51 protein-coding genes and 2 pseudogenes (1 of these 53 only partly in view) are annotated in these 56,773 nt (G+C 73.5%); 33 read left to right on the top strand and 20 right to left on the bottom strand.

Annotation, left to right across the window (positions count from 1 at the left end; genetic code table 11):
* The 7 genes from ACZ4VT_RS17295 to ACZ4VT_RS17265 all read right to left on the bottom strand — a co-directional run.
* A protein-coding gene (locus ACZ4VT_RS17295) for an aldehyde dehydrogenase family protein (RefSeq protein WP_467950630.1) crosses the window boundary here: on the bottom strand, positions 1–807 show its 5' portion. Its footprint begins 531 nt before the window's first position; 807 of the gene's 1,338 nt are visible here — the first part of the coding sequence; its start codon is at positions 805–807; the stop codon falls past the left edge of the window.
* A gap of 55 nt (positions 808–862) precedes the next feature.
* Entirely contained in the window at positions 863–2,179 is a 1,317-nt protein-coding gene (locus tag ACZ4VT_RS17290; protein WP_467950465.1) for a flavin monoamine oxidase family protein, read from the bottom strand.
* Positions 2,180–2,246: 67 nt separating this feature from the next.
* Positions 2,247–3,353: an ABC transporter ATP-binding protein gene (locus ACZ4VT_RS17285; RefSeq protein ID WP_467950463.1), complete on the bottom strand. Its 1,107-nt coding sequence runs from the start codon at positions 3,351–3,353 to the stop codon at positions 2,247–2,249.
* 5 nt (positions 3,354–3,358) lie between these two features.
* Entirely contained in the window at positions 3,359–4,315 is a 957-nt protein-coding gene (locus ACZ4VT_RS17280) for an ABC transporter permease (RefSeq protein ID WP_467950461.1), read from the bottom strand.
* Positions 4,312–5,220, bottom strand: a complete 909-nt coding sequence (locus ACZ4VT_RS17275) for an ABC transporter permease (protein WP_467950459.1) — start codon at positions 5,218–5,220, stop codon at positions 4,312–4,314. The genes ACZ4VT_RS17280 and ACZ4VT_RS17275 overlap by 4 nt, the downstream gene beginning before the upstream one ends.
* Position 5,221: 1 nt before the next feature.
* Positions 5,222–6,352: a polyamine ABC transporter substrate-binding protein gene (locus ACZ4VT_RS17270; RefSeq protein WP_467950457.1), complete on the bottom strand. Its 1,131-nt coding sequence runs from the start codon at positions 6,350–6,352 to the stop codon at positions 5,222–5,224.
* A 179-nt stretch (positions 6,353–6,531) separates the two neighbouring features.
* Positions 6,532–7,698: an aromatic ring-hydroxylating oxygenase subunit alpha gene (locus ACZ4VT_RS17265; RefSeq protein WP_467950456.1), complete on the bottom strand. Its 1,167-nt coding sequence runs from the start codon at positions 7,696–7,698 to the stop codon at positions 6,532–6,534.
* 444 nt (positions 7,699–8,142) lie between these two features.
* Between ACZ4VT_RS17265 and ACZ4VT_RS17260 the strand changes: the two genes are divergently transcribed.
* The 15 genes from ACZ4VT_RS17260 to ACZ4VT_RS17190 all read left to right on the top strand — a co-directional run bounded on the left by ACZ4VT_RS17260 (position 8,143) and on the right by ACZ4VT_RS17190 (position 24,618).
* Entirely contained in the window at positions 8,143–8,565 is a 423-nt protein-coding gene (locus tag ACZ4VT_RS17260) for a hypothetical protein (protein WP_467950454.1), read from the top strand.
* Entirely contained in the window at positions 8,562–9,896 is a 1,335-nt protein-coding gene (locus ACZ4VT_RS17255; protein ID WP_467950452.1) for an NADH-ubiquinone oxidoreductase-F iron-sulfur binding region domain-containing protein, read from the top strand. Before ACZ4VT_RS17260 ends, ACZ4VT_RS17255 begins: the two co-directional genes overlap by 4 nt.
* Entirely contained in the window at positions 9,893–10,084 is a 192-nt protein-coding gene (locus ACZ4VT_RS17250; RefSeq protein ID WP_351297993.1) for a ferredoxin, read from the top strand. Before ACZ4VT_RS17255 ends, ACZ4VT_RS17250 begins: the two co-directional genes overlap by 4 nt.
* Position 10,085: 1 nt before the next feature.
* Positions 10,086–12,191 carry an acetate--CoA ligase family protein gene (locus tag ACZ4VT_RS17245; protein ID WP_467950450.1) on the top strand — a complete coding sequence of 702 codons (2,106 nt, stop codon included), beginning with the start codon at positions 10,086–10,088 and terminating at the stop codon, positions 12,189–12,191.
* A 55-nt stretch (positions 12,192–12,246) separates the two neighbouring features.
* Positions 12,247–13,419: an acyl-CoA dehydrogenase family protein gene (locus ACZ4VT_RS17240; RefSeq protein ID WP_467950449.1), complete on the top strand. Its 1,173-nt coding sequence runs from the start codon at positions 12,247–12,249 to the stop codon at positions 13,417–13,419.
* An 81-nt stretch (positions 13,420–13,500) separates the two neighbouring features.
* Entirely contained in the window at positions 13,501–14,673 is a 1,173-nt protein-coding gene (locus ACZ4VT_RS17235) for an acyl-CoA dehydrogenase family protein (protein ID WP_467950445.1), read from the top strand.
* A complete protein-coding gene (locus ACZ4VT_RS17230) occupies positions 14,670–15,530 on the top strand; it encodes a 3-hydroxybutyryl-CoA dehydrogenase (RefSeq protein WP_467950443.1) in 861 nt (286 codons plus the stop codon). Before ACZ4VT_RS17235 ends, ACZ4VT_RS17230 begins: the two co-directional genes overlap by 4 nt.
* Before the next feature lie 193 nt (positions 15,531–15,723).
* Positions 15,724–16,335 (top strand): TetR/AcrR family transcriptional regulator, encoded by a 612-nt coding sequence (locus ACZ4VT_RS17225; RefSeq protein ID WP_467950441.1) that lies wholly within the window; start codon positions 15,724–15,726, stop codon positions 16,333–16,335.
* A 117-nt stretch (positions 16,336–16,452) separates the two neighbouring features.
* Positions 16,453–16,566 carry a response regulator gene (locus ACZ4VT_RS17220; RefSeq protein WP_467950439.1) on the top strand — a complete coding sequence of 38 codons (114 nt, stop codon included), beginning with the start codon at positions 16,453–16,455 and terminating at the stop codon, positions 16,564–16,566.
* Positions 16,563–16,733 (top strand): hypothetical protein, encoded by a 171-nt coding sequence (locus ACZ4VT_RS17215; protein WP_467950438.1) that lies wholly within the window; start codon positions 16,563–16,565, stop codon positions 16,731–16,733. Before ACZ4VT_RS17220 ends, ACZ4VT_RS17215 begins: the two co-directional genes overlap by 4 nt.
* Before the next feature lie 103 nt (positions 16,734–16,836).
* Positions 16,837–17,808: a cyclase family protein gene (locus ACZ4VT_RS17210; protein ID WP_467950437.1), complete on the top strand. Its 972-nt coding sequence runs from the start codon at positions 16,837–16,839 to the stop codon at positions 17,806–17,808.
* A gap of 110 nt (positions 17,809–17,918) precedes the next feature.
* Positions 17,919–20,714 (top strand): SpoIIE family protein phosphatase, encoded by a 2,796-nt coding sequence (locus ACZ4VT_RS17205; RefSeq protein ID WP_467950436.1) that lies wholly within the window; start codon positions 17,919–17,921, stop codon positions 20,712–20,714.
* 118 nt (positions 20,715–20,832) lie between these two features.
* Entirely contained in the window at positions 20,833–22,386 is a 1,554-nt protein-coding gene (locus ACZ4VT_RS17200) for a sugar ABC transporter ATP-binding protein (RefSeq protein ID WP_467950434.1), read from the top strand.
* Complete coding sequence (locus ACZ4VT_RS17195; RefSeq protein ID WP_467950432.1) at positions 22,383–23,444, top strand: ABC transporter permease; 1,062 nt, start codon at positions 22,383–22,385, stop codon at positions 23,442–23,444. The genes ACZ4VT_RS17200 and ACZ4VT_RS17195 overlap by 4 nt, the downstream gene beginning before the upstream one ends.
* A gap of 34 nt (positions 23,445–23,478) precedes the next feature.
* Positions 23,479–24,618, top strand: a complete 1,140-nt coding sequence (locus ACZ4VT_RS17190) for a substrate-binding domain-containing protein (RefSeq protein ID WP_467950430.1) — start codon at positions 23,479–23,481, stop codon at positions 24,616–24,618.
* Between the two features lie 38 nt (positions 24,619–24,656).
* On the opposite strand, the gene ACZ4VT_RS17185 is transcribed toward ACZ4VT_RS17190, so the two are convergent.
* A complete protein-coding gene (locus ACZ4VT_RS17185; protein WP_467950428.1) occupies positions 24,657–25,391 on the bottom strand; it encodes an NPP1 family protein in 735 nt (244 codons plus the stop codon).
* A gap of 306 nt (positions 25,392–25,697) precedes the next feature.
* Here ACZ4VT_RS17185 and ACZ4VT_RS17180 point away from each other — a divergent pair, with 306 nt between their 5' ends.
* Positions 25,698–26,888 carry a barstar family protein gene (locus tag ACZ4VT_RS17180; protein WP_467950426.1) on the top strand — a complete coding sequence of 397 codons (1,191 nt, stop codon included), beginning with the start codon at positions 25,698–25,700 and terminating at the stop codon, positions 26,886–26,888.
* A gap of 244 nt (positions 26,889–27,132) precedes the next feature.
* Here the strand turns inward: ACZ4VT_RS17180 and ACZ4VT_RS17175 are convergent, their stop codons facing one another.
* Positions 27,133–27,999: an SDR family NAD(P)-dependent oxidoreductase gene (locus tag ACZ4VT_RS17175; protein ID WP_467950424.1), complete on the bottom strand. Its 867-nt coding sequence runs from the start codon at positions 27,997–27,999 to the stop codon at positions 27,133–27,135.
* A gap of 88 nt (positions 28,000–28,087) precedes the next feature.
* Here ACZ4VT_RS17175 and ACZ4VT_RS17170 point away from each other — a divergent pair, with 88 nt between their 5' ends.
* Positions 28,088–28,555 (top strand): MarR family winged helix-turn-helix transcriptional regulator, encoded by a 468-nt coding sequence (locus ACZ4VT_RS17170; protein ID WP_467950422.1) that lies wholly within the window; start codon positions 28,088–28,090, stop codon positions 28,553–28,555.
* On the opposite strand, the gene ACZ4VT_RS17165 is transcribed toward ACZ4VT_RS17170, so the two are convergent.
* Positions 28,524–29,171, bottom strand: a complete 648-nt coding sequence (locus tag ACZ4VT_RS17165; RefSeq protein ID WP_467950420.1) for a TetR/AcrR family transcriptional regulator — start codon at positions 29,169–29,171, stop codon at positions 28,524–28,526. The two genes, ACZ4VT_RS17170 and ACZ4VT_RS17165, sit on opposite strands and share 32 nt — an antisense overlap.
* Before the next feature lie 62 nt (positions 29,172–29,233).
* Between ACZ4VT_RS17165 and ACZ4VT_RS17160 the strand changes: the two genes are divergently transcribed.
* Positions 29,234–30,847 carry an FAD-binding oxidoreductase gene (locus ACZ4VT_RS17160; RefSeq protein WP_467950418.1) on the top strand — a complete coding sequence of 538 codons (1,614 nt, stop codon included), beginning with the start codon at positions 29,234–29,236 and terminating at the stop codon, positions 30,845–30,847.
* Between the two features lie 72 nt (positions 30,848–30,919).
* On the opposite strand, the gene ACZ4VT_RS17155 is transcribed toward ACZ4VT_RS17160, so the two are convergent.
* The 5 genes and pseudogenes from ACZ4VT_RS17155 to ACZ4VT_RS17135 form a co-directional block, all read right to left on the bottom strand.
* Positions 30,920–31,828 carry a geranyl diphosphate 2-C-methyltransferase gene (locus tag ACZ4VT_RS17155; RefSeq protein WP_467950416.1) on the bottom strand — a complete coding sequence of 303 codons (909 nt, stop codon included), beginning with the start codon at positions 31,826–31,828 and terminating at the stop codon, positions 30,920–30,922.
* A 2-nt stretch (positions 31,829–31,830) separates the two neighbouring features.
* Positions 31,831–32,937: pseudogene (locus ACZ4VT_RS17150) on the bottom strand (family 2 encapsulin nanocompartment cargo protein terpene cyclase); the annotation flags it as partial.
* 344 nt (positions 32,938–33,281) lie between these two features.
* Positions 33,282–34,694, bottom strand: coding sequence for a family 2B encapsulin nanocompartment shell protein (locus ACZ4VT_RS17145; protein WP_467950414.1), 1,413 nt, complete (start codon positions 34,692–34,694; stop codon positions 33,282–33,284).
* A 386-nt stretch (positions 34,695–35,080) separates the two neighbouring features.
* Positions 35,081–35,495 (bottom strand): annotated as a pseudogene (locus ACZ4VT_RS17140) (ATP-binding cassette domain-containing protein); the annotation flags it as partial.
* Between the two features lie 95 nt (positions 35,496–35,590).
* Positions 35,591–36,475: a 2OG-Fe(II) oxygenase gene (locus ACZ4VT_RS17135; protein WP_467950412.1), complete on the bottom strand. Its 885-nt coding sequence runs from the start codon at positions 36,473–36,475 to the stop codon at positions 35,591–35,593.
* A 172-nt stretch (positions 36,476–36,647) separates the two neighbouring features.
* On the opposite strand from ACZ4VT_RS17135, the gene ACZ4VT_RS17130 reads away from it, so the two are divergent.
* On the top strand, positions 36,648–37,295 hold the full coding sequence (locus ACZ4VT_RS17130) for a DUF4389 domain-containing protein (protein ID WP_467950410.1): 648 nt from the start codon (positions 36,648–36,650) through the stop codon (positions 37,293–37,295).
* Positions 37,296–37,327: 32 nt separating this feature from the next.
* Entirely contained in the window at positions 37,328–38,380 is a 1,053-nt protein-coding gene (locus ACZ4VT_RS17125; RefSeq protein WP_467950408.1) for an alpha/beta hydrolase, read from the top strand.
* Positions 38,381–38,417: 37 nt separating this feature from the next.
* Here ACZ4VT_RS17125 and ACZ4VT_RS17120 read toward each other — a convergent pair whose 3' ends face one another.
* The 5 genes from ACZ4VT_RS17120 to ACZ4VT_RS17100 all read right to left on the bottom strand — a co-directional run bounded on the left by ACZ4VT_RS17120 (position 38,418) and on the right by ACZ4VT_RS17100 (position 45,471).
* Complete coding sequence (locus tag ACZ4VT_RS17120) at positions 38,418–40,973, bottom strand: ABC transporter permease (protein ID WP_467950406.1); 2,556 nt, start codon at positions 40,971–40,973, stop codon at positions 38,418–38,420.
* A gap of 103 nt (positions 40,974–41,076) precedes the next feature.
* On the bottom strand, positions 41,077–41,859 hold the full coding sequence (locus tag ACZ4VT_RS17115) for an ABC transporter ATP-binding protein (protein WP_467950404.1): 783 nt from the start codon (positions 41,857–41,859) through the stop codon (positions 41,077–41,079).
* A 123-nt stretch (positions 41,860–41,982) separates the two neighbouring features.
* Complete coding sequence (locus tag ACZ4VT_RS17110) at positions 41,983–43,269, bottom strand: sensor histidine kinase (protein ID WP_467950402.1); 1,287 nt, start codon at positions 43,267–43,269, stop codon at positions 41,983–41,985.
* Positions 43,270–43,273: 4 nt separating this feature from the next.
* Positions 43,274–43,963, bottom strand: a complete 690-nt coding sequence (locus ACZ4VT_RS17105; RefSeq protein WP_467950628.1) for a response regulator transcription factor — start codon at positions 43,961–43,963, stop codon at positions 43,274–43,276.
* 341 nt (positions 43,964–44,304) lie between these two features.
* The gene (locus tag ACZ4VT_RS17100; protein WP_467950400.1) at positions 44,305–45,471 is read right to left on the bottom strand and encodes a glycosyltransferase; all 1,167 of its coding nucleotides are present in this window, start codon (positions 45,469–45,471) and stop codon (positions 44,305–44,307) included.
* A 258-nt stretch (positions 45,472–45,729) separates the two neighbouring features.
* On the opposite strand from ACZ4VT_RS17100, the gene thpR reads away from it, so the two are divergent.
* From thpR to ACZ4VT_RS17035, 13 genes are all read left to right on the top strand, one after another.
* Entirely contained in the window at positions 45,730–46,314 is a 585-nt protein-coding gene (gene thpR, locus ACZ4VT_RS17095) for an RNA 2',3'-cyclic phosphodiesterase (RefSeq protein WP_467950399.1), read from the top strand.
* Between the two features lie 85 nt (positions 46,315–46,399).
* Positions 46,400–47,320 carry a class A beta-lactamase gene (bla, locus tag ACZ4VT_RS17090; protein ID WP_467950397.1) on the top strand — a complete coding sequence of 307 codons (921 nt, stop codon included), beginning with the start codon at positions 46,400–46,402 and terminating at the stop codon, positions 47,318–47,320.
* 40 nt (positions 47,321–47,360) lie between these two features.
* Entirely contained in the window at positions 47,361–48,020 is a 660-nt protein-coding gene (locus ACZ4VT_RS17085) for a maleylpyruvate isomerase N-terminal domain-containing protein (protein ID WP_467950395.1), read from the top strand.
* A 56-nt stretch (positions 48,021–48,076) separates the two neighbouring features.
* Entirely contained in the window at positions 48,077–48,211 is a 135-nt protein-coding gene (locus ACZ4VT_RS17080; RefSeq protein WP_467950393.1) for a hypothetical protein, read from the top strand.
* 60 nt (positions 48,212–48,271) lie between these two features.
* Positions 48,272–48,775: a metallophosphoesterase family protein gene (locus ACZ4VT_RS17075; RefSeq protein ID WP_467950391.1), complete on the top strand. Its 504-nt coding sequence runs from the start codon at positions 48,272–48,274 to the stop codon at positions 48,773–48,775.
* A gap of 285 nt (positions 48,776–49,060) precedes the next feature.
* Positions 49,061–49,867: a CAP domain-containing protein gene (locus ACZ4VT_RS17070; RefSeq protein WP_467950389.1), complete on the top strand. Its 807-nt coding sequence runs from the start codon at positions 49,061–49,063 to the stop codon at positions 49,865–49,867.
* A 179-nt stretch (positions 49,868–50,046) separates the two neighbouring features.
* Positions 50,047–50,601 carry a hypothetical protein gene (locus ACZ4VT_RS17065; protein ID WP_467950387.1) on the top strand — a complete coding sequence of 185 codons (555 nt, stop codon included), beginning with the start codon at positions 50,047–50,049 and terminating at the stop codon, positions 50,599–50,601.
* 266 nt (positions 50,602–50,867) lie between these two features.
* Positions 50,868–51,632, top strand: coding sequence for a thioredoxin family protein (locus tag ACZ4VT_RS17060; RefSeq protein WP_467950385.1), 765 nt, complete (start codon positions 50,868–50,870; stop codon positions 51,630–51,632).
* A complete protein-coding gene (locus ACZ4VT_RS17055) occupies positions 51,629–52,243 on the top strand; it encodes a TlpA family protein disulfide reductase (protein ID WP_467950381.1) in 615 nt (204 codons plus the stop codon). The genes ACZ4VT_RS17060 and ACZ4VT_RS17055 overlap by 4 nt, the downstream gene beginning before the upstream one ends.
* On the top strand, positions 52,240–53,028 hold the full coding sequence (locus tag ACZ4VT_RS17050; RefSeq protein WP_467950379.1) for a cytochrome c biogenesis CcdA family protein: 789 nt from the start codon (positions 52,240–52,242) through the stop codon (positions 53,026–53,028). The genes ACZ4VT_RS17055 and ACZ4VT_RS17050 overlap by 4 nt, the downstream gene beginning before the upstream one ends.
* 66 nt (positions 53,029–53,094) lie before the next feature.
* On the top strand, positions 53,095–53,673 hold the full coding sequence (locus ACZ4VT_RS17045; RefSeq protein WP_467950375.1) for a hypothetical protein: 579 nt from the start codon (positions 53,095–53,097) through the stop codon (positions 53,671–53,673).
* Between the two features lie 37 nt (positions 53,674–53,710).
* Positions 53,711–54,433, top strand: a complete 723-nt coding sequence (locus ACZ4VT_RS17040; protein ID WP_467950372.1) for a response regulator transcription factor — start codon at positions 53,711–53,713, stop codon at positions 54,431–54,433.
* Positions 54,430–55,848 carry a HAMP domain-containing sensor histidine kinase gene (locus ACZ4VT_RS17035; protein WP_467950367.1) on the top strand — a complete coding sequence of 473 codons (1,419 nt, stop codon included), beginning with the start codon at positions 54,430–54,432 and terminating at the stop codon, positions 55,846–55,848. Before ACZ4VT_RS17040 ends, ACZ4VT_RS17035 begins: the two co-directional genes overlap by 4 nt.
* Positions 55,849–56,773: the final 925 nt, after the last annotated feature.

The following is a 56,773-nucleotide window of genomic DNA, read 5'->3' as shown; positions in this document are numbered from 1 at the left end:
GACGAGGAGCCGGGCGGGCGCGGTGCAGTCCTGGCCGGCGTTGTAGTAGGCGACCGCGGCGAGGGCGGCGGCGGTGGCAGCCACGTCCACGTCCTCGTGGATCAGGACGGGCGCGTTGCCGCCCAGTTCCAGGTGGACCCGTTTGAGGCCGGCGGCCGCGGCCGCCGCGATCTCCCGGCCGGCGCGGACGCTGCCGGTGACGGCGATCAGGGCGACGTCGGGGTGGGCGCTCAGGGCCCGCCCGGTGTCGCGGTCACCGCAGACCACGTTGAGCACCCCCGGCGGAAGGTGGGCGGCGGCGAGCCGGGCCAGGAGCACGGCGGAGGAGGGGGTGGTGTCGGCGGGCTTGAGCACGGTGGTGTTCCCCGCGGCGATCGCCGGGGCGATCTTCCAGGCGGCCATCATCAGCGGGTAGTTCCAGGGGGTGATCTGGGCGCAGACGCCGACCGGTTCCCGGCGCAGGAGGGAGGTGCGGCCCTCGGTGTACTCGGCCGCGGCGGCGCCCTGGAGGTTGCGTGCGGCGCCGGCGAAGTAGCGGACGGCGTCCGCGATCGCGGGCAGTTCCTCGGTGCGGAACTGTTCCGGCGGTTTGCCGGTGTCCGCGGTCTCGGCGGCGGTGAGGGCGTCCGCGTGTGCCTCGATGGCGTCGGCGATGCCGAGCAGGGCGCGCTGGCGGGCGGCCGGGGTGGTGGTGGACCAGTGCGCGTACGCCGTGGCCGCCGCGGCGCAGGCCGCGTCCGTGTCGGCGGGGCCGGAGCGGGGGGCGTGACCGTGCACCCGGCCGGTGGCGGGGTCGGTCAGGGCCATGGTCGCGCCCGAGGCGGCGGGGCGGTCCACTCCCCCGATGTGGTTGTGCAGGGGGTCAGCCACGGCGCAGCGCCTCCTCGGCGGCGGCGCGTCCGGTGCGGACGGCGCCTTCCATGTAGCCGGCCACCCACTGGTCGGATCCGCAGACGTAGAAGGGTGGTTCGTGGGTGCCGTGCCGGGGGCCGACGGCCATGACGTCGCCGGGGGTCCACTGGGTGACGTACCCCTGGGTCCAGGGGTCGGTGCCCCACAGGCGCAGGTACGAGGCGAGCGGCCGGTGGGCCTCGTCGCCGAAGAGGCGCGCTACGTCGGCGAGCAGTTCGGCGGTGCGCAGCGGGGCGGGCGCGGCGAGGAGGACGCCGTAGCGTTCGGGCGGGACGAGGGCGGACAGGATGCCTTCGCTCTGCGGCCAGGTGCTGCCGAGGACCCCCTCGCATTCGGAGAGGCCGCTGAGGCCGCGCTCGCGCCAGAAGGGGCGCTCGTACGCAGCGGTGAACTTGGCGGCGAGGGCGTGGCGCTGGCGGTGCAGGGAGGAGAGCCGTTCGTCGGACACTCCGGTGACGGCGACCGAGCGGAGCGGGCCGACGGGGAGGGCGCTGACGACGGCGCCGGCGGTCAGGGTCTCGCCGCCGGCGAGGCGTACGGTGCAGGGGCCGGGCCGGCGGATCGCGACCGCTTCGACGGGTGAGCCCGTACGGATGCGTCCGGCGAGCCCCTCGGCCATGCGCAGGGCCACGGTCGCCGATCCCTCGGCGACCCGCAGGCCCTCCCAGGCCTCGTACTCGTAGTGGCCGGTGGCGGGTACGGCGGCGTGCTTGCGGAGGGCGGCGAGCAGGGAGGTCCGTTCGCAGGAGCCGTCGGCGAGGGCGAGTTGGCCGATCTCCCAGAGGCGTACGACGGCCGGGGTGGCGCCCTGGGCGCGCAGCCAGTCGCCGACGGACAGCAGGTCGAGGGCGGTGGCTTCGGGGTGCGACCAGGGGTCGGCCGGGTCCACGGTCTCGGCGAGTGCGGTGAAGGCGGCGGTGACCTTGGCGTGGCAGGTGTCGTCGCCGGGGCCGAACCAGTGCGGCGGGTCCGCGGCGGAGACCCCTTCGGGGGTGGCGCGGACGAGGGCGCCGGGTTCGGCGACGTAGCTGGGCACCAGGGTGAGGCCCAGTTCCGCGGCCAGCGTGGTGTAGGCGGTGTGGGCCCGGCCGGCCACCTCCCCGCCGAGCTGGACCAGCCGGCCGTCGGGGAGGGTGGTCTGTTCGACGCGTCCGCCGACCCGGTCGCGGGCTTCGACGACGAGGACGTCGGCCCCGCCCGCGGCCAGGTCGCGGGCGGCGGCGAGACCGGCCAGTCCGGCGCCCAGCACGATGACGTCGTGGTTCATGGAGGTGCTTCCTTCGGTCGGTACCGGGCGGTGGTGCGGGGGCGGGAGCGGGAGCGCGGGCGCGGGCTCAGTCGAGGACCAGGCAGTGTTCGGGCTTCCAGCCGACCTCGACCTGTTCGCCGCCGCTCCAGCGGTCCTCCATGCGGGAGCGGACGGTGTTCTGTTCCAGCACGGACACCGTGACGCCGGGGGCCAGTTCGATGAGGTAGGTGGTGGTTGGTCCGCAGTAGACGGTCTCCCGGACGACTCCGCTGACCTTGGCCATGCCCGGTTCGAAGTCGGAGAGCCAGATCTTCTCCGGGCGGATCGAGAGGCTGACCCGGCTGCCGTCGGGCACGTCGGACCGGGGGCCGACGGGCAGGGCGGGACCCTCGTCGAGGACGACCCGGCCGGAGCGGTAGGTGCCGGGGACGAGGTTGGAGGTGCCCATGAAGGAGGCCACGAAGCTGCTCGTCGGGCGCTCGTACACGTCCTCGGGCGTGCCGCACTGCTCGATGCGGCCCTCGTTCATGACGGCGAGGCGGTCCGACATGGTCAGTGCCTCGTCCTGGTCGTGGGTGACGAAGACGAAGGTGATGCCGACCTCGCGCTGGATCTGCTTGAGCTCGACCTGCATGCGGCGGCGGAGTTTGAGGTCGAGGGCGGCCAGCGGCTCGTCCAGGAGCAGGACCTGGGGGCGGTTGACGAGGGCGCGGGCGAGGGCGACGCGCTGCCGCTGGCCGCCGGAGAGGGTGGGCGGTTTGCGGCCGGCCAGTCCCCCGAGCTGGACGAGGTCGAGCATCTCGGTGACGCGCTCGCGTATCTCGGCGCGGGCGACGCCCTTGCGCTTGAGGCCGAAGGCCACGTTGTCGGCCAGCGAGAGGTGGTCGAAGAGGGCGTAGCTCTGGAAGACGGTGTTGACGTTGCGCTTGTTGGGCGGCAGGCCGGTGACGTCCTGGCCGTCGAGCAGCACGCTGCCTTGGGTGGGGTCGGCGAAACCGCCGGTCATCCGCAGCAGGGTGGTCTTCCCGCAGCCGGAGGGGCCGAGGAGGGAGAAGAACTCGCCCGGGGCGATGTCGAGGGTGACGTCGTGGACGGCGTAGGCCTCGGAGTTGGGGTACCGCTTGCCGATCCGGTCGAGCCGGACGGCGGGGTGGTCGTACACGGGGGTCGGGTACACGGGCGTCGGGTACATGGGGGTCACTTCCCGGAGAGCAGATCGAGGCCGCCACGGCGGCCGAACAGGCGCGGGATGGCGAGCGCGAGGACGATGAGTCCGATGGAGCCGACGAGCATCAGGGTGCCGACGGCGTTGATGGTCGGCTGGACGCCGAACCTGATGGCCGAGTAGATGCGGACGGACAGCGGCTGCGGATCGACTCCGGTGGTGAAGTAGGCGAGGACGAAGTCGTCGAAGACGAGGGCGAAGATCAGTACCCCGGAGGCCAGGATGCTGGGGAGCAGCGCGGGGAGCGTCACCAGGCACAGGGCCTGTCTGCGGGTGGCGCCGAGGTCCATCGCGGCCTCTTCGACCTCGGGGTTGAGGGCGGCGATGCGGGAGCGCAGGATGACCGTCACGTACGAGATGGAGAAGGTGATCTCGGCGAGCATCACGGTGCCGGTGGACAGTGTGATGCCCAGCCCCTTGAAGAGCAGCATCGCCGCGACGCCGGTGACGATCTCCGGGGTGATCAGCGGGACGAGCATGACCAGGCCGGAGAAGGAGCCGAGGCGGCCGCGGTTGCGTACGAGGCCCAGGGCCAGGGCCACGCCGAGGACGAGCGAGCCGGCCATGGCGACGAGGGACACCCGCAGGCTCATGCCGAGCGAGTCGAGGAGCACGTCGTCGTGGAGGAACGCCGTGTACCAGCGGAGGCTGACGCCGTCGAAGACGGTCAGGGACTTCTGCGCGTTGAAGGAGAACAGGACGACGACGGCGACGGGGAGGTAGAGCAGGGCGAAGAAGACCGCGGTGACGGCGATGGCGAACCGGGGCCTGCGCTCGGCTCCGCGGCGCGGGCGCGGGGGGCGGGGCCGCGGTCCGGCCGGCCCGTGCGGTCCGGCCGTGTCGCCGGGGCGGGGGGTGGTGTCCGCGGTCGTACCGCGCGGCGACGGAACGGCCGTACGGGAGGCTCGGGGCCCGGGTCGGAGGGTCATCGGACCGCCTCCGCCTCGTCCTTGCGGGTGCGCCGGAGGTAGCCGAGCATCCCGAGCAGCAGGACGGCCATCAGGAGCATGGTCAGGGCGGAGCCGAGCGGCCAGTTCTGGCCCTGGAAGAACTTGTCCTGGATCAGGTTGCCGATCATGATCTGGTCGGGACCTCCCATGAGCTGGGCGCTGACGAAGTCGCCCATGGCGGGCAGGAAGACGAGGACGCATCCGGCGGCGGCGCCCTGCCGGGTGGCGGGGACGGTGACGAAGAGGAAGGTCCGCAGGGGGCCGCCGTAGAGGTCGCGGCCCGCTTCGATGAGCGAGGTGTCCATCCGTTCCATGGCCGCGTACAGCGGGATGACCATGAAGACGACGAAGCCGTAGACGAGTCCCGCGATGACGCCCGGCCCGGTCTGCAGGATCTTGGTGCCGTCGTCGGCGACGCCGATCGCGCGCAGGGCCTTGAGCAGCGGCCCGTCGTCGGAGAGGAGCACGGACCAGCCGTACATCCGCACCAGGTAGTTGGCGAAGAACGGGACGACGATCGCGGCGATCAGCAGGTTCTTGAAGCGTCCGCCGTACAGGGCGATGGCGTAGGCCACCGGGTAGGACACGGCCAGGCAGATGAGGCAGGTGATCAGCGCGTAGCCGAGGGAGCGCAGCAGGACGGTGCGGTAGGCCGGGTCGGCCAGTGCGGCGAAGTTGTCGGCGTTGAGTCCGAAGTGGGGGTTTCCGAGGGGGTCGGTGGTACCGAAGGCGAGGGTGGCCACCAGGAGGAGGGAGGCGAGGAGGAAGCCGGTCATCCAGAGGGTGCCGGGGACCATGAGCCAGGTCCACAGGCGCGCCCCGGACGCGGCGGCCGTTCCTCCGCGCGGGCGGGCGGCGGGGCCGGGTCGATCGCGTCGCGGCATGTCAGCCCGCCTTCACGTCGGTCCAGGCGGCGTCGCGGTGCTGTTCGCCCTCCGCGGTGCCGTTGCGGAAGTAGCGGTCGTCCTTGAGGTCCTGTGCGGTGACCTGGCACTGGGGGAAGGGTTCGACGAGCGCGGTGTAGGTGTCCTCGGTGCCGCGGACCGGCATCGGGTAGCCGATGTACTCGATGTTCTTCTTCACGTTCTCCGGGCGGAGCATGTAGTCGACGAAGAGCATCGCGGTGCCGGGGTGCTGCGCGTTGGCGGGGATGGCGTAGCAGTCGGAGTTGACGGGGGCGCCCTCGCGGGCGACCTCGAAGCCGAAGACGGTCGGGTCCTCCGCCTGGGCGAGCATGGCGGCCATGTCCCCGCTCCAGGCCTGGGTCATGTCGGCGTTGCCGTTGAGCAGGTTGTTGTAACTGTCGCTGGAGAAGCCGCGCAGACGGGGGCGGAGCGAGCGCAGGGTGTCGGTGACGCGTGCGAGGTCGCCCGGATCGCCGGTGGTGAGGTCGAGACCGAGCTTGAGGGCTCCCATGCCGAGCACCTCGTCGCGGTCGTCGAGGACGAAGACCTTGCCCTTGGCCTGGGCGTTCCACAGGTCGTCCCAGGAGCCGGTGAGGTCTCCGAGCCGGTCGCGGCGCCAGCCGATGCCGGTCTTGAACATGGTGAAGGGGACGGTGTGGGCGGAGCCGGGGTCGTACCAGGGGTCGGCGAAGTAGTCGTAACCGCCGAACACGGCCTCGGCGTTCCGCAGCCGGGTGTGGTCGATCGTCCGCAGCCTGCCGCCGGCGGCGAGGCGCTGTGCCCACTTCGCGGTGGGGAAGATGATGTCGTAGCGGTTTCCCGCGTTGAGCTTGGCGGTCATGCCTTCCATGGAGTCGAAGTTCGACTGGACGACCTTGACGCCGTACTCCTTCTCGAATCCTTCGAAGACGGCGGGATCGACGAAGTCGGCCCAGTTGAAATAGACCAGGTCGCCGTCGACCTTGACGTCGATCGGTGCCTGACCGGCCGCTTCGCCGGCCGGGTCGGTGCCGGAGGCGAATCCGCAGCCGGCGGCGGCCAGGCCGAGGACCGTGGCGGTGCCGGCGAGGAGGAAGGAGCGTCTGGTCGGGGGGAGTGCCTCGGGGGACATGGGGGTCCTCTCCGTAGGGGGGCCTCGGGGGAATGGGGGGCGCCGGGGGGTGACGGGCGGCGCGGACCTGTGCGACGGGCGGTACGGGCGGGATGCGGGCGGGATGCGGGCGGGCCTGCGGCGGTACGGCTGGGGGCCCCGTACGGAGGTGCCCGCGGCGGGCCTTCAGTGGGGACGGCTCACTGTCCAGCGGTGTCGAGGTCCGCCCGGATGCGGCCGGCGAACCAGCCGACCGCCGACTCCCGGCGGGACAGGGGCCCGGGCTCGAAGCCGGGGGTGGAGAGTCCCTTCTGGACGCGGGCGACCAGTTCGGCGTCCTCGTCGTTGGTGATCCAGCCGATGTGGATGTTCAGGCGCCGGGCGAGCCGGGTGCGCAGGCCGGTGCCGCGCCGGGTGTAGAACGCACCGGGCACGGCCACCCGGTCCACCGCCGTCGGGATCGCGGTCCAGGCCAGTACGTGGTCGGGGTAGAAGTCGATGAGGGTGTTCGGGTAGATCACCGCGTACCGCCAGACCCGCCGGTCGGCCTCGGCGAGGCCGGGCATGGGGGCGGCGATGCGCTGGTAGAGGCGCTCGGCCCAGTTCGAGGACGGCTTGTCCCGCAGCGGTGAGGCGAACAGGGCGTACGAGTCCTCGATCTCGCAGGTGTAGCCCTGGTAGTCGAGCAGCCGCATCAGCCCGGGATGGGCCACCGGCACGTGGTAGCCCTCCAGGTAGTTGTCGACCGCCACCTTCCAGTTGGCCTCCTGCACCTCGGCGCCGGCCAGGTCGTGGATGCGGCTGCGGCCGACGGGCACCAGGTCGGCGCCCGCGTAGTGGCCGACCGCTTCGGCGAGCCCGGCGCACTGGTGTGCCAGCGGCACGGCGTCGGGGTCGAGGTTGACGAAGACGAAGCCGAGGAAGGATTCGACGCGGGCCGGGAACAGGCCGAGCGCGGGCTTGTCGAGGCAGGGGATCTGCCGGGCCTCCGGGGCGCCGACGAGGCTGCCGTCGAGGCGGTACGTCCAGCCGTGGTACGGGCAACGGATGGCCTTGCCGTCCGGTTCGGGGGCGGTGACCAGGCGTGTTCCGCGGTGCCGGCACACGTTGAGGTGGGCGGCCAGGCCTCCGTCCTCGGTGCGGACGACGAGGACCTCGCGGTCCGCGACCGTGGCGGCGAGCCGGGCACCGGGGCCGGGCAGGTCGGACTCGTGGCAGACGAGCTGCCAGGATCTGGCGAAGACCTGCCGCGTCTCGGCGGCGGCCGTGCCGGGGTCGGTGTAGTAGCGGGCCGACAGTGCGGGCCCGGGGGCGTCCTGGACCGGCTGCTGGTCGGCGGGGGTTCGATCGGGGGCTCTGGAGTACATCGGGTGACTCCTCCGTGCCGGCGGTGCGGCGATCGGTTCGGCGTCCGGTTCAGAGAGGGATGGCGAGACGACCCAGCGGCGGGCAGCAGGCCGCGGCGGACGCCGCGGCCTTGCTGACCGATTGGACAGTCAGATTGCTGGCTGATTTCCACCGGGTCAAGACTTGTACGCTGACCGATCGGTCAGCTAGCGTAATTCTCGTCGCTGCACCGGCGTTCCTCCACTTCTGGGCCTTTTGTCGGGCCGGATGCAGCCCCGCCACCCGGGCACCCGCCCGGGCCGCACCCCCTCCTCCCTGCCGTACGTCACCGGTGTCACCGGTGTCACCGCGCGGCGAGCCCCGGGCATCCCCGCTCCCCGCCCCCGGCTCACGTGACCGGCCGGGCCCGGACGGTCACCGAACCCCCACCTCCCTCCTCCACCCCACCCCTCCCGGAGGCACGCATGAGCGGTCGTCGGCGTCTGGACTGGCTCGGGCTCACCCCCGAACCCGAGCGGGAACTGCCTGCGGCGGTCGCCGCCCTGCGCGCCTCCTCGCAGCGCCCGCCCGCGGCGCCCGCCGAGCTGGCGGCCGCCGAGCGGCGCCGCGTCGAACGCCTGGTCCTGCGGGGCAGCCGGCACAGCTGGCTGCGCTACCTGGCCGAGGTCACCGAGCTGGTGACCGCCGCGGCCACCGGCCCAAAGCCGGGGCCGGGGCCGGGCGACCGTACGGCCGCCCTGCTCGCCGCCGAGGTGGTCCTCGACCACCACCGCATGCTCATCGGCCTCCCGGGACCGGGGTACGGCCGCACCGCCAGGGACCGCGCCGCGCTGGAAAGCGCCGTACGGACCCTGCGGACCACTCCCCCGACAGGAGAAAGCCGATGACCACGATCCGCCGGCCGGCCCAGCCGCCACCGGGCTCCGTACTCGGAGCGTCACCCCACGCGGTCGAGAGCGCGGCCGCCTACCGCGCCGCAGGGGGCTACGCCGCCGTCACCGGCCCGGACGAGCTGCTGCACCACCTCACCGCTTCCGGGCTGCGCGGTCGCGGCGGGGCCGGCTTCCCGGTCGCCGTCAAACTGCGCTCCGTACGGGACCGGGGCGGCCGCCCGGTGGTGGTGGCGAACGGCGAGGAGGGTGAGCCGGGGTCGGTCAAGGACCGCTGGCTGCTGCGGGCCCGGCCCCATCTGGTCCTCGACGGACTCGCCCGCGCCGCCGCCGTCACCGGCGCCGTCCGCGGCTACGTCTACCTCTCGGACCCCGAAGCGGGCGCACGCGTCCGCCGGGCCCTCGCCGAACGGGACCCCGGCCTGCCCGTCGAGGTCGTCGAGACCGCCCGCACCTACGTCGCCGGGGAGGAGAGCGCGGTCGTCCGCAGGATCGACGGCGGACCGGCACTGCCCACCGCCAAACCGCCCCGCCCCTTCGAGCGGGGGGTCGGCGGCGCCCCGACCCTGGTCTCCAACGCCGAGACCCTCGCCCGGATCGCCCTCACCGCCACCCGCCCCGACCTGCGGGACCGGATCGCGGACTCCACGCTGGTCACCCTTTCCGGCGGGCCCGCCGCCCCGGTCCTCACCGAGGTCCCCCTCGGCACCCCGCTGCGCACCCTGGCGTCCCTGCTCGGCACCCCGCAGGCCATCGGCGCGCTGATGGGCGGCCTGTTCGGCGGGCTCGTCGATTCCGGTGCCGTGGACCGCCTTCCCCTCGAACCGGGCGCGCTGACCGCCGCCGGTACCGCCCTGGGCTGCGGGGCGATCCGCTTCCTGCCGCCCGGCACCTGCCCGGTGACCGCCGCCGCCGACGCGGCCGGCCACCTCGCGGCCGAGAGCGCCCGCCAGTGCGGGGTCTGCGTCTCCGGGACCATGGCCGTGGGCGAGGCCCTGTACGCCCTCGCCGCCGGGACGGCCGGGCCGGACACCGCGGACAGCCTGCGGCGCTGGTCGCAGGGGCTGCCGGGACGTGGCGCCTGCGGCCTGCTCGACGCCGCCGCGGGCATCGCGGGCAGCCTGCTCCGCGCCTTCCCCCGACTCGTCCGCTCCCATCTCGCCGCGCCGTGCCCCGTGTGCGCGGCCTCCGAGCCCGCGGACGGCCGCCGACGCCTCACGGTCGCCGTGCCCGACGTGGCCCCGCCCACCAGCGCCGCGTCCGCAACGGCCGTGCCGAAGGCCGCCGCCCTCCCCACCCCGTTGCCCGCCCTGAAAGGAACATCGTGAAACTCCTGCTGGACTCCACCCGCTGCCAGGGCTACGGGCTGTGCCAGGAACACGCACCCGGCCTGGTCGAACTCGACGAATGGGGCTACGCGAAGGTCATCGCCGTCGCGGTCCCGTCCGGTACCGAGGAAGCGGCGCGCGCCTGCGCCGAAAGCTGCCCCAACTCCGCCCTCCGAGTGGAGAAGTGACATGGGACGCGATCTGACGGCCCTCTTCGACCCGCGCTCCGTCGCCGTGGTCGGCGCCAGCGACGACCCCGCCAAGTACGGGCACGCCGTGGCCTCCCAGGCACTGCGCGCCGAAGGGCGGCGGCCGGTGCACCTGGTGAACCGGCGCGGCGGCACCGTCCTCGGCAGACCGGCCGCCCCGTCGCTCGCCGCGATCGGCGAACCCGTCGAACTGGTGGTGGTCTCCGTCCCCGGCGACGGCTTCGAGGCGGCCGTCGACGACGCCCTGGCCTGCGGGGCGAAGGCGATCGTCGGCATCACGGCGGGCTTCGCCGAGGCCGGCCCGGCGGGCCTGGCCCGCCAGCGCGCGGTCGTCGCCCGTGTCCGGGAGGCCGGAGCCGTCCTCGTCGGCCCCAACTGCCTGGGCATCGCCGACAACACGACCGAGCTCTACCTCGCCTCGGACCGCTTCGCGCCCGGCGGTGTCGCCCTGCTGAGCCAGAGCGGCAACCTCGCGCTCGAACTCCAGCTCCGCGGCGCCCCGCACGGCCTGGGCTTCTCCCGGTTCGTCTCGCTCGGCAACCAGGCCGACGTGACCCTCGTCGACCTCGTCGAGGACTGTGCCCGCCACGAGGCCACCACGTCGATCGCCGTGTACGCCGAGGACTTCGGCGACGGCAGGGCCTTCGCCCGGGCCGCCGCCGCGGCGGGCAAGCCGGTGGTCCTGCTCACCGCCGGGCGGGGAACCGCCTCCGCGCGCAGCGCCCAGTCCCACACGGGGGCGCTCACCACCTCGGCCGACGTGGTGGCCGCGGCCTGTCGCGACGCGGGCGTGGAACTGGTGCGCACGCCACGGGAGATGACGGTCGTCCTGGCCGCGCTGAGTGCCCGGCCGGGCCACCCCCGTACGGAGGGACGCGCGAGCGCCGCCCGGACCGCGGTCTTCACCGACGGCGGCGGCCACGGCGCCATCGCCGCCGACGCCGCCGAGGACGCCGGACTCGGCGTGCCGGAACTGGGCGCGGACACCCAGGCCCGGCTGCGGACCGTGCTGTGGCAGCAGTCCGCGGTCGGCAATCCGGTCGACCTGGCCGGCATGGGCGAGCAGGACCCGCTCTCGTACGCGGACACGGTCGCGGAGCTCCTCGCGGCCGAAGAGGTCGACGCGGTCCTGATGACGGGCTACTTCGGTGGCTACGCGGCCTCCGACGGCGGTCTCGGCGGCGGACCGGCCGGCGGCTCCGTGCTCGCCGAGGGCGAGACGCTGGCCGCGGAGAAGATCGTCACGCACCTCGCGGCCGCACCGAAGCCGCTGGTCGTGCAGTCGATGTACCCGCGGTCGCCGAGCTGCCGGGTGCTGGCCGAAGCGGGGGTGCCGGTGTTCGCCGCCACCGAGGACGCGGCCCGCGCGCTGTCGGCGATGACCGGGCGGGCGGCGGCCGGCGGCGGCGCGGGGGAGCCGCCGGAGTTCCCCGCGCTGCCCGCTCCGGCCGCGCCGCTGCGGGACGCCGGATACCACGGGGTGCGGACGCTGCTCGCCGCCGCCGGGGTGGCGTTCCCGGCCGCGCGGGAGATCACCGACGAGGCCGGACTGGTCGCCGCCGCCGGTGAGTTCCAGGGCCCGTACGTGCTCAAGGCCCTGCATCTGCTGCACAAGTCGGACGCGGGCGGCGTCGCGCTGCGGCTGGCCGATCGGGAGGCGCTCCTCGTCGCGTACCGGGAGATGCACGCCCGGCTCGGCGCGCCCGCCTACTCGGTCGAGGCGATGGCCGACCTTGCGGACGGCATCGAGCTGATCGTCGGAGTGAACCACGACCCGCGGTTCGGGCCGGTGGCCATGGTCGGGCTCGGCGGCGTCCTCACCGAGAGCCTGCGCGACGTCGCCTTCGCGCTCGCCCCCGTACCGGCCGGGCGGGCCGAGGCCCTGCTGCGCGGGCTGCGGACCGCCGCGCTGCTGGACGGCGTCCGCGGCCGGCCGGCCGTGGACGTGGCCGCCGCGGCCGCCGTGATCGAACGCATCACGGCGGTGGCCGCGGCCCATCCGGAGATCGCCGAGCTGGAGGTCAACCCGCTGCTGGTACGCCCGGACGGCGCGCTGGCCCTGGACGCCCGGGCCGTCCTCGGCTGACTCCGCCGCTCCCACCCCCTCGCCCCTCAACCCATCCACCGGAGGACACCGCACCATGGACTTCCGCTACACCCCCGAGCAGGCCGACCTCAAGGCCCGCGCCGCCGCCTACGCCCGGCTCCTGATGGCGTACGAGGACCGGTCCGAGGAGGCCGGCGGCCCGCTGCCGGCCGACACGGTCCGCGAACTGACCCGCGCCGCCATGGACGCCGGCGTCTACGCGATCAACATGCCCGCCGCCTGGGGCGGCGCCGGCCTGTCCCTGCTGGACCAGGTCATCGTCGAGGAGGAGTTCGGCAAGGTCACCAACTGCCTCTGGGACATTCCCTGGCGGCCCGCGAACGTCCTCGCGTACGGGACCGAGGCGCAACGGGAGAAGTACCTGCTGCCCGTCATCCGGGGCGAGCGGTTCGACGCGTTCGCGGTCACCGAGCCCGGGGCGGGCTCCGACCCCGGCTCGGGCACGAGCACCGCGACGCGGACCGCGGGCGGCTGGCTGCTGAACGGCGAGAAGTGGTTCGTGACCTGCGGCGACATCGCAGACTTCCTGCTGGTTCAGGCCGACGCGGGCCCGGAGCGGGCCGCGACGCTGTTCTTCGTGGACAAGCACGCCCCGGGTGTGGAGATGACGCGGGTCCCGCGCTTCATGCACTCCGCGGTGAACGGGCATCCCGAGTTCACCTTCACCGATGTGTTCGTCGCCGACGAAGACGTGCTCGGCGGTGTCGGCAACGGGTACGAGCTGACCAAGGAGTGGTTCACCGACGAGCGGCTGATGATCGCCGCCCGGACGGTCGGCGCCGCCGAACGGGCACTGGAGCTCGCCCGCGACTGGGCGGTGCGGCGACGCCAGTTCGGCTCGCCCATCGCCGACTTCCAGCTGATCCAGGGCATGCTCGCCGACTGCGCCGTCGACATCGCCGTCAACCGCGCCTACACCCACCAGGTCGCCTGGGAAGCCGACCAGCCGCACACCGACCGCAAGACCCTGCACGCCAAGGCGTCGACGGCGAAGCTCGCGGCGAGCGAGGCCGCCGGGCGGGTCGTCGACCGGTGCGTGCAGATCTTCGGCGGCCGCGGCTACGACCGCTCGTACCCGGTCGAGCGGCTCTACCGCGAACTGCGCGTCGACCGCATCTGGGAGGGCACCTCCGAGATCCAGCGCCTGATCATCGCCAACGAGCTGATCAAGCGCGGCACCCGGGCGCTCGCCCTGCCCGCCTCCTGACCACCCCGCCGCCGGCCAACCCGTACCGCACCCGCACCCCGCACCCCGCACCCCGCACCCGCGATCAGAAGGACCACGGACATGGACTTCCGTCTCACCGCCCGTCAGGAAGAGCTCAGGGACTCGGCGCGCGCCCTCACCGAGTTCATCACGAAGTACGAGCTCGACTGCGAGGAGAACAACGGCCTGCCCCCGCGGGCCCACGCCGAGATCCGCGACGCCGTCCTCGACAGCGGCCTCCAGGCCGTCAACATGCCGGCGGAGTGGGGCGGCGCGGGCCTCACCATCCTGGAGCAGGTGACGGTCCAGGCCGAGCTCGGGCGGCTCACCGGTGCCCTGTGGGACATGGTGTGGCGTCCCGCCAACGCGCTGTCCTTCTGCACGCCGGAGCAGCGCGAGCGGTACCTCGTCCCCGTGATCCGGGGGCAGCGCCGCGACTGCTACGCGGTGAGCGAGCCCGAGGCCGGCTCCGACCCGCAGAGCCTGAGGACCACGGCGACGCGGACCGCGGACGGCTGGGTGCTGAACGGCGAGAAGTGGTTCGTCACCGTCGGCGACCACGCGGACTTCATGATCGTGCTCGCCGCGGCCGGGGACCTGGGGGCGCCGACCCTGTTCCTCGTCGACAAGGACACCCCGGGCATCGAGATGACCCGGGTACCCCGCTGGATGCACACCTTCGTCTATGAGCACCCCGAGTTCACCTTCACCGACGTGCACGTCCCGGCGGACGCCGTGCTCGGGGAAGTGGGCAACGGCTACGACATCACCCGCTCCTGGTTCACCGAGGAACGGCTGATGATCGCCGCGCGGACGATCGGGGCGGCGGAGCGCGCCCTGGAGCTCGCCCGCGACTGGGCGGTGGAACGACGCCAGTTCGGCTCGCCCATCGCCGACTTCCAGCTGATCCAGGGCATGCTCGCCGACTGCGCCGTCGACATCGCCGTCAACCGCGCCTACACCCACCAGGTCGCCTGGGAGGTCGACGAGGGCGGGATCGACCGCAAGACGCTGCACGCCAAGGCGGCCATCGCGAAACTGTCGGCGAGCGAGGCGTCGGGCCGGGTCATCGACCGGTGCCTGCAGATCTTCGGCGGCCGCGGCTACGACCGCTCGTACCCGGTCGAGCGGCTCTACCGCGAACTGCGCGTCGACCGCATCTGGGAGGGCACCTCCGAGATCCAGCGCCTGATCATCGCGGGTGAACTGGTCAAGCGCGGCACGGGAGTTCTGCGGCTGCCGGTGACCCGGTGAGCGATGTGGAGCGCGTCGGGATCGTGGGCTGCGGGCTGATGGGATCCGGCATCGCCGAGGTCTGCGCCCGCGCCGTACGCGACGTCGTGGTGGTGGAGGCGGACCGGACCGCCGCGGACGCCGGCCTGGAGCGGATCGAGCGCTCCCTGGCCCGGGCCGCGGCGGCCGGGAAACTGACCGCCGCCGACCACGACGCCGCGATCGGCCGGATCACGCTGACCACGGACATGTCCCTGCTGGCGGACCGGGACCTGGTCGTCGAGGCGGTGGCCGAGGACGAGCGGGCCAAGCTGGAGGTGTTCGCACGGCTGGACCGGGTGGTGGAGCGCCGGGACGCCGTACTGGCGACGAACACCTCGTCCATCCCGGTCATCCGGCTGGCCGCCGCCACCTCGCGGCCGGCCCAGGTCGTCGGCCTGCACTTCTTCAACCCCGTCCCGGTGCTCCCCCTGGTGGAGCTGGTGCCCTCGCTGCTCACCGGCGAGGAAACCGTCCGGCGGGCCCGGGAGTTCGCCTCCGCGGTGCTGGGCAAACAAGTGGTCCGCGCCCAGGACCGGGCCGGGTTCGTCGTGAACGCGCTCCTCGTGCCGTACCTGCTCGCCGCGGTGCGGATGGCCGAGTCCGGGATCGCCTCGGCCGAGGACATCGACCAGGGGATGACCCTGGGCTGCGCCCATCCGCTGGGGCCGCTGGCCCTGGCCGACCTGATCGGGCTGGACACCGTCCAGGCCATCGCCCGGTCGATGTACGCGGAGTACCGGGAGCCCCTCTACGCCCCGCCGCCGCTGCTGGCCCGGATGGTGGACGCGGGCCTGCTCGGCCGCAAGACGGGCCGGGGCTTCCACACCTACTCCTGACCCGATGAGGGCCCCCGTTCCCGACCCCGTTCCCGACCCCGTTCCCGGCCGCCGCGGTCCAACGGCCGGGAACCGGGGGCCCGATGCGGGAGGATGGGGGCCCGGCGGGTCCGGCCGCCGGGCCTTCCGCCCCACCACCCGCTCAACCACCCACCCACCGACCCAACGGGCGCCGACACGGGGAGCAGCCAACGTGACCAAGGCCGAGCGCGCACTCGAAACGCGGGAACGCATCCTCACCGCCGCGTGCGAAGTGATCGCCGACATCGGTTTCGAGCACGTCAGCATGCGCAAGGTCGCCGAGCACGCCGGTGTCTCGAAGGCCCTGCTGCACTACCACTTCGACACCCGCGAGAAGCTCTTCGCCGAGGCGATGACGCATTCCTTCGCCCGGACCGGCACGGACACCGGCAGCGACACCGGTACGGACCCGGCCGCGGTCGTCCTGGCCCGCATCGTGCGCAGCATGCTGCCCACGGACGAGGAGCTCCGCCAGGACTGGAAGCTCTGGCAGGAGCTGTGGGTGCGCGCGCTGCGCGACGGCACGGCCCGTACCCTCGCTGTCGACCTGTACGACCAGCTGCACGCGTGGGTCGCCGGGACGGTGGAACGGGGCATTTCGTCGGGCGAGTTCACCGACTGCGACGTCGCCGCGATCGGCACGCTGGTGCTGGCTCTGTGCGACGGCCTCGGCATCCGCCTGATGCTGGACGACCCCCGGGTCGACCTCGCCACGGCCCAGTCGACGGTCTGGCGGGCCATCGCGCCCGCCCTCGGGATCGCGCCGGTGTTCCCGGAGGTCTGACGGCGCCGGGCCGGCGGATTGTCCGGGGAATGTACGGGCGGCGGCGCGCCCGCCGGAACGGCGGGTCGACGGGGTTGGCATCGACGGTGGCTCGCGGCCGCCCGGCGGATGCGTCCGGTGGCCATCGTCCTGGACATCGGCCTGCCGGGCCTGGCCGGCATCTCCTTCTGCCGCGCCCTGCGCGACGCGGGCGACTGGACGCCGGTGCTGCTGGTCACCGCGCGAGGTTGAGGAGGCCGACCGGATCCTCGGCCGGCCTGGGCGAGGGCGCTCTCGGTCCGGAGGCGGGTGCGCCGAAGGCGTACCCGCTGGGGCTCAAGGCCACGTCCGTACGCGTCCGGGCGGACGGCCTCCACGTGGCCCTGACGGGCGGCCCGGCTCCCCTGGCGGGTGCCTGACACCGACGGGATCGGGGGGCGGCCCGCGCGTCCGCCCGCGTACCGGCGACGGCAGGGAATCCTGGGGCGACAGCCCTACGGACCCTGGAGCGCTGATGCGCGCATGAGCCACGACCCCGCCGACGCCCCCGGCCCCCCGCCGGCCGCCCTTCCCGGCATCGGGCCCACCGTCTCCCGCCGGGAGTTCGACGCGCTCTTCGACGAGGTCCGCACGTGGGGCCGGTGGGCGGCGGCCGACCGGGGCGCCTGGAACAGGGTGACGGCGGACCACGTACGGCGGGCCACCGCCCTGGTCCGGTCCGGGACGGTCGTCCCGATGGCCCGGCCCTGGGACACCCGGCCCGGTCCGGACAACGCGAAGCCCGCCCTGCACTACATGTCGGACCTCGGCGACGTGGAGGCCCCGGAGCCCTCCGTCTACAAGGACTTCCTGGCCGTGGACTACCACGGCAAGGGCGTCAGCCACCTCGACGCACTGTCACACGTCGCCTACCGGGGGCAACTGTACGACGGCCGTGCGGCGCGGGACTCCGTCGATGCCGCGGGCGCCCGCTTCGGCGCGGTGTCGGCGCTCGGCCCGCTGGTCACCAGGGGCGTACTGGTCGACCTGCCGGCCGTCCTCGGGATCGAATGGCTCGATCCCGGGCGGGCGGTGCACGCACGGGACCTCATCGCCGCCGAGCGGGCGCTCGGGGTGACGATCGGGGACGGCGACGCGGTGCTGCTGCGCTCCGGCGCCCTGCGCCGCCGGCGTGAGAAGGGCCCCTGGGACCCCGGCGGGGCGAGCGCGGGCTGGCACGTGGACGCCGTGCCGCTGCTGGCCGAGCGCGCCATCGCGCTGCTCGGGGCCGACGGGGACAGCGACGTGCGCCCGTCGCCCGTCGAGGGGCTGCACTCCCCCGTGCACGCGCTCGCCGTCACCGCGATGGGGGTGCCGCTGCTGGACAACCTCGATCTGGAACCGCTCTCCGCCGCCTGCGCCGAAACGGGCCGTTACGCCTTCATGCTCGTCGTGACGCCGCTGAACGTCCCGGGCGGGACGGGTTCGCCCGTCAATCCTGTCGCGATCCTGTGAGGACGGACCTGAGGAATATACTCAAATCTGTCTATTCAGGGCATTCTGGCGTGGACATCGAGGGCTGAGGGCCGAGGGCCGAGGGCTGAGGGCCGAGGGAAGTGGTGCAGATGGGGGTGGTGCAAGACCGCATCGGGCCCGTGCATCCCCGTGACCGATTCCTGCACGGCGATTCGGTCGAGGGCCGCGTGCGGGGGCCGATCCTGCACTCGTGGCAGCGCAGCCGGCTGCTGGGCATCTCGCCCGACCAGTCCGAGCTTCCGTTCACGCAGGACTTCGACCCGGACGGCCGGCTCATCCGCGCCGCCCGTCCCGTACTCGACCGACTGGAGTCGGTCTTCGCGGGCAGCCAGATGAACATCAGCCTCGCCGACGGGTACGGCACCGTCCTCGAACGCCGCTTCGGCGAGAAGTCCATGGTCAAGCGCCTCTCCCCGATCCAGACCGTCCCGGGCTTCGTCTTCGCCGAGCAGTTCGCCGGTACGAACGGCATCGGTCTCACCCTCGCGGAACGGCGGCTCTGCCAGGTCTTCGGCGCCGAGCACTTCGCCGAGCGGTCCCAGTCGAGCGCCTGTACGGCGATCCCCCTGCGTGACCAGCTCAGCGGGCACATCGAGGGCGTCCTGTGCCTCGGCTATCCCTACACGGACGCGGACCCGGCCCTGGTCCCCGTGGTGCGCAAGGCGGCCGAGGCCATCGAACGACGGCTGATGGAGCAGAGTTCGGCGCGTGAGCGCGGCCTGCTGCACGCCTATCTCGAGGCCGCGAGCCGGACCGGGGCCGATGACCACACCGGCAACGGGCACGCGCTCGCCATGTCCGAACTGCTCCAGAGCGAGCTGGAGCAGAGCGACCAGATGACGCTCAAGGAGAAGGCCACGGAGCTGATGTCCTCGGCCCAGTGGGCGGCCGCCGACGTGCCCCTCTCCCGCGACCGGTGGGTCACCCTCGTGAGCCGCCCCGTGACGAGCCCTTCCGGGGTGGAGGGCATCGTCATCGAGGCGCTCCTGCCCGACGAGGACGAGCGGCACGCCCCCGCCCCCACCGGCCCACCGCCCGGACCCCTGTCCCGCGCCGTGCCCCGTACGCCCACGAGGGCGGCCCGCGCGCCCGGCACATCCACCACACGCGGGGCGGCGGCCGCAGCCGCGGCCGCGGCCGGCTCCGAGGACGCCGCGGGCGGCATGGTCCGCGGGCTGGTGCTGGTGGGCGAGCCCGAGGTGGGCAAGTACGCCGTCGCCGCGCGGCGCCGCCTGGAGCTGCTGGCCGAGGCCAGCAACAGCATCGGCACCACCCTGGACGTGGGCCGCACCGCCTGGGAGCTCGCCGAGATGGCGGTCCCGGGGCTGGCCGACTTCGTCACCATCGACATGCCCGAGGCCGTCCTGCGCGGCGAGGAGTCCGCCCACCCCACCACCGAGATGCGGCGGACGGTGGTCCACGGAATCCGCGAGGACTGCCCCTTCTACCCGGTGGGCGAGCAGGTCACCCTGCGCCCGACCACGCCCCACATGCGCTCCCTGACCACCGGTCAGCCCGTGCTGGAACCCGATCTGAAGGCCGCCTTCGGCTGGATCGCCCAGGACCCCGAGCACGCCGAGCTGCTCCTCGCGCACAACATCCACTCCCTCATCACCGTCCCCCTGTTCGCCCGGGGCGTCCTCCTGGGCATCGCGGGCTTCTACCGTTCCCAGGACCCGGCCCCCTACGGGGACGACGACCGCTCCCTGGCCAAGGAGCTCGCCGCCCGCGCGGCCCTCTGCATCGACAACGCCCGCCGCTACACCCGTGAGCACACCCTCGCCCTGGCCCTGCAGCGCAGCCTGCTCCCGCGCGGCCTCCCCGACCAGGACGCCGTGGAGGTCGCCCACCGCTACCTGCCCGCCGAGTCCGGAGTGGGCGGCGACTGGTTCGACGTCATCCCCCTGTCCGGCACCCGCGTCGCCCTCCTCGTCGGCGACGTCGTCGGCCACGGGCTGCACGCCGCCGCCACGATGGGCCGGCTGCGCACCGCCGCCCGCAACTTCGCCGAACTGGAACTCGCCCCCGACGAACTCCTCACCCACCTCGACAACCTGATGGTGCGCCTCGACCGCGAGGAGGGCGGGGACAGCCCGGCCCTCGGCAGCGGCATCGTCGGCGCCACCTTCCTGTACGCCATCTACGACCCCACCTCACAGCGGTGCACCATGGCCCGGGCCGGCCACCCGCCACCCGCGCTGGTCCACCCGGACGGCACCGTGACGCTCCTCGAACTGCCGGCGGGACCCCCGCTCGGCCTCGGCGGGCTGCCCTTCGAGTCGGTCGAGATGCGGCTCCCCGAACACAGCCAGCTGGTCCTCTACACCGACGGGCTCATCGAAGACCGTCACCGCGACATCGACGTGGCCCTGGACGAGCTCATCCGCGCGCTGGCCCACCCGGACCGCGCCCCGGAGGAGACCTGCCGGGCGGTGCTCGACGCCGTGGCGCCCGAGCACCCCGGGGACGACATCGCCCTCCTCGTCGCCCGCACCAACGCCGTGCCACCCGACCGGATCGCCTCGTGGGACCTGGCCGCCGACCCGGCCCTGGTCGGCGAGGTCCGCGCCGCCGCCGTGAGCCAGCTGGGCCGGTGGGGCCTGGAGGAGTCCGCGTTCGCCACGGAACTGCTGCTCAGCGAGCTGGTCACCAACGCCGTCCGCTACGGCACCGGACCCATCCGGGTACGCCTCATCCTCGACCGCACCCTGATCTGCGAGGTGTACGACGCGAGCAGCACCGCCCCGCGCATGCGCCACGCCGCCAGCACCGACGAGGGCGGCCGCGGCCTCTTCCTCGTCGCCCAGCTCTCCCAGGCCTGGGGGACCCGCTACACCACCGAGGGCAAGGTCATCTGGGCCGAGTGCGCCCTGACCGCGGCGTGACGGCGTCGTCCACGACGGGCACATCCGGCGAGTTCAATACCGGACATACGCGGCAAGATCGGCATAGAATCCTCCATGCAGTCGGGAAGAACTCGGAGGCCGACCCCCGGAGAAGTCTGTGCATGACGCTCCCGACACCTCGATGAGCCCGCCCCCTCCCTTCGGTGGCGAACCCCTCGTCCGCATCCGCGGTCTCGGCAAGCGGTTCGGCGGCACGGTCGCGCTGGCCGCGGTCGACCTCGACATCCACCGGGGCAGCGTCCTCGCCCTGCTCGGTCCCAACGGTGCCGGCAAGTCCACCCTCATCAAGGTGCTCGCCGGGGTGCACCGGGCCGACGAGGGCGAGGTGACCGTGGCCGGCCATCCGCTCGGCTCCCACGCCGCCGCCCGGACCATGTCCTTCATCCACCAGGACCTCGGTCTCGTCGAGTGGATGACGGTGGCCGAGAACATCGCCCTGGGCACCGGCTATCCCCGCCGGCGCGGGCTGATCTCCTGGCGGCGTACCCGGGAGCGCTGCGACGAGGCCCTGCGGATCGTCGCCGGGCACCTCGACGCCGATGCCCGCATCACCGACCTCGCCCCCGCCGAGCGCTCGCTGGTCGCCATCGCCCGCGCCCTGGCGACCGAGGCCGAGCTCATCGTGCTCGACGAGCCGACCGCCACCCTCCCCGCCGCGGACTGCGCCCGGCTGTTCGCGGTCCTGCACGCCCTGCGGAAGCGGGGGCACGGCATCCTCTACGTCAGCCACCGCCTCGACGAGGTGTACAAGGTCGCCGACACCTTCGCCGTCCTGCGCGACGGCCGCGTGGTCGAACGCGGTGCCCTCGCCGGCTTCGGCCCCGCCCGGCTGGTGCGCGCCATCGTGGGCCACGAACCGTCCCCCCACGCGCCGACCGGGCCCCGCGCCTCCACCGGCCCGCCCCTCCTGCGCCTCGACGGCGTGCGGACCGCGTACGCCGGACCGGTCAGCCTGGATCTGCGGGCCGGCGAGATCCTCGGCATGGTGGGCCTGACCGGCGCCGGCCACATGGACCTGGGCCGCGCCCTCGCCGGCGCCCGGCCGATCCTCGGCGGGCGGGCCCTGCTCGACGGCCGGCCGTACCGCCCGCGCCGGGTCTCCGCCGCCCTCGACCGCGGCGTCGGCTTCGTGGCGGGCAATCGCCAGGAGGAGGGCTGCGCGGCCGAACTGACCGTACGGGAGAACTTCCTGGCGAACCCCCGGGCGGCCGGTGTCCCGGCGCTGCGGTGGACCGGTCCCCGGCGCGAGCGCGCCGAGGTGACCGCCCTCATCGACCGCTTCTCGGTGCACCCCCGCGACAGCGAGGTGCCGATCGCCACCCTGTCCGGCGGCAACCAGCAGAAGGTGATGGTCGGCCGGTGGCTCCGGGGGAACCTCCGCCTGCTCATCCTGGAAGAGCCGACCGCCAGTGTGGACGTGGGCGCCAAGGCCGTGATCCACCGGCTGCTCGACGACGCGCTGGCCTCCGGCCTGGCGGTCCTGCTCATCTCCACCGATTTCGAGGAGGTCGCGGACGTGTGCCACCGCGCGCTGGTGTTCGTCCGCGGAACCGTGAGCGCCGAACTCACCGGTACGGCGCTCACCGTCACCGAACTCACCCGGACCGCCTCGGCCATGCCCCCGATCACCGGGACCGCGACGAGCCGATGACCCGATCCCCCTCGCCCCGGTCCCCGCTGGGCCACCTTCGCGGACACCTCATCGGCGGCTACGGTCTCCTGGCCCTCGCCGTCCTGCTCTTCCTGGTCTTCTCCCTCACCCTGCCGAGCACCTTCCCCACCCGGGACAACATCTCCTCGATCCTCTCCAACCAGTCGATCCCCGCCCTCCTGGCGCTCGGCGCGACGGTCCCGATCGCCGCCGGCAGGTTCGACCTGTCGATCGGCTACGGTCTCGGCCTGGCGCACGTGCTGGTGATGCAGCTCATCGTCAACGAGGGCTGGCCCTGGCCCCTCGCCTGCCTCGTCGTGATCCTCGGCGGGGCCGTGTCGGGCGCGGTCAACGGCGTCATCGTCGAGTTCGGGCGGATCGACTCCTTCATCGCCACGCTCGGCACCGGCAGCATCATGTACGCCTTCACCGGCTGGATCACCGACGGCGGCCGGATCGTCCCCGGCCCGGACGGCCTGCCCGCCGCGTTCACCGGCCTCTACGACTCCCGGTTCCTCGGCCTGCCGGTACCGGCCTTCTACGTCCTCGCCCTCACGGCCGTCCTCTGGGTGGTCCTGGAGCGGCTGCCGCTCGGCCGGTACCTGTACGTCATCGGCTCCAACCCGCGCGCCGCCGGCATCGTCGGCATCCCCACCCACCGGTACTCCGTCTGCGCCTTCACCACATCGGGTCTGATCGTCGGCTGCGCCGGGGTCCTCCTCGCCGCCCAGCAGCAGACCGGCAACCCGAGCGTCGGGCTGGAGTACCTGCTGCCCGCCTTCGTCGGCGCCCTGCTCGGTGCCACCACGATCAAACCCGGCCGCGCCAACGTCCTCGGCACCGTCGTGGCCGTCGCCGTCCTCGCCATCGGCCTCGCGGGCATCGGCCAGCTCGGCGCCCAGTTCTGGGCCACGCCGCTGTTCAACGGCGCCACCCTGCTCATCGCCGTCGGCCTCGCCGGCTACTCGGCCCGGCGCCGGCTGCGCACCGGCACCCCGGCGGCCCGCCGGTCCCCCGCGGAGCCTCCGGCCGCACCACCGCAGGACAGCCACCCGTAGCAGACCTCGTACGCGCAACCGCGCCAGGAGCACCGTGTACCCGAACCGCAAGACCCCCCTCACGGCCGCAGCAGCCCTGCTGACGGCGGCCACGGTCCTCGTCGCCGGCTGCGGGAGCGGCCCGTCGACGGGCGCCGGGCCGTCGGAAGCCGGGTGCCCCGCCACCCTCGCGAGGGCCGAGGCGGCCGTCCGGCAGGCCGAGAACTCCGACGCCGCCTGGCACGGCCCGACCAGCGGGCCCCCGGCGGCGTCCGGCAAGACCCTCGTCTACGTCGCGCAGACCATGACCAACCCCGGTGTCGCGGGCGTCGCCAAGGGCGTCGAGGAGGCGGCGAAGGCCATCGGCTGGAAGCTCCGGGTGATCGACGGGGACGGCACCCCCGCCGGCATCCAGGCGGCGCTCAGCCAGGCCATCACGCTCAAGCCCTCGGGCATCGTCATCGGCGGCTTCGACCCCCAGCTGACCTCGCAGCAGATGGCGCGGGCCGAGGCGGCGCACCTCCCGGTCGTCGGCTGGCACGCGGTCGGATCGCCCGGCCCGAGCGAGCACCCCCGGCTCTTCACCAACGTCACCACGAAGGTGGAGGACGTGGCGAGGATCAGCGCGGACTGGATCATCGCCCGGTCCCGCGGCGACGCCGGAGTCGTCCTCTTCACCGACGACTCGATCCCCTTCGCAAAGAACAAGTCCGAGCTCATCAGGCAGGAGCTGGCGACCTGTTCCGGCGTCCGGCTCCTGACGACCGAGAACATCCCCATCCCGGACGCCGCCAGCCGCACCCCGCAGGCGGTCTCCTCGCTCGTCTCCCGCTTCCAGGACGACTGGACCCACTCCGTCGCCATCAACGACCTCTACTTCGCGGACGCGGCCCCGGCGCTGCGCGCGGCCGGCAAGCCGGGGGCCGGACCGCCCTTCAACATCGGCGCGGGCGACGGCGACCCGTCCGCCTTCCAGCGGATCAACAGCAGGCAGTTCCAGGCCGCCACCGTCCCCGAGCCGCTGTCCCAGCAGGGCTGGCAGATCGTCGACGAGTTCAACCGCGCCTTCGCCGGCCGGCCCGCCAGCGGCTACGTGGCCCCCGTCCACGTCGCGACGGCCGACAACAGTGACGGCGCCACGTCCTGGGATCCGTCCGGCTACCGCGAGGAGTACCTCAGGATCTGGGGCAGGTGACGCACGCCCCGGCCGCCGCCGGGGGCCGCGGGCGCCGCCTACTGGTACGGGTCGAAGGGGATGCCCGCCGGCTTGGCCTCGGCGAGGTGGGAGGCGAAGGAGCCGTCCTTCAGGCCGAAGTGCGCGCTGCCGAAATCGGCCTGGCTGAGCTTGTCGCGCAGGGTCGCGGGGTAGCCCGACCAGCCGACGAGCGTGGGGAACTGCCAGGTGCCGCGGTGGTTCTCGGGCGGCTCGTCATTGGTGTTCGCCGCGCGGAAGCAGTGCGTGCCGATGCCGTCCTTGTGGTAGACGATCTTGGGGTGGGTGCCGTCCCAGCGGATCTGGTCGCGCGCGTGGATGTTGAAGTCACCGTGGGCGGAGGTCGCGACGTACTTGGCCTCGTTGTTCTGGATCCACACCACGACGTGTTCCCAGTCGTGGCGGTGGCCGCCGAGGGAGACGCCGGCGAGGGCCTGGTCCTTCTCGAAGTAGAGGGCGTAGACCACGGCGCACCAGCCGTTGTTGCACTTCCAGCGGGAGTACCCGTTGGTGTTCTGGAGGTCCGAGGCGTCCCGGCAGCTGCCGTTGAGGGCGCCGGTGGGTTTGAGTCCGCCGTTCAGTTCTCCGCCCGGGCCGATGGCGGGTGTCGGGTAACAGCCGTCGCTGTCGTAGTCGTAGGCGGGCTGGAAGGTCCGCTCGATCGCCTCGGCCTGGCCGGGCAGGGCCGGGGGCGGGGCGGCGAAGGCCACCTGGGGAATGCCGACGACGAGCGCGAGGGCTGCCCCGACGACCACGGTTGATCTCCGGATGTGACGGTTCGTCCGCAAAACGGGCTCCTGACCGGTCGGCTCGACGAGGGCGGGCGAAGCGCGGCCGCCTTCGGCCGACACGCCCGGAGCATCATTCGCGAACCGCGGGCGGCACGGCAAGGGTCCGGGCAGGCTCTCTTTCCGGCCCCCCGCTCACCCGAACTACCGCTCAGGCAAAGGGATGTGACCGAATGTCAGGACATGGGAACACGACGGTCCGCCGACTCGCGGCCGCCCGCCCGACGCGAAACCCGTGTGAGATCCCGGGCGGCTCCCTGTTGGATGTCCGGTATGACAAATCCCTGGCGCGAGCGTTGGAGCCGGGAGCGCGGCACACCGCTCCGGTACGTCCTGGTGGAGGAGCGGGACCACGGGCCGGAGGGCTGGAGCGTCCCCTACTCCGGCGGGTACGACCTGCTGGCGAAGTGCGCGGACGTGGAAGGGCTGTTCGCCGAACCACCGGTCCCGGCCGTGCCCAGAGAAGAGCTGGTGCTCTTCGCGTGCGCACCGCTGGGCCCGCTCCGCGACGCCGTAGACGGCAAGGACGGCGGGCGGATCGGCGACATGCTGATCGATGTGCGACTCAAGGGCGAGAAGGTGCACGACTGGAACTACGAGCTGTGCGACGCCGGCCTCGTGGACCAGCAGCCCTGCCCGGAGGACGCCTCACTCGTCGACATCGTGCTGGAGGCCGGCGTCCAGCCGCCCCCCTGGTCCTTCGGTACGCCGTCGGAGGAACGCCAGAAGCAGTTCGGCTTCGAGCTGTTCGATTCCCAAGGGGACACCCCGTACGGCAGCTGCGGGGCGGTGCCGCGGCTCTTTCACTCCCGCAAGCCTCCGGAGCCGGTCACGCTCCGGCTCCTCGGCTGCGACCCCGACGCCCCGATCCTGTCGCGGGGGCGCGGCGCCACGAGCCCGGACATCCTGGCGGTCGACCGTACGGGCCGCGTCATGACCGGCCGGACCGCCGAGCTGTCGGTCGTCGGGGCGCGGCCTTCCGCCCTCGGCGGCGGCCTGCTCGACGTCACCGTCTCCGGAGAGGTCGAGGAACAGCCCCGTCCCGAGCTCGAAGCCGTGTGGGAGGCGTGGCTGGACGGGCGCCCCACCGAGCCCAACCAGTGGGCGCGGTTCCCGGAAGAGCTGCGGAGGGAATGGCTCTGGCTCACGGAGAAGTTCCACGGCCCGGACCGGACCGGCGGCGAGTATCACCTCGACGGCCGGTACGTGACCGGCCACTACGGCCTGCACTGCGCGCTGGGAGAGGCGCTGGGCGGCCCCGGCGCCTACTACGGACGGTGCTGGAACTCGCTGTTCGACTGCCTGTCCGGCGGTTTCGGCGCCGTCCCACCCTTCACGCTGGTCTGGCACGACTTCGAGGTGGCCCGGCGCGCCCTTGCCGGCGAAGGGATGACCGCCGACTCGTACGCCGACGAGGTCGTCGGCCGCCTCAGGGGCTTCGGGGCCACCGTCGAACTCAGGTAGGGGCGGGTCAGCGCCCCACGGTGTTCATCAGGACGATGGCGACGAGGTTCAGGAAGATGACGGCGACGACGCCGCCGATCATGATCCAGGCTCTGCGTGATTCGTCCATGCGTACGAGTCACCTCCCGGCTCGCTCGGCCGGACCTCGCGGGAGGGTTCCGCCGGCCCTCCCGCCATGATGACCCCGTTCCGCGCGCGGCACAGATCGGGCACCCCGACCCGGTCGCGAGAGGGTCGCGACCGGTCAGGCGACCCAGGTTCCGGTCATGCCGACGACCGCCGAGCCGTCCTGGTCGGCGAGCTTGTTGCCGGTGAAGTCGCGGGCCCACTGCGAGGTCTGGATGCGGAACGCGGGCCGGTCCACGGTCAGCGCCTCCATCACGGACTCGGCCGCGCCGTCCGGGGTCTGCGCGCCGTCCAGGAACTGGCCGACCGTGCGCTCGACGTAGTGGCGCAGCGCGTCGGCGTACGGGCCGGCCACGGCGATCCGGCCCTCGATGTCGAGGCCGATGTTGTTGACGAACTCGGTGGCCACGGCGCCGGGCTCGATGACGGACACGCTCACGCCGACGGCGCCCGCGACGGGGGCCAGGCTCTCCATGTACCCCTCCACGGCGAACTTGGCGGCGCAGTAGGCCTCGTTGAAGGGCTGGCCGATGACGCCGCCGACGCTGGTGACCGTGATCAGACGGCCGCCGGTGGCCCGCAGGTGCGGCAGCACGGCCTTGGAGACGTTCAGCACGCCGAAGAAGTTGACCTCCATGACCTCGCGTACGTCGGCGACGGATTCGAGTTCGAGGGTGCCGACGTGCCCGGCGCCGGCGTTGTTCACGACCGCGTCCAGGCGGCCGTAGTCGGCGATCACGCCGTTCACGGCGGCGGTGACGGAGGCCTCGTCGACGACGTCGAGCCGCCGGATGTCGAGCTCGACACCCGCCTCGGCGGCCGCCTTGCGCAGGGCGTCGGCCTTGCCGGTGTCACGCAGCGTGGCGACCGTGCGCCAGCCGGCCCGGGCGGCGGCGATGGCGGCCGCCAGGCCGATGCCGGAGGACGTGCCGGTGATCAGGACGATGCGGAGGGAGGCGTCGGGGGTGGTGGGGAGGGTCGACATGGCGTCACCTTTCACGGAACGCGATTTATGTGCGTGCACACACACCATAAAGTTATGTGCGTGCGCACGCAACCCTTAGACTGCCGACATGCCGAAGAAGCTCACCGAAGCCGAGATGCCGGCGGCCGACTACGCCTTCTACGGGCTGGTCTGGGCCGGCACCACCATGACCGACCGCGTCGACCGCGCCCTCGTGAAGGCCCACGACCTCCCCGTGTCCTGGTTCGAGGTCATGCTGTGGCTGGCGTCCAGCCCCGAGCCCGTGCCCGCGTCCGTCCTCGGCAACAGCACACTGCTCAGCCGCAGCCAGGTCTCCCGGGTGGTGGACGCCCTGCAGACCCGCGGCCTGGTGACCCGCACACCCTCGGCACGTGACGCCCGCTCGGTGGAAGTCTCCCTCACGGAGGCCGGACGCACGGTGTTCGCCGCGGCCGACGTCACCCGGCGGGAAGCCCTGGCCCCGGTCTTCACCGAGCTCCTCGACGAGCGGGATCTGGAGGCCCTGGGGACCGTGTGGCGCAAGCTCAAGGCAGAGAAGGGCCGCCTTCAGGACTGAGCGTGGCGGCGGCCGCGAAGAGGCGGGCGCAGCGCCGGGTCATGACCTCCGGGGACTGCTCCGGATGCTTGACCCACCAGCGGACGAGGGTGGCGACCAGGTCCCGCCAGACGTACTTGAGCGCGTCGGCGTCCAGCGGGTCGGTGGATCCGGCCGCGCGCAGCAGGTCGGCGGTGCCGTCGGCGGCGAGCCCGTCGATGGCCGTCCAGTACTCCGAAGCCCGGCGGGCGGCCTCGCCGCCGGGCGGCAGCGTGGTGTCGTACAGCACGAACCACGCCTCCCGCTGCCCCTCCAGGGCGGCGAAGATCCCGTGCAGCACGCGCAGCGGCGTGTGCGGCGCGGTCCCGTCCGGGCCCATCGCCGTACGGATCGCGTCCAGCAGCCGGTCCCCGACGGGGATCAGGCAGGCGACGTACAGGTCCTCCTTGGTCCCGAGGTACTGGTGCAGCAGCGTCTTGGTGACGCCCACGCGCGCGGCGATCGCGGGGAGCGACGCGGCCGCGTAGCCGTGCGCGCCGAACTCCTCCGTGGCGGCCTCCAGCAGCTGCCGGCGGCGGTGCTCCCGCGGGACTCCTTTGGTGCCGGCCTTCGAGGACGGGGCGGGTGGGGTTGCCATCAGCGGATATTATCAGTAGGTAATTTACCGCTTGGTAAATTACCTCGACCCTGGAGTGCCCCATGACCGGCACCACCGCGCGACCGACGTCCCGTGCCCGCTCCTGGTGGGGCTGGGGATGGGCCGACGCCCATCCCGACGACGCCGAATGCGCCGCGATGGGCGCCCTCCTGCCCGGCACCCTCGCCCGCCCGCTCCCCGTGCCCCGGGTGCGGGACCTGGGCATCGGGAGCTCCGCCGTGCGGCCCCCGCGGAACCTCGCCCGGCTGGTCACCGCCGATCCCGCGGACCGCGCCGCCCACGCCATGGGCAAGGCGTACCGCGACGTGATGCGCGCCCTGCGCGGGCGGCCCGGCCGCATCCCGGACCTCGTCGCCCGCCCGCTGGACGACCAGGACGTGGCCGACCTGCTGGACTGGGCCGGCGAGCGGCGGGTCGCCGTCGTCCCGTACGGCGGGGGCTCCTCGGTCACCGGGGGCGTGGAGTACCGCGGCGACGAGCACCGGGCGGTGCTGTCCCTCGACCTGACCGCCATGGGCCGCGTCCTGGAGGTCGACGCCGAGGGCCGGTCCGCCCGCATCCAGGCGGGCACCCTCGGGCCGAGCCTGGAGGACCAGCTGCGGCCGCACGGCCTCACCCTGCGGCACTTCCCGCAGAGCTTCGAGTTCTCCACGCTCGGGGGCTGGCTCGCCACCCGGGCCGGCGGCCACTACGCCACCGGCCGTACCCACATCGACGACTTCGTGCAGTCGATGCGCGTGGTCAGCCCGGCCGGCACCGGCGAATCCTGGCGGCTGCCCGCCTCGGGGGCCGGCCCCTCCCCCGACCGCCTGTTCCTGGGCTCCGAGGGGGCCCTCGGCATCATCACCGAGGCATGGGTCCGGGTGCAGGAACGCCCCCGCCACAAGGCCTCCGCCGCGGTCTCCTTCGCCGGCTTCCACGACGCGCTCCGGGCGGTGCGCGCCCTCGCGCAGTCCGACCTCTCCCCCGCCAACTGCCGTCTGCTGGACGCCGGCGAGGCCGCCCTGTCGGGCGCGGCGCAGGACGGCTGCGCGGTACTGGTGCTCGGCTTCGAGTCGGCGGACGAACCGGTGACGGCCCGGCTCGGCCGGGCCGTCGCCCTGGCCCGCTCGCACGGCGGCCGGCACGAGGCGGCGAACGGGGGCGGTGACACGGCCGCCGGCGCGTCCGGTGACGCGGCCGTGGGCGCCTGGCGTTCGGCCTTCCTGCGGATGCCCTACCTGCGCGACGGGCTGGCCCGGATGGGCGCCGTCGCGGAGACCTTCGAGACGGCCGCCACCTGGGACCGGATCCCCGGCCTGATCGACGCGGTGCGCACCGAGGTCGGCGCGGCGGCACTCAAGGCCACCGGGCACCCCGCGACCGTCAACTGCCGCCTGACGCACGTGTATCCGGACGGCGCGGCCCCGTACTTCACCGTCCTCGCCGCCGGCCGGCCCGGTGACGAGGTCGCCCTGTGGGACGACCTCAAGGCCGTCGCGGGCGAGGTCCTGCACCGCCACCGGGCCACCATCACCCACCACCACGCCGTGGGCCGGGACCACCGCCCGGACTACGACCGCCAGCGCCCGGAGCCCTTCGCCCTCGCGCTGCGGGCCGCGAAGGGGGCGCTGGACCCGCACGGCATCCTCAACCCCGGCGTCCTCGTGGACTGACCGGTCCCGCCGAGGGCGGGAGGGGCCGGGTCCGCCGGGGGGCGGACCCGGCCCTCGGGCCGGCGTGCGCGGTCAGACGCGGTCGGCGGCGATCAGCACGTACTGGAAGGAACCGTCCTTGTAGGACTCGATGAACGCCTCCTCGATGCCCGTGACCAGCGAGGACGTCGCCCGCAGCTCCCAGTAGGGCAGCGTCTCGGGCGTCAGGTCGATGACGGCCTGCGGTACGAGACGGTTGTCGGCCATCGCGCGCAGGTACTCGCGGCGGGAGTGGATGTTGCACTCGAAGTGCGCGTTGATCTGCGAGACCCACTTCGAGGGCTGGCCGTACCGCGGGTTCCAGCAGCCGGTGATGGTCACGTAGCGGCCACCGACCGCGAGGACGCGGGAGTGCTCGGCGAACAGGTCGTGCAGGTCGACGTACATGCTCGACTCGTTGTTCCACGAGGCCGCGGCCTGCCCGGTCTCGAAGGGCATGCTGAGCATGTTGCAGACGCGGGCGCGGACGTGGTCCTCGATGCCGAGTTCACGGGCACGCTGGTTGGCGAAGTCGGCCTGCTTGGCCGACAGGGTGACGCCCTCGACCTTGCATCCGAAGCGCTGGTGGGCCATGACCATGGAGCCGCCGCGCCCACAGCCGGCGTCGACGAGGGTGTCCTCCCGCCGGATGGGGCCGAGGTGGTTCAGGAGGACCTCGGCCTGCGCGGACTCCAGGCGGTGGAGCTCGGCGACGAGCTTCTTCTCGTACGCGCTGTCGCCGGCGTCACCGAGGGCGGCGTGGTCGACGTCGCCGATGCCGTAGTGGTGGTGGTAAAGGCCGTCGACGTCGCCGAGCCGCAGGTTGACGGGCCTGGCCTCGTTGTTCCAGTAACGGGCGATGTCGCCCTGGTAGGGCGTCGCCGGGGACGGGATGATCACGGAGGGGTCCGCGGATGTGGCGGCGGTGGTGGTGAGATCGGTGCTAGTCACGGATAAGTCCATCCTTACCAGAAGTCGGGCAGGCTGTATCGATAGGTGTTCGTCTGGTGCCAATAGTGGTTGCCGTCGACCCATACGGCCACGCCCCGCAGGAAGCGCGACACGCTCGGGACGGGACAGGCGGCCGCCAGGGCGGCGGCTTCGGCTTCGAACTCGTGCATGAGGTCGTTGTGGACCTCGACCGCCTTCAGGTAGGCCTCCCGCTCGGACACGTCCTCGCGTTCGGCGATCACCACGGGCAGGTTCAGGTGCCGGCCGGGGCTGGCGAGTTCCTTGGTGTAGGAATACAGGTCGTTGACGATGGTGGTGGCGTTGCCCGCGAGCGCGATGACCCGCTGCATGGTGGCCTGCGCGTGGAGGTCCGCGGGCAGTTCGTAGCCGCCGACGGAGTCGGTGATGGTGGGGCAGGGGCGGAAGTTGTTGAACTGGCGCATCGCCAGGTACTCCCACACCTCGGGGACGTGGTCCGTCTGGGCCCAGGCCGCCTCGGCGAGGTACCCCATGTGCAGACGGGCCATGTCGTGCCGGAACCGGTCGGCCTGGGAGGGGGTGGCCAGCTGGACGAAGTACTCCATGGCGGAGCGGTAGGCGCGCCGCGGCGCGTCCGAGTGGAGGGACTGCGCCCACTCCGGCTGGTACTCCTTCGTCGTGTGGAGGGGGTCGAGAGCCGTGTGCGCCAGCAGGAGGCGCCCGCCGAGGCCGATGGGCGAGCCGCCGTGGTCCTCGCAATAGCAGTCGTCGACCGCGTTCTCGGCGACCATCAGCCGGGTGGCGAGCATCAGGTGCTCGATGCTGGGAGCGTCCGGATGACAGGCGACCATGTAACGCCCGACGGAGAAGCCGTCGAACTCGCCCTCCCAGTCGTCGGGGTACAGGTCGACCTCGTCCACCGCCCAGTCCTTGATCCTGCGGCTGACCTCCTCCACCCGCGCGGGATCGGGCTCCGGGATGGGGTGGTGGTAGAGGCCGGGGATCGGATGGCCCGGGACCGGCTCCTCGGGCGCCGAGGGCGCTGGGGGCGCCGCGGACGCGAGCGGCTCCTCGGCCCGGGTGGCCAGGTGCAGGCTCGCCGTGCCCAGCCCGCTGGGTCCGCGCAGGATCCGTTCCAGGGCCGCGCTCGCCTGCCGCGCGGCGCCGGTCCCGCCGTCGGATGCGGGTCCTGCCGGGGGCACTTGTACGGGCGCTTCCACGGGCGCCTGTACGGGCACCTCCGCGGGCACGGTGGACAGGGCGCCGGCGGCCTCGACACCGGAGGCCAGGGCATTGGCGAAGACGTGGGCCCCGAAACGGGCCGCGGCGGCAGGCAGGCTCGACTGCAGAGGGGAAGGCCCGGGCTCGGGCATCCGTGGCTCCTTGATGGGGTGGGTGGGCTGTCCCGGACCGCCCCGGGCACACTCGGCCGGCCCGGGCCGGGTGGACCGGGGCCGGCCGTCGGGGCCGTCGGGGGGTGGTCGCGCTAGTCGCGCCTGCGGGCGATCTGCACGTTCTCCAGCACGCCGAGCGCGTCGGGCACCAGGATCGCGGCGGAGTAGTAGGCGGTGACCAGGTAGGAAATGATCGACTTCTCGTCGATGCCCATGAAGCGCACCGACAGGCCGGGCTCGTACTCCTCCGGCAGGCCGGTCTGGCGCAGGCCGATGACGCCCTGGTTGTCCTCGCCGGTTCGCATGACCAGCACGGAGCTGGTGTTCTCCTTGCTGATCGGGATCTTGTTGCAGGGCAGGATCGGGACCCCGCGCCAGGCCGGGACCTGCTGCCCGCCCACGTCGACGTGGTCCGGGTAGAGCCCGCGGGAGTTGAACTCGCGCCCGATGGCCGCGATGGTCCGGGGGTGGGCGAGGAAGAACTTGGAGCCGCGGCGGCGGCAGAGCAGTTCGTCGAGGTCGTCCGGGGTGGGCGGGCCGGAGTGGGTCTGGATCCGCTGCTTGAAGGCGGCGTTGTGGAGCAGGCCGAACTCCCGGTTGTTGATCAGCTCGTGCTCCTGGCGCTCGCGCAGCGCCTCGATGGTGAGCCTGAGCTGCTCCTCGGTCTGGTTGTGCGGCCCGTTGTAGAGGTCGGCGACCCGGGTGTGGATCCGCAGTACGGTCTGCGCGATGGAGAGCTCGTACTCGCGGGGCTTGAGCTCGTAGTCGACGAAGGCCCCGGGCAGTTCGGCCTCGCCCGTGTGGCCGGCCGACATCGCGATCTCGGCCTCGCCGTGCTTGTTCTGCCGCTGGTGCGGGAGCGAGCTGAAGCGCTGGACGTGGGACTGGAGGCTCGGCGCCGAGGACAGCACGGCGGCGAACTCGGCGCGGGACAGGGTGAGCAGGGTGCCGGGGGTCTCGGCGGTGGCCGTGTAGTCCCACGTGGCGTCGGCGTCCAGCAGGGCGTTCTCGCCGAACTGCTCGCCGTCGGCGAGTACGGCGACGGCGACCGCGTCACCGTACTTGCCGACGGAGGTCTGGCTGATCCGGCCGTGGGCGATCAGGTGGATCTGGTCGGCGGGGGTGCCGCACTCGACGAGCACCTCGCCGGCCCGGAAGTCGCGCTGGACGCACCGGCCGGCGATCGCGGCCAGCACCTCCTCGTCCTCGAAGCCGCGCAGCAGGGCCAGTTCGCCCAGCTCGCGGGGGATCACCCGGACGTCGCCGCCGTCCTGGATGAACTCGATCCGCCCGTCGCCGACGGTGTAGCTGAGCCGGCGGTTCACCCGGTAGGTGCCGCCCTTGGTCTCCACCCAGGGGAGCATCCGCAGCAGCCACCGGGAGGTGATCTCCTGCATCTGCGGGGCGGACTTGGTCGTGCTGGCAAGGTTGCGGGCGGCGGCCGTACTCAGGCTGGACTGCTGGGGGGCTTCCAGCTGGGCTTCCGGGCTCGTGTCAACAGTCATCGGTCGAGCTCTCCTTCGTAAGGGCGGCGATCGGCATCAGTGCACGTCACCGGTGAAAGAGGAAAAGAAGGGGGAATATTCGAGAATCCGTCAAGATCCCGGGGAACACTAACCGCGGGTACGACCGGCGGGCCCTGACACGCCGTCCTCATTACCTCGATGCAGTGATCTTGACCCACACCACGTTTGCCCGGCCGACCGACGAGATCCAGCCTGGTCCAGACCGCCACGGTTCGTCGTCGCCAGCGGCCTCGGAGCCACAGGACGAAGGCCCGCCGCGCCCGTGGAGGCGCGCCGGGCCTTCGCTCCGGCCACTTCCCGGCCTCGCGGCCGTCGACGTAGGTGGCGACCACCTCGATGTCGCCGATGCGCGAGACGTCCACGCGTGGGTCGGTGTCGACCTCGATGCGGATGCCGTAGGTGTCGGTCAGCCGCTGCTGCGTGAGGAGGTCCGCGGGGTCGCCGTCGGCGATGACGCGTCCCGCGTCCAGCGAGTTCCGTGACGCCGGTCAGGGCGAGCGCGCGGTCCACCGCGGCCCGGCCGCCGGGGTCGTCACGGCCCCAGCGGTCCCGGTAGGGGGAGCGGCCGAAGCCGACGAGGTCGCGTACGGTCAGTCCGCTCGGCGTGGGGCGTCCCTGGGCGAGCAGGGCGACCCGGCGCGGGAACTCGCGGGGCCCCAGAGCCGGTCCGTCGGTGCCGCCGTCGAGGACGAGGGTGCCCGTCCTGGGCCGCTGGAGCCGCGCGATCGTGCGCAGCAGCGTGGAGGTGCCACTGCCGTTCGGCCCGACCAGGACCGTCACCCCAGTTCATGGCCGCGGGGAAATGACAAAGGGGCTCCGGGATCCCTCCGCAAGAGCGGAACCCGCCAGTCTCGCGGCCCGGCGCCCGGCCCGGCTCAGCCCTCGCGCACCTCGTTCACGCTGTCGTACGGGGTGCGGGGCGCGGGAAGGGTGAGGCGGGTGACGGGGTCCGCGGCCGGGAGGGCGATGGGCCGGGCACCGTCGTGGTCGCGCGTGACGTCCGCGAGCGGGCGGGTGTGTTCGGCCGCGCGGGCCATCCACTGCCAGATGCGGAACGGGGTGCCGGGCGTCGCCGGCGCCTGCTCGGTGCCGCTGATCCACGTCGTGAGGGTGAACCGGTGATCGGCGAAGTGCCCGCTGGGGCAGGTGGACGGGACCACCTCGTGGAAGGCACTGGCGGGGAAGAACACGATGGTGTCGTGCTCGGGTTCGATGGTGCGGTAGGTCTCCGCCGACTGCGGCCCGCCCTGGTGGAACTGGGTGTCGTACAGCCGCAGTTGCCCGCCCTCGAAGCCGCGGGGCCTGCGGTGGAGGTAGTACACGGCCGACACCGCCGTACTGACGTCACGGACCCGCGATGCGTCGGTGTGGATGCCGTAGTGGCCCCCTTCGCCGTGCGCCGTCAGGACCGTCAGGGTCTGCGTCAGCGCGGCGTGGTGACCGAGGACCTCCTGGACGAGCGGCAGGCAGTCGGCGAGGTGCCGGCTGAAGACGGAGCTGGTCACGGGGAGGACGAGGGAGCTGCGGCCTTTGTGGGAGACCTGGCCCGACAGGGGGTCCAGGACCGTTCCCGCGTTGAAGTCGGGCTGCCGGGAGATCGCGTACGCCAGCAGTCCGGCGGCGCGTTCCGCACCCAGGAAGTTCTCGAAGCGGCAGACCGGGGCCGGTATGACGGGGGTCGTGGACCAACGGTCGGAGGGAGGCAAGTCCCGGGTGCTGATTTCCGTCGGCGTGGCCGGTTCCTTCGCGTATCCACTCATGGCCCGGAACCGTAAGCGGAGTGTCCCGTGCCGTCGAAGGAGCACATGGGGGCGCACAGGAGTACACCGCCCCCGCTCCCATGTCCTGGTCCGCGCGGCCCGCCCGAGTGGAGGGCGGCGCGCGCAGCCGGGATGATGGGAAGGGGCGAGGTGAGCCGATGAGGTGAGCACGATGACCCTGCAGACCTCCTACCCGCCGGTAGCGGTGTCGGCCACGCTGGACGCGCCGCTGTCGCGCTGGCTGTGGCTGGTCAAGGTGATCCTGGCCATTCCGCACTACATCGTGCTGGCCTTCCTGTGGATCGCCTTCCTCGTCGTCTGCGTGATCGCGTTCTTCGCCATCCTCTTCACCGAGCGGTACCCGCGGGCCCTCTTCGACTTCAACCTCGGGGTGCTCCGCTGGTCCTGGCGGGTCTCCTACTACTCCTACGGAGCCCTGGGCACCGACCGCTACCCGCCGTTCAGCCTCGGACCCGAACCGGACTACCCGGCCCGGCTGGACATCGCCTACCCCGAGCGCCTCTCCCGCGGCCTGGTCCTGGTCAAGTGGTGGCTGCTCGCCATCCCGCACTATCTCGTGATCGCCCTCTTCACCGGTGCGCACGGCGGCTGGTGGGGCTGGGGCCTGATCGATCTGCTGACGCTCATCGCGGTCGTCACGCTGGCCTTCACCGACAAGTACCCGCGGGACCTGTTCGACCTCGTGATCGGGCTCAACCGGTGGGTGCTGCGCGTGACGGCGTACGCGACGCTCATGACGGACGCGTACCCGCCGTTCCGCCTCGACATGGGCGGTGAGGAGCACGTGACCGCCGCATGAGCCCGCGTCATGCGGGTGGTTGACTACGGGGCATGGATTCCGCGCGAGTGTTCCCGGCAGGTGGCGAGCCCGGCCCGAAGACGTGGAACGCGCCCCCTTTCGATCCCGAACTCGGTGCGGCTCTGGCTGCCTTGGGGGACGGCGCGCTGGAGCCGTTCACCCCGGAGACCCTCGCCGCCCGGCAGGAGCAGGACGCCGCGGCCCGGCCCCGGCCGACGCTGCGGGAGCTCCGGGCCGACGGCCTCTTCGAGGTGGACGAGCTGCGGGTGCCGGGAGCGCCGGGCGAGCCGGACGTCACGCTCGTGAGCGCACGGCCCGCCGGGACCGCCGGCCCGCTGCCGGCGCTGTACTACATGCACGGCGGCGGCATGGTCATGGGCAATGCCCACTCCGTCGTCCCTCAGCTGCTGCGCGAATGGGCCCTCCCGCTGGAGCTGGCCGTCGTCTCCGTCGAGTACCGGCTGGCACCGCACACGCGGTACCCGGGACCGGTGGAGGACTGCTACGCCGGATTCGTCTGGGTGGCCCGGCACGCGGCCGAACTGGGCCTCGACCCGGACCGCGTCGTCATCGGCGGGAAGAGCGCCGGCGGCGGTCTCGCCGCGGCACTCGCCCTGCTCACCCGAGACCGGGGCGGGCCCGCACCGCTCGGGCAACTGCTGCTGTGCCCGATGCTCGACGACCGCAACGACACCTTCTCCAGCCGGCAGATGGCCGGCCTCGGCATCTGGGACCGGACCTCCAACGCCACCGGGTGGCGGGCGCTGCTGGGCGAGCGGTACGGGGCCCCGGACCTGCCGCCCTACGCCGCCCCCGCCCGCGCCACGGACCTGTCGGGGCTGCCCCCCGCCTACATCGACGTCGGGTCGGCCGAGACCTTCCGGGACGAGGACGTGGCCTTCGCGAACGCGATCTGGCAGGCGGGCGGTCAGGCCGAACTGCACGTGTGGCCCGGGGCCTTCCACGGCTTCGACGGCTTCGCACCGGGGGCCGCCCTCAGCCGGGACGCCCGCCAGGCCCGTTCCGCCTGGCTCCGGCGCCTCCTCGCCCGGCCCGCTGCGGGCGGCGGGCCCGCCGCCCGCTGAGCACGGTACGACGGCGGGCCCGGGCGCCAGGTCACGGTCACTGGGCCGCCGTCGCCGCCGGGATGTCGACGCGGGCGGCCCTGCGGGCCGGCCAGAGCGAGGCGGCCAGCGCTCCCACCAGGGCGACGAGCACACCGAGGACGAGGCGCCCCCAGGGAAGGACCAGCGCGTAGCCCGCGACGTTCTCCTGGAGGGTACGGCCGAGCGCCCAGCCGAGGAAGACGCCCAAGGCCGTGCCGAGCGTCGCGCCGAGCCCGCCGAGGACCAGGGCCTCCAGGCGGATCATCCGGCTCACGCCGGCGCGGTCCACACCGAGGGCGCGCAAGGTGCCGATCTCCTTGCGGCGTTCGAGGACGGACATCGCGAGGGTGTTGGCGATGCCCAGCGCGGCCATCACCAGGGCCATGCTCAGCAGCGCGTAGAACACGTTGAGCTGGTCACCGATGGACCCGCTGTCGTGGGCCCGGATGCCCTCCTGGTCGAGGACGGCCAGGGCGGGGTTGTCCCCGAGGGCGTGGTTGACGCTGCCCAGCGCGGAGCGACTGGGCCCGCCGTCCAGGGCGACGAGGATCCCGGCGGTGTGCGGGGCGTTGTCGTGGCGGGCGACGAGGGAGTCGGGTGCGGTGATGCTGGGCAGCAGGTTGCTCTGCTCGTCCGCCCGGTAGACGGCGCCGATGGTGACGCTGTCCGGCCGGCCGTCCTGCCGCTGCAGGGACAGCGTCTGGCCGACGTGCCAGCCGGCCGCCCTCGCCTTGAAGTCGGCCACGGCGATCTGGCCCTGGGCGAGGCGGTCGAGGGAGCCCTCGACCACGTCGTACCGCAGCAGTCGGCCGATGGTGGCGGGGTCGACGCCGGTCAGGACGGAAGGGACGCCGGCCAGCCGGTACTCGGTGGACTGGCTGAGCGGGCTCACCGCGGCGCCGGGCAGCTTGTTCAGGGCCGCCGCGGGCTCGGCCGTCATCCGCATGCCGCCCTCGGCGGGCTTCACCAGGTAGTCGGCGGTGAAGTCGTGGGTGGTCGCCCGGTCCAGGTACCGGGCGGCGGAGGCCCCGAGGACGGACAGGCCCGAGGCGAGGGTGAGGGCGATGGCGAGCGCGGCGGCCGTGGCCCCCGTACGGCGCGGGTCGCGCACGGTGTTGCGGGCGGCGAGGTCGCCGTACACCGGGTGGAGGCGGGTCAGCAGCGGCCGGACCAGGGCGACGAACGGCCGGGCCAGCAGCGGGATGAGGACGATCGTCCCGGTCAGGGTGAGGGCCGCGCCGAGGCCGATGACGGTCCGCGCGTCACGGCCCGTGCCGAGCGCCCCGTACGCCGCGGCGGCGACGCCGGTGACCAGCAGCGCGGCGCCGAGGCCGGTGCGCAGGGAGCCGGTGCGCGCCGGCGCCGTCGGCTCGGCCGCGCTGAGCGCGGCGACCGGCGGGATGGCCATGGCCCGGCGGATCGGCAGCCATGCGGCGACCACGGGCAGCACGGTGCCGACCAGCAGGGACACGATCACGGTGCCCGGGGTGAGGACGAGCGGGCCGGCCGGGGCGTCGGCCGGGGCGAAGAGGGCCCGGAGCAGGGCGGCTGTTCCGGTGCCGGCTGCGAGACCGGCCGCGGAGGCGATCGCGCCGACGAGGAGGGACTCGGTCAGCAGGATGCGGCGCACCTGCGCGCGCGAGGCCCCGACGGCCCGCATCAGGGCCAGCTCCCGGGTGCGCCGGGCGACGAGCATGGTGAAGGTGTTGGAGATGAGGAAGGTGGCGACGAACAGGGCGACCGCGGCGAAGCCCAGCAGGATCTGGCTCATGGTGTCGCTGTCGTTGGTCGCGAGGTCGGCCTGGATCCGGGCGAGCTGGGCCCCGGTGGCCGCGCCGGCTCCCTGGGGCAGCACCGATTCGATCCGGCCGAGGAGTTGCTGCACGTCGGCGCCGGGTGCGGCCGTGACGTCCACGTTCTGGTGGAGGCCGGGCCGGAGGAAGAGCCGCTGCGCGGTGGCGTCGTCGAAGAGCGTCAGGCTGCCGCCGGCCGGCAGCGTGGTCCCGTCCGTACGGAAGATCCCCCTGAGGGTGTAGGAGGCGGCGCCCTGGTGCGTGCCGACGCGTACGGTGTCGCCCAGGTGGAAGCCGCCCTTCGCGGCGGTGGTCTCGTCGAGGGCGATGGTGTCACCGCCGGTCGGGCCGGACCCCTGGGTGAAGCGGTACGCGGGGTCGGTGCCGTCCGCTCCCGGGGCGAAGTTGCCCGCCTTGTGGGAGGGACCGTGACCGAGCAGTCGGCCGTCCCGGTCGGCGACGGCGGCGAAACCGGTGACGCGGCCCGCGGCGAGGGCGACGCCCGGCACCTTGGCCAGGGTGTGCACGGTGGCGGCGTCGATGCCGGCAGGCCCGTCGTCCTGGTGCGGGGAGTCCTTCGCGCCCTCGGAGTCCTGGGGGAAGACGCTGACGGCGATGCGCTCGTAGCCGTCGGTCGCCCGAGCTGAGGCGGCCCGGTGGAGGCTGTCGCCGTAGACGAGGCTGCCGGACACGAAGGTCACGCCGAGCATGACCGCGAACACGGTCATCAGCAGCCGGGCCTTGTGCGCGAACACGTTGCGCAGGGCGGTACGGAACATGGGGATGCGGATCCTGGGAGGCGGGCTCGGCCGGTGCGAGCGGGCGGGCGGGTTGGCGGGCGGGCGGCTGGTGTGGTGCCGGTGCCGGGTGCGGGAGGAGGGGTCAGCTGGTGCGCGAGCGGGTGTCGAATTCCTTCATCCGGTCCAGCACCCGGTCCGGGGTGGGGCGGCTCATCTCGTCGACCAGGCGACCGTCGGAGAGGAACACCACGCGGTCGGCATAGCCGGCCGCGACGGGGTCGTGGGTGACCATGACCACGGTCTGGCCCAGCTCGCGCACCGAGTCGCGCAGGAAGCCCAGGACTTCGGCCCCGGACCGGGAGTCGAGATTGCCGGTGGGTTCGTCGCCGAAGACGATCGAGGGGCGGGACACCAGGGCGCGGGCCACCGCGACGCGCTGCTGCTGCCCGCCGGACAGCTGTCCGGGCCGGTGGTCGAGCCGCTGGGCCAGGCCGACCATGGAGACCACCCGGTCCAGCCACTGCCGGTCGGGCCGGCGGCCGGCGATGGTCAGCGGCAGCGTGATGTTCTCCAAGGCGGTCAGTGTCGGCAGCAGGTTGAAGGCCTGGAAGATGAAGCCGATCCGGTCGCGGCGCAGCCGGGTGAGCTGCTGGTCGTCGAGGGTGCCCAGTTCGGTGGTGCCGATGCGGACGGAACCGGAGCTGAAGGAGTCGAGCCCGGCGGCGCAGTGCATCAGCGTGGACTTGCCGCAGCCGGAGGGGCCCATGATCGCGGTGAACTCGCCCTCCCCGAAGGCGATGCTGACCCGGTCCAGGGCGACGACGCGGGTGTCGCCGCTGCCATGGACCTTCGACAGGTCGGTGGTGGCGGCCGCGGCCGCCGCCGAGGTGTGCGGCGGGTTCGGGGGAAAGGGATCGGCGGTCACGGAGGACTCCTCTTCGGGTGCGGAAACGTGCACTTCGAAGGGTGTCCGCGGAACGTATCGGGGCCCGGACGGCCGTGTATCGGCCCCCGCTCCGCTCCGTATCGGTTGTGTAGGGCCGGGCGGTCAGGCCGGCAGGCGCAGGGTGGCGACCGCGCCGCCGTCCGCCGCGTTCTCGAAGCGCAGCTCGGCGCCGAGGAGCCGGGCCTGGCCCAGGGCGATGGTCAGGCCCAGGCCGTGGCCCGAGCCGCGCCCCGCGGCGCCCGTGTGGAAGCGGCGCGGGCCGTCGAGCAGCAGGTCCCGGGGGAAGCCGGGACCGTGGTCGCGGACGACGACCGTACGGCCCTCGACGGTGACCGCCACCGGGGTGTCTCCGTGCCGGTGGGCGTTGACGACGAGGTTGCCGACGATCCGTTCGAGGCGGCGCGGGTCGGTCTCCACGGTCACCCCTGCCGGGGCGGTGGCGGGGCCGTGCGGGCCGGCGCCGGTGGGCGCGGTGACGGTGACCTCCGTGTGGAGGCCGGTTCGCGCGACCGCCTCGGAGACGACCGCGCCGAGCGGGACACGGTCGCGGACCGGGCGTTCGGCGCCGGCGTCCAGCCGGGAGATCTCCAGGAGGTCCTCGACCAGGCCGCGCAGATCGCGCACCCGGGCCCGGAGCAGATCCTCGGTCTCGCCGCGGGGCAGCAGGTCGGCGGCGGCCAGCAGGCCGCCCACGGGGGTGCGGAGCTCGTGGGCCACGTCCGCGGTGAACCGGCGCTCGGTGCGCAGCCGTCGGCTGAGGCTGTCGGCCATGAGGTCGACGGTGGCGGCGATGTCGGCCACCTCGTCGCCGCCCTCGGTGGGCCCGGTCCGGGCGTCCAGATCCCCGGCGGAGATCCGGCCCGCGATCTCGGAGACCCGCCGCAGCCTACGGGCGAGCAGCCCGGCTCCGTAGACCGCCAGGGGCGCGGCCGCCGCGAGCGCGACCAGCGAGGCCAGCGCCATGCTCACGTCGAGCCGCCGCAGCTCGTGGAGCTCCGAGCTCATGTTGACCCGGACGGCGAGCACCGGACTGTCCGGGCCCGCGGTGCGCTGGGCGGCCCAGACGGTGGGGCCCACGTTGCCTTCGACGCGCGCGTCGTGGGCGACGTGCCGGACGCCGTCGGCGGGGCGGCGCAGTGCGGCGGGCAGCTCGGCCGGATCGAGCTCGGCGCCGTCGATCAGCGTTCCGGTGCGCCGGTAGGTGGCCATGGCGGAGTACACGGTGTTGAAGGCCTGGGCCTCGGCCCGGCCCCGGATGTCGTGCGCGGTCCAGAGGTGCACGAGGACGCCCACCGCGGCCACGACGAGGAACGCCGTGGCCGCGGCCAGGGCGGCGATCTTCCAGCGCAGGGACACGCGGGCCGGCCGCAGCCGGTGGAACGGTCGCACCGGCTCAGCGCCTGAGCTTGTAGCCGAAGCCGCGGACCGTTTCGATCCGGTCCCGGCCGAGTTTCCTGCGCAGCCGCTGCACGCACAGGTCGACGACGCGGCTGTCGCCGTCCCAGCCGTAGTCCCACACGTCCCGCAGCAGGGTGTGGCGCTCCAGCACGATGCCCGGGTGGGCGGCGAACACCAGCAGCAGCTTCAGTTCGGTCGGGGTCAGCGCCACCGGGCTGCCCGAGACGAAGACCTCCAGGCCACCGGTGTCGATGGTCAGGTCCCCGAAGACCAGCGACTCCGCCTCGGACGGGGGCCGCCCGTCCGAAACGGAGTCGCCGGCCGCCCGGCCGGGTTCCGGGGCGGGCGGCGCGGGTGCGTAGGTCGCCCGCCTCAGCAGCGAACGGATGCGGGCCACGAGCACGTACGTGTCCACGGGCTTGACCACGTAGTCGTCCGCGCCGGCCTCGAGACCGGCGACGACGTCGAGCCCGTCGCCGCGGGCGGACATCATCAGCACCGGCACCAGGCTGGTCTCCCGGACCCTGCGGCACAGGCCGATGCCGTCCAGACCGGGCAGCATGACGTCCAGGATCAGCAGGTCGAAGCTCTCCTCGCGGAAGAGTTCCAGCCCCGCCAGCCCGTCGGCGGCGGTCTGCATCCGGTAGCCATAGCGCTCGAGGGCGACGGTGAAGGACCGGCGCATCAGATCGTCGTCCTCCACCAGCAGCACGCGCACGGGGCGCGGAGAGGCCGGGGCCGGTACAGGCGCCGGGGGCGGGACGGACGAGGACACGGGCGGACGACTCCTTGTTCGGACGGTTCGGATGGTGCGGATCGTTCGGAGGGTGCGGATCGTTCGGAGGGCCGTGGAACACGGGCAGGTCCCGTCCGCGCCCACGCGCGGTACGGGACCTGAAAGGAACGATATGGCAGACATCGGGCGTGGCCGCCCGCCACGGCCCGGCGCACGCGTTCGATGGACGACCAAGCGCTCCCTGATACGCACCCGATACAAACCCGGGCCGCCCGGCGCCGCCGCCTTGCTCAGCCGGCGGCGTCGAGCAGCAGTTTCGCGGCGACCGTCGCCCCGTCGGTACGGACCGTGGCGGCGACGGCGGTCGCCCGTGCGCGGGTCCGCGGCGTCAGGGCCGCCTCGAGCGCGAGCGACAGGGACTCGGTGGTCGGGGCCGGGCCGTCGTGCGCGGTTCCGGTGCCCAGTTCGGCGACCCGGCCGCCCCAGTACGGCGCGTCCCCTCCCTGGGGCAGGACCACCTGGGGCGTCCCGGACCCGGTGGCGGTCGCCGTGGTTCCCGCGCTGCCGTGGTGCACGACGGCGGCCGCCCGCCGGAACAGTGCCTGCTGGTTGACCTCGCCGACGAGGAAGCAGTCGTCCTGGTCGTCGACGAGGTCCAGGCCGGCCCAGCCGCGGGAGAGGACCACGCGCCGGCCGTGCGCGCGGACCGCGTCGACGGCCACCCGCGCGAAGTCCTGCGGGGCGTCGGCGGGCGTGCTGCCCAGGCCGACGTACACCGGTGCCGTGCCGGCGTCCAGGAACGCCTCCAGGTCGGCGGGGAGCGGGCGTTCGTCGGGCCGGATCCAGGCGCCGGTCTGCACCACGTCGAGGTCCGTCGGCTGCCAGGGGTCCAGGACCGGGTCGGTGGCCAGCCACGGCCGGCCGGTGAAGGCGTAGTCGCGGACGTTGTCCACCGGCGGCAGGCCGATCGACGCCCGACGGCCGTTCAGCTCCTCGCCGAACATCTCGTTCGCGATCCGCGCGTCCAGCTCCCACAGCGCCCGGTTGTCACTCACCCCCGGCGGCAACGGCCGGCCCCGCCGGGCGGGCGGCCGCCGGTGGCGCGACGGGAGGGCGACCGGCTGGTGGCTCGCGTGCACGTAGCGGATCCCCAGCTTCTCGGCCACGGACCGCGCCCCCGTCACCGCCGGCAACGGGCCCGTCGCCACCAGCACGTCACACCCCACGGCCGCGGCGGCGACCGTCTCGAACTGCGCGCCCATCAGGTCGGCCACGCGCTGCGCCAGCCCCACCGCCGACCCCGGCGTCACCGTGCTCACCATCGGACGCACCGGCTGCCCGGCCGGCACCATCTCCACGCCGGCCCCGGCCAGCCGCTCCACGCACTCCGTGTCCGGCGGCGCGCACACCCGGACCTCCGCTCCCAGCTCCCGCAACGCCACCGCGAGACCCACCATCGGCTCGACACTCCCGCGCGACCCGTACGTCGACAACAGCACTCGCAACGTGAACAACCCCGACTTCCGCAGATTCCGGCTGAGATCGGTGATTCTGCGGGACGACGGGGGTCTTGCCGCAAGGCCCCCCGTGCGCTATATGTTGAGCGTGGCAAGGAGCGGATGAGCTCCTTGCCTTTGCCATGTGCGGCCACCGCCGCACCCCGCGCGGAGCCGTGAAGATGACTGGACCCGCCCGGACACGGTACGAAGTCCTCCGTGAACGAAAAGATCCAGTCCGAGACCGTCCGCGTCTTCATAGCGCTGGCCCCGCCCGACGACGCGAAGGACGAGCTGGCCGAGCAGCTGCGGCCCGCGTACGCCGCGTACCCGGACATGCGCTGGAACCGCATCGAGGACTGGCACATCACCCTGGCCTTCCTCGGCGAGCTCCCCGTCGCCGCCGTCCCGCTCCTCAAAATGCCGCTCGCGGACCTCGCCGCGGCCCGGCGGCCGCTGAAGCTGGCACTGCGGGGCGGCGGGCACTTCGACGAACGGGTCTTGTGGACCGGGATCGACGGAGAGCTCGAAGGGCTGCACCTTCTCGCCACCGACGTGCGCGCCGCGGTCCGCACGTGCGGCATCAACTTCCAGGAGCGGCCGCTGCGCCCCCACCTGACCCTGGCCCGCTCCCGCCGCAACGACCGCACCAGCGCGGTGGAGGCGGCGGCCGGGCTGGCCGCGTTCACCGGCCGCCCGTGGCAGACCCGGTGCCTCCACCTCGTCGGCAGCAACACCGGCCGCGGCCCCGGGCCCATCCACTACCGCGACATCCAGGCCTGGAACTTCGACGGCCTGGACTGAGAACCCGCGGGCGGACGGAACCGTATTGATCGTCTTTGGCGTCTTTGCCGCCAACGTGATCGTCCGAGGGAAGAGGAGAGCCGACGTGGAGCAGACCCGTCGAGCGGTACTGACTCTGGGAGCGGGGGCGGCGCTGGCCGCGGCCCTGCCGGCGGGCGCGGCGCACGCGGCGCCGCACGGCGGCGACGGCGGGGACGGCGGGGAGGGTGAGGTCGTCCGGCAGCTGCGCGCGCTGGAGCGCGAGTACGGCGCGCGGCTGGGGGTGTACGCGCGGGACACGGCCACCGGCAGGACGGTGCTGTACCGCGCCGACGAGCTGTTCCCGATGTGCTCGCTGTTCAAGACGATGGCCGCGGCGGCCGTGATGCGGGACCTGGACCGTGACGGCGCGTTCCTCGCCCGGCGCATCCACTACACCCTGGCCGACGTCACGGCCGCGGGCGGCGGCTCGGTGACGGAACGGCCCGAGAACATCGCCGGTGGGCTGACGGTGGCCGAGTTGTGCTCCGCGGCCATCTCCCAGAGCGACAACCTCGCCGGGAACCTCCTGCTCCGCGAGCTGGGCGGCCCCACCGCGATCACCGGCTTCTGCCGTTCCGTGGGGGACCGTACGACGCGGCTCGACCGGTGGGAGCCCGCGCTGAACTCGGCCGAGCCGTCGCGGGTGACCGACACGACCAGCCCACGGGCCATCGGGCGGACGTACGGGCGGCTCGTGCTCGGCGACGCGCTGGCCCCGCGGCACCGGGAGCTCCTGACCCGCTGGCTGCTGGCCACCACGACGAGCGGGGACCGCTTCCGGGCCGGCCTGCCCGCCGACTGGGTGATCGGCGACAAGACGGGCTCCGGGTCGTACGGGACCAGCAACAACGTGGGCGTCGCCTGGCCGCCGGGACGGCCGCCCGTGGTGCTGTCCGTCCTGACCACCAGGCCGGAGGCTTCCGCGCCGCGTGCCGACGCGCTGGTCGCGAAGGCCGCCAGGACACTGGCGGCGGCGCTCACCTGACGGCCCGGCACCTACCGGTGGCCGCACTAGGCTTGCCGCCGTGGACCTCTTCTCGGACTCCTGGGCAGCATTGCGCACGGCGGTCACCGACCTGCGTGACGAGGACTTCGCACGGCCGTCCGGATGCGCCGGATGGCTCGTGCGGGACCTGGTGTGCCATCTGGTCATCGACGCCCAGGACGTGCTGATCACCCTCGTCACCCCCGCCGGGACGGAGCCGACCCGCGACGCGGTGACCTACTGGAACCTCGTCGAGGCCCCGACCGGCGAGGACCCGCTCGACGCGCTGACCGTCCGTCTCGCCGCCGCGTACGGGGAGCCGTGGCTGCTCAAGTTCCACCTCGACGACGTCGGTTCCGCCGCGGGCCGCGCCGCCGGACTCGCGGACCGTACGGTCCGGGTCGCCACCCGGGACGAGGTGCTCACCACGGACGACTACCTCACCGCGTACGTGCTGGAGTGGACCCTGCACCACCTCGACCTGATCGCGTACCTCCCGGACGCGGCGGAGCCGCCCGCCGCGGGTCTCGCCCGGTCCCGCGAACTGCTGGAGAAGATCGCCGGTGCGGCCTTCCCCGCGTCGTTCTCCGACAAGGACGCGCTGCTGATCGGCACCGGGCGGCGGGCCCCGACCGACGCGGAGAAGGCCGAACTGGGCAGCTCGGCCACGCCACTGCGGCTCCCCCTCGTCCTCGGCTGACCGGGTTCCGGTCCGGCCCCGCGCCGGTATTCGGTGGGCTTCAGGGGCCGGTGTCTGTGACGATCCGCCCTGATGATCACCACGGCCTGAACTGGCCGGGTCCCTGGAACGCCGCCGTCCGCGCGCTGCGCCGCCACGAGGACCCGGAGGTCCGCGAGGCGGCCGACGCCATCGACCTCACCCCCCGCTGACCGCGGGCGCGCGTTCCGGTTCCTCCACGGAGCGACGGCCCCCTCGTCTACGGTAGGCCCATGAGGCTGCTGCTGACCTCCGACACCCATGTACCCGCGCGGGCCCGCCACCTGCCGGAAGCGCTGCTGGCGGCCGTCGACGAAGCAGACGTGGTGGTCCACGCCGGGGACTGGACCGACGAGGCCACGCTCGATGTGCTGGAGTCGCGGTCGCGGCGCCTGGTCGCCGTGTACGGCAACAACGACGGACCCGCCCTGCGCCGCAGGCTGCCCGAGATCGCCCGTGCCGAACTCGGCGGCCTGCGCTTCGCGGTGGTCCACGAGACCGGTCCGGCCGACGGCCGCGAACGGCGCTGCGCCGCACGTTTCCCCGACGCGGACGTCCTGGTGTTCGGCCACAGCCACATCCCGTGGGACTCCACGGCCCCGAGCGGGCTCCGGCTGCTCAACCCCGGCTCTCCGACGGACCGTCGGAGACAGCCCCACCACACGTTCCTGACCCTCACGGTCGCGGGCGGCGCCTTGGACGACGTCGTTCTGCACCGGCTGGCCGAACGGTCCTGAACGCGCGGGCCGCCGCGTCCAGGCCAAGGGCGGAACCGCGCCGCTCGGCGACGCACGTGCCGGGACAGGCGAGTTGAGGCGATTGTCCGGCTCGTCCCTGTGTTGGCCCTGCGGGTTTCCTTAGGGGAACCTGAAGTACCCCTCCAGCGCGCTCTTTTCGCTGGTCGGCGACCTAGGCTCAGCCGGACTCCCCCTCCTCCCCTTCTCCTGTGAGGTGTCACCGTCATGAGCCGCAGCCACACTCCCGAAACGCCGTCCCGCGCCGAAGCGCGACGGAAGAGGACGGTGCGCACCCGCATCGTCCTGTCCGTCACCGCGGCGGCCGCGGCGGTGGCGGTCGGGGTCGCCGTGGCCGACTCCGACGGTGATGCCGGCAGAGACAAGCGGGCCGACGGCGCCGCCGGTCAGGCGGCCGGGACCGCGGCGACCGGTGACGGCGTGGGGACGGCACCCTCCCCTGCCGTCCCCACGCCCACCACCGACGCCACGGCCACGGCGAGCCCGAGCCCGTCCGGCACACCGGACGCCGGCGCCTCCGAATCCGCCGCCGCACCGGAGCCCGACACGGCGGAGAGCAGCACGCCGGCCAAGCCGGCCTCGACCCGGTCCGCCGACCCGACGCGCAAGCCCTCCACGACCACGGGCGGCGGTTCCGGGGGCTCGGGCGGTTCGGGTGGTTCGGGGGGCTCGGGCTCCGGCACCGTCAACGGCGATGCCGAGTCCGCGGTCCTCGCCCTGGTCAACAAGGAGCGGTCCGCCGCCGGCTGCGGCGCGCTGAGCATGAACGCCAAGCTGAGCGCCGCCGCTCGGTCGTACAGCGACACCATGGCCCGGAGCGGCGTCATGTCGCACACCGGCCCCGACGGGTCCACCATGACCAGCCGGGTGGAGGCCGCCGGATACGGGTGGTCCCGCCTGGGCGAGAACATAGCCCGGGGGCAGGCCGACCCCGACGCGGTCATGAAGGCGTGGATGAACAGCTCCGGCCACCGCGCCAACATCCTCAACTGTTCCTTCAAGGAGATCGGCATCGGCGTCCACAAGGGCGACGGCGGCCCCTGGTGGACGCAGAACTTCGGCACCCCGAAGTAGCGAGACCCGCGCCGGCGCAGCCGCGCGCACCGAACCAGCCACCCCCCACGTCCACGTCCTCCGGCCCGTCCCATGGGTCGGAGGACGCCGGCGTTGCGCGGCCCGCCCGGCCCGCGGGTTCCGAGGCTCTTCGGGGGGAGGGGTGACGGGCCGGCCGGCGGGTCGGCCACTATGGGGCCGTGCCCCGGATTCCGCGTTACCTGTTCATATGGCTGTCGTGCACGGCCACCAGCGTGACCGCCGTGCTCGCCACGGTGCAGTTCGTGGTGGGCTCGACCAGGCACACGCCCCCGGTCGCCCGGTCCGCGCCGGTGGTCATCGACACGCCGCCGGCCTGGGAGGCGGGCAGCCCCGCGCCGAGCGAACCGTCCGCCTCCGCGTCCGCGAGCCCCTCCCCCACCGTGACGCAGCGGCCGACCCCCTCGGCCGCGACCCCCGCCAAGGCCTCGCCGGGCACCCCCCGGACCACCGCGCCGAAGCCTTCCGTGGACTGCGAGGAGGGCGGAGCGGGCCTGCACACCGTCCCCTCGCAGGGCGGCAAGGTCACCGTGCGGTACGGGAGCCGGGGCGTGTGCCTGATCTCCGCGATCCCCAGCCGCGGGTTCAAGGCCACCACCGCGCAGACCTCCGACGACACCCTCACCGTCACGTTCTCCGGCGCCAACCACCGGTCGGAGGTCACGGCGACGATCGTCCCGGCGGCGAAGGCGAGCGTCCGCGAGACGTCGTTCTGACGCCGGTCCCTTTTGCGCGGTTCACGTCTTGTACGCCCTCATGCGCCGCGTCCCGGTGAAGCGGAAGGTGAGCGCTTCCTTAGGGCAACCTCAAGATCGTGCCGAGGCGGTTCCACCGGCCCGGACGGGGCCTATGCTCGCGTCAGCCGAGCGGCCCTCGGCGCCGGGGAACCGCACCCGGCGAACCCCCGGGCCGTCGGTTCCGCCGCGCCGGAAGGCATTCGGCCCTTCCCGCAGTCCGCATCGTGCCCTGGGGTGTCTTCGCCATGAGTTCTCGCCTGCTCCGACCCGTCCGCGCCGACCGCCGTCCGACGGCTCCCCGGTCCGCCGCGCCCCTGGGAACCCGGCTGCCGCTGGTCGCCGTCGCCGTGGTCGCGGCGGGGCTGACCGCCGCCTGCGGACCGTCCTCCCAGCCCGCCGGTTCCGCGGCGCCGGCCAAGGCCGGACAGTCCTCGGAGGCCGCCCTCCCCTCCGCGTCGGAGTCCGCGACCGTGTCCCCCGAGGCCTCCCCGTCCGCCTCCGCCTCGCCGTCCGCGTCCGTGTCCGCGTCCCCGTCGCGCCCCGCGACCGCCTCGGCCACCCCCTCCCGGACGCCCTCCAAGCCGGCGCGCACGTCCGCCGCGCCCGAGCCGGCCCGCGTACCCGGCCCCGGCTACGACAGTTCGGCCGACGCGCAGAAGCAGATAGAGGCGGCTCTGCGGGCCGCCAAGGCCGACGGCCGGGCGGTGCTGCTCGACTTCGGCGCGAACTGGTGCGGCAACTGCAAGGCCGCCGACAAGGTGTTCGCCCAGCCGCAGACCACGGCCCTCCTCGGAGCCTCGTACCACCTCGTCAAGGTGGACATCGGCGGCAACAGCTCCGCCAACTCGGCGCTCCTGCGCAAGTACAGCCCGTCGGGCGGCACGTACACGATGCCCGTACTGGTCGTCGTCTCGCCCTCCGGCACGGTGCGCACCGACACCCACGTCACGGGCAACCCGTCCCTGACCGCGGACGGCATCAACGCCTTCCTGCGCAAGTGGGCGTCATGAGACGCCCGGTCCGCAGGGCCGTGCTCGTTCCGGCCGGCGCGGGCCTCGTGGTGGCGGCCGGTCTGCTGCTCGCCGGTCTCCTGACGGACGACGGCGGCGCCGAGGCCGCACCGGGCGGCCGGGCCGGCGGAATCAGTACCGCCGCGGGGGCGAGGGTCGTGGACCCCGGCGCCCGGCAGCAGGCGCCCGCGCTGGCCGGCGACGACCTGGACGGGAGGCCGGCCGGCCTCACCGGGCTCCGGGGGCACGTCGTCGTCCTCAACGTCTGGGGCTCCTGGTGCGGCCCCTGCCGGGCGGAGGCCGAGGACCTGGCGCGGCTCAGCCGGGAGACCCCGGGTGAGGAGGTCCGGTTCCTCGGGATCAACACGCGGGACCCGGACCGGGCGGCGGCCCGCTCGTTCGTACGCGAGCACGGCCTGGACTTCCCCAGCCTGCACGACCCCGCCGGCGAACTCCTGCTCCGCTTCCCTCCCGAGCTGCTGAACCCCCGGGCGGTCCCCTCGACTCTCGTGATCGACCGCAGGGGACGCATCGCCGTCGCCATCGGGGGCGCCGTCACCGACGAGCAGTTGCGGCCCCTGCTCGCCCGCGTGGTGGAGGAGGAGTCGTGACGGGGGCGGCGGCGGTGTACCGGACGCTCGCCGTCGCGGACGCGCCCTCCCTGGTGAACGACACGCTGGCGATCGCGGCCCCCGTGGCGTTCGTCGCGGGACTCGTCTCCTTCCTGTCGCCGTGCGTACTGCCGCTCGTACCCGGCTACCTCAGCTACGTGACCAGCCTGTCCGTCGCCGACCTGGCGGACGCGCGCGGCGGGCGCCGCAGCCGCATGGCGACCGGGGCGCTGCTGTTCGTCCTCGGCTTCACCGCCGTACTCGTCTCCGGCGGCGCCCTGTTCGGCTACTTCGGCCGCACGCTCCTCGCCCACCAGGAGACGGTCACCCAGGTGCTCGGCGTCTTCACCGTGCTGATGGGGCTGTCCTTCATGGGGTTCCTGCCGGGGTACACCCAGCGGGAGTTCCGCAGCCACCGGCGCCCCGCTCTCGGGCTGGCCGGGGCGCCCCTGCTGGGGGCGGTGTTCGCGGTCAGCTGGACCCCGTGCATCGGCCCGACGCTGGCCGCCGTGCAGGCGCTCGCGTGGACCGAGGCGAGCGCGGCCCGCGGCGCCCTGCTGATGGTGGCCTACTGCCTCGGGCTGGGCCTGCCGTTCCTCCTCGCGGCGCTGGCGTTCCGGCGCGCCCTGGGCGCGTTCGGCCTGGTCAAGCGCCACTACTCGTGGGTGCTGCGGATCGGCGGCGGCATGCTCGTGCTCGTCGGCCTGCTGCTCGCCACCGGGGTGTGGAACGACCTGGTGTACCGGCTGCAGTTGTGGAGCGCGAACTTCAGCACGGCCCTCTGAGGCCTCCGTTCGCCCCGAAGACCGATTCGATCCCGTGATACGTGACACAGAAGTGCAGAGACACTCATGAAGCTTTCCGCATATGTCAGCCGTTCCCGCAAGGTCCGCATCGCGGCCGCCCTCGTGTCCCTGGCCGCGCTCGCGGCCTGCGGCCAGCAGCCCGCCAAGAGCTCCGACGCCGGCGCCGGTGCCGCCGCTCCCACGACGCGCTTCACCGAGAACGGGGTCACCGTCACCCTCTCGGTGTCCGACTGGCGCGCCTCGAAGGGCACCGTCACCGCCGTCTTCACGCCCGAGCGCAAGGGATTCCACCTGTACAGCATCGACCTGCCGGCCACCGGCATCGAGGACGTGGGCCGGCCCACCGCGATGACCGTGTCCGGGGTCCTCAAGGCGGAGGGCAGGCTGACGGCCGCCGAGGACGTACGGTCCATCAGCGTGCCCGGTGTCGACGCCCCGGTCCCCGTCTACCCCGACGGGCCCGTCACCACCACGCTCCCGGTGAGCGCCGACGGGAACGGGGACGCGACCCTGCTGCTCGGTTACGCGAGCTGCAGCTCCCAGGACGGCTGCACCATCCCGGTCTCCGACCGCGCCGTGCGCCTGCGCGTCACCGGCGACGGCCCGGCGTTCGACACCCCTTAGGGTCCGTCCTCCCCGGCCGAGCCCCTAGGGTGTGCCCATGCCGAGCGTCCTGGTCGTCGAAGACGACCCCAGCATCCGCCAGTCACTCATCGAGGTCCTGGCGGAGCACGGGTATGCCGTGCGCAGCGCGGGCGACGGGTTCGGCGCCCTGCGCGAGGTCACCCAGTCGCCCGTCGACGCGGTGGTGCTCGACCTGGGACTGCCCGATCTGGACGGAGGGGACGCCTTGCGGATGATCCGCGGCATATCCTCCGTGCCCGTGCTGGTGGCCACCGCCCGCGACGACGAGACGGAGATCATCAAGCTCCTCAACGCGGGCGCCGACGACTACCTGGTCAAGCCCTTCTCCGGGGGTCAGCTCGTCGCACGGCTCTCCGCCGTCCTGCGGCGCACGAGCCACGTCCCGCCGGCCGGTGCCCCGGCGGGCGCACCGGTGGCGCCGGCCGCCGAGCCGCTGCGCCCCACCACCGTGGGCGAACTGGCAGTGGACCCGGGCGCGCGCACCGCGTACCTGGCCGGCCGGGAGCTCCGCCTCACCCGGCGGGAGTTCGACCTCCTGGCGTTCCTCGCCCGGCACACCGGCCAGGTCGTCTCCAAGCGCCGCCTGCTCACCGAGGTGTGGCGCGAGCCGTACGTGGACGACCAGACCGTCGACGTGCACCTGTCGTCCCTGCGCCGCAAGCTGGGCGAACGGGCGGCGGCCCCGCGCTACCTGCTGACCGTCCGCGGCGTCGGCATCAAACTGGTGGCCCCGCGTTGAGACGCTCACTGGCCGGAGTGGCGCTCGCCGTGACCTCCATGGTCGCCCTCTCCTTCCTCATACCACTGGCCGCACTGGTGATGTCGCTGGTCAAGGAGCAGGGCGTCACCGCGGCCGAGCAGCGGGCCGCCGCCCTGGCGCCGGTCCTCGCGCTGACCACGGACCCGGCGGCCCTCCGCGAGTCCGCGGCGAGCCTGGACGCCGCCGAGCACCTGGTCGTCCATCTGCCGGACAGCGGGCCCCTCGGCAGTTCCAAGGCCCCCGCCGCGCTGCTCGAACGGGCCCAGCGGGGACGCGAGTCCATCTCGCAGGAGGTTCCGCACGGCTGGATCTGCCTGCAGCCGGTGGTGCTCCCCGGCGAGCAGGTCGCCGTCATCGAGAACTTCGTTCCCGAGGAGGAACTGACCCGCGGGGTCAAGGAGTCCTGGGCGGTCATGGTCTTCCTGGCCGTGGGACTGATCGGCGGATCCGTGCTGGTCGCCGACCGCCTCGGCGCGAAGGTCGTCAGGTCCTCGAAGCGCCTCGCGCAGGCCTCGCGCGCACTCGGCCAGGGCGATCTGGACACCCGCGTGGACCCGATGGGCCCCAAGGAGCTGCGCGAGGCGGGCGAGGCCTTCAACGCGATGGCCCACCGGATGACCGAACTGCTCGCCGTGGAACGCGAACTCGTCGCCGACCTGTCGCACCGGCTGCGCACCCCGCTGACCGCCCTGCACCTGGCCTCGGAGCGGATGGCCGGCACACCGGAATCGGCCAGGGTCGAGGCCGCCGTCGGCGAACTGGAGACGGAGCTCCAGGCCATCATCGCCACGGCCCGCACCCCGCTCGCCGTGGGACCCATGGGCCAGGGCATGCTCGGCGCCGAACCCCTCACGGGCGACCGCACCGCCGGCAAGGGAGCGTCCGACCCCCGCTGCGAGGCGGCCGACGTCGTACGCCGCCGCACCGCCTTCTGGGCGGTCCTGGCGGAGCAGCAGCACCGGCCCTGTTGCCTCGACCTCACCCAGGAGCCCACCGGCGTGGGCCTCTCCGAGGACGACGTGGCCGCCGTCGTGGACGCGCTCATCGGCAACGTCTTCCGCCACACTCCGTCCGGGACCCCGTTCGGCGTCCACGTCGTGCGCACGGCCCACGCGGTGGAGCTGGTCGTGGAGGACGGCGGGCCCGGCATCCCGGATCCGGAGCGGGCCCTGTCCCGCGGCAGCAGCACCGGTTCCACCGGGCTGGGGCTCGACATCGCGCAACGGGCCGCGACCGCGACGGGCGGCTCGATGCGCATCTCCCGCGGCCCCCTGGGGGGCGCGCACATCACGGTGACGTTCGCCCTGGCCACGCCGTCGCCGACGGGCCGGGGGCCCCGCCTCTCCCGCCGCCGGCCGACCTGGCGGGCCACCCGCCGGCCCCGGACTCCATGAAGTGGCGGAAGGACGGGCAACGTTCCGGTGGGCTCCCGCGCCAGGGCGCCGGGGTGTACGCGGCGCACTCCCCGCTCCACCGCTCGAGGACGGGGCGCCACGCGGATCGCATCATGAGCGCAAGGGTGTCAGCCCCCACGGACAACCGCCCGGGCAGGGGGGTGCGGCCCAGCCCCTCCTCCACCAGTCCGGCCCGCTCCTGCGGCCCCGGCGTCCGCTCGGCGAGCAGCGCCCGCCGGTACCCCGCCGCCCGGCTGCGCACCTCCTCGTACGCCTGGGCGCGGCGCCACCGGTACGCCGTCTCGAACAGGCCGCGGTACGGCTCCCGGACCGCCAGCCGAGCCGCTCGCGGCGTACGAGACTCAGCCCCGCCAGGGCTTCGAACAGTCCCGGGCCGCCCGCCGGCAGCCGCTCGTCCTGTGCGATCCCCGTGTGCAGGGCCCGGCAGGCGAGGCCGGCGAGGCCGGCGAGGCCGGCGAGGCCGGCGAGCAGGGCACCCCGCCGGCCAGCCGGACCACGAGGGCCACGGCCTCCGGGTCGGTGATGCCCACCTCCCGTGCCCTGCGCCTCGACGGCCGCCGCGGACCGGGGGCCGAGCGCGACGGTCGCCGGGGCCACCCGCCCCACTCGGCGGTCGCCCGCAGGGGCGGCCTGCTGACCAGCAGCACGGGCCTGAGCGGGCCGGGCGAGGCGGGCCCGGGGACGTCCCCGGCCGGGTCCAGCGCCGCCGCGACCGCCCCGGCCCGGCCGGGCCCGTCCACGCTGTCGACGAGCAGCAGACCACCCGGCCGCGCGGCGAGCCTTCGCCCCGCGGCGGGGCCGGGGGGGGGGCTTTTGGGTGGGGGGCGCGCGGGGGCGGAAAACGGGGCAAAACCCGGCCTTGTGGTGGTGGGGTCTGTGGGTTCTGCGCGTCTCGCCAGCACGA

The organism is Streptomyces sp. NPDC029164 (genome assembly GCF_055563995.1).
Note: the sequence above shows the minus strand (reverse complement) of the source record. Positions and strands in the feature narration are given on the sequence as shown.

Excerpts from the sequence above, each read along its gene's own strand:
- ACZ4VT_RS17175 (WP_467950424.1), bottom strand. The coding sequence starts at position 27,999 with ATGTCGACCCTCCCCACCACCCCCGACGCCTCCCTCCGCATCGTCCTG.
- ACZ4VT_RS17145 (WP_467950414.1), bottom strand. The coding sequence starts at position 34,694 with ATGACTGTTGACACGAGCCCGGAAGCCCAGCTGGAAGCCCCCCAGCAG.
- ACZ4VT_RS17180 (WP_467950426.1), top strand. The coding sequence starts at position 25,698 with ATGACAAATCCCTGGCGCGAGCGTTGGAGCCGGGAGCGCGGCACACCG.
- ACZ4VT_RS17205 (WP_467950436.1), top strand. The coding sequence starts at position 17,919 with ATGGGGGTGGTGCAAGACCGCATCGGGCCCGTGCATCCCCGTGACCGA.
- ACZ4VT_RS17100 (WP_467950400.1), bottom strand. The coding sequence starts at position 45,471 with ATGGTGGGTCTCGCGGTGGCGTTGCGGGAGCTGGGAGCGGAGGTCCGG.
- ACZ4VT_RS17045 (WP_467950375.1), top strand. The coding sequence starts at position 53,095 with ATGAAGCTTTCCGCATATGTCAGCCGTTCCCGCAAGGTCCGCATCGCG.
- ACZ4VT_RS17160 (WP_467950418.1), top strand. The coding sequence starts at position 29,234 with ATGACCGGCACCACCGCGCGACCGACGTCCCGTGCCCGCTCCTGGTGG.
- ACZ4VT_RS17280 (WP_467950461.1), bottom strand. The coding sequence starts at position 4,315 with ATGACCCTCCGACCCGGGCCCCGAGCCTCCCGTACGGCCGTTCCGTCG.
- ACZ4VT_RS17130 (WP_467950410.1), top strand. The coding sequence starts at position 36,648 with ATGACCCTGCAGACCTCCTACCCGCCGGTAGCGGTGTCGGCCACGCTG.
- ACZ4VT_RS17270 (WP_467950457.1), bottom strand. The coding sequence starts at position 6,352 with ATGTCCCCCGAGGCACTCCCCCCGACCAGACGCTCCTTCCTCCTCGCC.
- ACZ4VT_RS17260 (WP_467950454.1), top strand. The coding sequence starts at position 8,143 with ATGAGCGGTCGTCGGCGTCTGGACTGGCTCGGGCTCACCCCCGAACCC.
- ACZ4VT_RS17135 (WP_467950412.1), bottom strand. The coding sequence starts at position 36,475 with ATGAGTGGATACGCGAAGGAACCGGCCACGCCGACGGAAATCAGCACC.
- ACZ4VT_RS17055 (WP_467950381.1), top strand. The coding sequence starts at position 51,629 with ATGAGACGCCCGGTCCGCAGGGCCGTGCTCGTTCCGGCCGGCGCGGGC.
- ACZ4VT_RS17235 (WP_467950445.1), top strand. The coding sequence starts at position 13,501 with ATGGACTTCCGTCTCACCGCCCGTCAGGAAGAGCTCAGGGACTCGGCG.
- ACZ4VT_RS17155 (WP_467950416.1), bottom strand. The coding sequence starts at position 31,828 with ATGGACTTATCCGTGACTAGCACCGATCTCACCACCACCGCCGCCACA.
- ACZ4VT_RS17125 (WP_467950408.1), top strand. The coding sequence starts at position 37,328 with ATGGATTCCGCGCGAGTGTTCCCGGCAGGTGGCGAGCCCGGCCCGAAG.
- ACZ4VT_RS17285 (WP_467950463.1), bottom strand. The coding sequence starts at position 3,353 with ATGTACCCGACGCCCGTGTACCCGACCCCCGTGTACGACCACCCCGCC.
- ACZ4VT_RS17120 (WP_467950406.1), bottom strand. The coding sequence starts at position 40,973 with ATGTTCCGTACCGCCCTGCGCAACGTGTTCGCGCACAAGGCCCGGCTG.
- ACZ4VT_RS17195 (WP_467950432.1), top strand. The coding sequence starts at position 22,383 with ATGACCCGATCCCCCTCGCCCCGGTCCCCGCTGGGCCACCTTCGCGGA.
- ACZ4VT_RS17170 (WP_467950422.1), top strand. The coding sequence starts at position 28,088 with ATGCCGAAGAAGCTCACCGAAGCCGAGATGCCGGCGGCCGACTACGCC.
- ACZ4VT_RS17060 (WP_467950385.1), top strand. The coding sequence starts at position 50,868 with ATGAGTTCTCGCCTGCTCCGACCCGTCCGCGCCGACCGCCGTCCGACG.
- ACZ4VT_RS17290 (WP_467950465.1), bottom strand. The coding sequence starts at position 2,179 with ATGAACCACGACGTCATCGTGCTGGGCGCCGGACTGGCCGGTCTCGCC.
- ACZ4VT_RS17210 (WP_467950437.1), top strand. The coding sequence starts at position 16,837 with ATGAGCCACGACCCCGCCGACGCCCCCGGCCCCCCGCCGGCCGCCCTT.
- ACZ4VT_RS17040 (WP_467950372.1), top strand. The coding sequence starts at position 53,711 with ATGCCGAGCGTCCTGGTCGTCGAAGACGACCCCAGCATCCGCCAGTCA.
- ACZ4VT_RS17245 (WP_467950450.1), top strand. The coding sequence starts at position 10,086 with ATGGGACGCGATCTGACGGCCCTCTTCGACCCGCGCTCCGTCGCCGTG.
- ACZ4VT_RS17165 (WP_467950420.1), bottom strand. The coding sequence starts at position 29,171 with ATGGCAACCCCACCCGCCCCGTCCTCGAAGGCCGGCACCAAAGGAGTC.
- ACZ4VT_RS17105 (WP_467950628.1), bottom strand. The coding sequence starts at position 43,963 with ATGCGCCGGTCCTTCACCGTCGCCCTCGAGCGCTATGGCTACCGGATG.
- ACZ4VT_RS17275 (WP_467950459.1), bottom strand. The coding sequence starts at position 5,220 with ATGCCGCGACGCGATCGACCCGGCCCCGCCGCCCGCCCGCGCGGAGGA.
- ACZ4VT_RS17240 (WP_467950449.1), top strand. The coding sequence starts at position 12,247 with ATGGACTTCCGCTACACCCCCGAGCAGGCCGACCTCAAGGCCCGCGCC.
- ACZ4VT_RS17075 (WP_467950391.1), top strand. The coding sequence starts at position 48,272 with ATGAGGCTGCTGCTGACCTCCGACACCCATGTACCCGCGCGGGCCCGC.
- ACZ4VT_RS17265 (WP_467950456.1), bottom strand. The coding sequence starts at position 7,698 with ATGTACTCCAGAGCCCCCGATCGAACCCCCGCCGACCAGCAGCCGGTC.
- ACZ4VT_RS17255 (WP_467950452.1), top strand. The coding sequence starts at position 8,562 with ATGACCACGATCCGCCGGCCGGCCCAGCCGCCACCGGGCTCCGTACTC.